Genomic DNA, 57,671 nt, shown 5'->3' on the forward strand with positions numbered 1-57,671 from the left:
CCCGACGCGCAGTATCAGTTTCTCGTTTTCCGTTGTTAGTGATACGGGAAGGGATGTCACCGGCTGACGGCGGCGCATGAACACGACGGCCAGCCGCAGACACAGCGTGAGAAACCATTTGATGCGGCTTGGTTTCTCGGGCAGCAGTTTGTCCAGCTTGCCCTGATGGCTCAGGGTCAGGAAAGAGAGTAGTTCTTGTTCGGCTTCAGAAAACCCGGGCATATCGGCATTGGCCATCACATAGGCAGTGTGCTTGTGATAATTATGCTGTGAGATGCTCAGGCCGGTTTCATGCAGATCGCAGGCCCAGCTCAGATAGCGCCGGAGGTCTTCCGCTGTCGGCTCATTCGCCAGAATGGAATCAAAAAAAATCAGCGCCTGTTTTTTTACGCGGGCAGCCTGCCGGGTATCAATATGATAGCGTTTCGTGAACACGCCAGCCGTTTCATCGCGTTTGTCGTGGGAGCTGTCACGACCCAGCATATCGTATAAAACGCCAACGCGCAGGGCACCATCGCCCTGGAACATTTGCTTGACGCCAAGTTCGCTGAAAATGGCCATCATAATGGACAGGCCTGCTGGCAGCACCTCCATGCGATCCAGCTTCAGGCCGCGCAACTCGGGTGCCCGCGCGCTGCCGTGGCGGATAAGTACTTTCTTGAGTTTTTGCATGCCGGCCAGCGTAATGCCTTTTTCCGAAAAGCCCGATTCTTCGAGTGTCGCGACCAGTGCCTTGGCGGTTCCCGAAGAGCCGAAGGCTTCATCCCAGCCCAGATGCCGGAACTGCCGGGAAATAATCTCAATTTCCTTTCTTGCCGCGATTTCGGCCTGTACAAAGCCTTCTTCAGTGACTTTGCCATTCGGAAAAAACGACGTGGTATAGCTGACGCAACCCATCGCCAGAGACTTCATGATCAGCGGCTCAAGCTCGCGTCCGATAATGAACTCGGTGGAGCCGCCGCCGATATCGACAACAAAGCGTTGTTTGGTCGATGGCGGCAGTTCGTGGACAACGCCAGAGTAAATCAGCCGAGCCTCTTCCTGGCCGGAAATCACTTCAATCGGATAGCCCAGCGCCGCTTCGGCCCGGGGCAGAAAGTCATTCACATTCCGCGCGACACGAAAGGTATTGGTAGCAACGGCCCGTACTCGTCCGGCCGGGAAATTTTCCAGTCGTTCACCAAAACGGGACAGCACGGCAATAGCGCGCTGGATTGCCTCTTCGTCAAGCACGCGGTCGGTGTTCAGGCCGGCAGCAAGCCTGACGGTTTCTTTGAGGCGGTCTGTTGCGTAAATTTGTACTGAATCATCATTCTGGACAATTCTTGCAATAGACAGGCGAAAGCTGTTGGAGCCAAGATCGACGGCGGCAAGTAGTTGGTCCATGATGCATCTGATAGGTAAAGGAACGGCCATTTTAGTAAAAAAGCTGCGCCCATGAACGAAATAAGGGCAAACCCGCGCAGGAATTTTATCTGTCATTAATTTGTTATATTGTGCGAGTATAAGAAATCTTTCACTTAAAGCTCAAAACCAACAACAACCGCCTTCATGTCTGATATCACATCTGTTTCTGTTTCGCCTTCCACGACTCCCGATACGGCCACGCTGCTCAATCGCGAACTCTCTTTGCTCAAGTTCAATGAACGGGTCCTGGGCATGGCGGTGAACCAGGCCAATCCCCTGCTTGAGCGCTTACGATACCTTTGCATTGTCAGCTCGAACCTGGACGAATTCTTTGAAATCCGTATTTCCAGTCTCAAAGAACAGGAACGGCAGTTTCCCAATGTGCCGGGCGATGATGGCCTGACCCCCTCGGCGGCATTTGAACTGGTGCAGCAACGGGTGCATGAGCTGGTCGATCGCCAGTATGCCTTGCTCAACAAGGATATATTCCCGGCACTGCGCCAGCGCGGCGTAACTGTGCTCGCGCCCCGTGAATATTCCGAAGCCGTATCATCTTGGGCGCGTGATATGTTTCTGAATGAAGTGCTGCCACTGCTCACGCCTATTGGCCTGGATCCGGCGCATCCGTTTCCACGCGTCTATAACAAGAGCTTGAATTTCATTGTCTCGCTAAGCGGTGAAGATGCCTTTGGCCGGCGGGCCTCCATCGCGATTGTGCAGGCGCCGCGCGCGCTGCCGCGCCTGCTTGAGATTCCCGAGTCGGTATGCGGACAGCGGCATTGCTATACGCTGCTGTCTTCGCTGATGCAGCAGTTCTCGGGCGAGCTGTTTCCGGGAATGCAGGTCAAAGGGCTGTATCAGTGGCGCGTTACACGCAACAGCGACCTGTTTGTGGACGAAGACGAGGTAACCAATCTGCGTCAGGCCTTGCAGGGCGAGCTGTCGCAGCGCAACTTCGGAGCTGCAGTTCGCCTGGAAATTTCCGAAGACACGCCGGTAGAGTTGGAGCATTTCCTGCAGCGGGAATTCGCGTTGGGTCCCAAGGACACCTATCGGACTCACGGCAGTGTGAATATGACCCGGCTCATGCCATTGTGCGATATTGATGCCGACCCACAATTGGTGTTCCCCAGCTATCGTCCCCGCCTGCCGGCGCCGTTTGATTCCATGAACGACAACCCCGCGGAGATGTTCGACGCGATCACGCGCGATGATTTGCTGTTGCACCATCCGTACCAGTCCTTCAAGCCGGTGATCGATTTTCTGACTTCCGCAGCACTGGATCCACAGGTGGTCGCAATCAAGCAGACGATTTATCGCACCGGCGAGGATTCTGAACTCATGGGCTTGCTGCTGGCAGCGGCCAAGGCCGGCAAGGAAGTCACGGTTGTCGTAGAACTGATGGCCCGCTTTGATGAACAGACCAATATTAACTGGGCGGCCAAGCTCGAAGAGGTCGGGGCGCACGTTGTATATGGTGTTGTCGGCCATAAAACCCATGCCAAGATGCTGCTGGTATTGCGCCGGGAAGGTCGCAAAATCGTGCGCTACGGTCACCTGGGCACTGGCAATTATCATCCGCGTACGGCAAGGCTTTATACCGACTTTGGTCTTTTGACCGCCAATCCCGACCTGACTGAAGATATGGATCGGGTTTTTTCTCTGCTGACCGGTCTTGGCGCAAGACGTCCACTCAAACTACTACTCCAGTCGCCTTTTACCCTCCATGATCGGATGCTCAAGATGATCCAGGCCGAGACCGAGCACGCGCAGGCCGGCAAAAAAGCCGTCATTATGGCAAAAATGAATTCCCTGCTTGAAATCGAAGTGATTAACGCACTGTACAAGGCCAGCCAGGCCGGTGTTCGCATTGAGCTGATCGTGCGCGGCGTTTGCGCGCTGCGCTCGGGAGTGCCGGGATTGTCGGAAAATATTCGCGTGCGTTCGATTGTGGGGCGTTTTCTGGAACACTCGCGGGTGTTCTATTTCTATGCGGACGGCCAGGAGCAGGTTTATCTGTCGTCCGCCGACTGGATGGCGCGCAATTTTTTCCGCCGTGTGGAAGTGGCCTTTCCCATCCTGAACCCGGTTTTAAAAAAACGCGTGATTAATGAGTCGTTTATCTTTCCCTTGAAAGACAATGTGCTTTCCTGGGAACAAAAGCCCAGCAGCGAATACGAACGAATAAAAAATCGTCGCGAACCGTTCAATATTCATCAATACCTGATGAACCTGCTTGGTAAGGCAGGATAAGGGCGCACTCGCTGCGAAAAACAGACAAGTGGTGCATGCAGATGCATGGTTTGTAACATGACAGCCAATCAAGATGCTCGCGATATTGTTGCTTGTCGTCTGCGTTTTATCGCCTATTTTTCCGTCTGCAGCCGTTTTTTATTACGTAAAATAGGATATAAGTTATTGATAACGTTGGAGAACAAGGAAAATCTCAGTGTTTTCCCTGATGTTGACGAAAAATTGCTTTATATTTGTCACTATCCTGTCATATGGCCGTTTTACTATACGAGGCATGGACACTCAGGTTCGTATTTTGTTACCTCTTTAACGTATTAAGGAATATACATGTTCAGACATGCACTTAAAAGCGTCTCTGTCGCCATTGCTTTATCGAGCGCGACTTTCGCTGCACACGCTGCCGCAAACGTGACAGGCGCAGGCGCATCTTTTCCCTATCCCGTTTATGCCAAATGGGCTTCCATGTACGCAGCAGAGACCGGTAATAAAATCAATTACCAATCTATCGGTTCAGGCGGCGGCCAGCAGCAAATCATCGCCAAGACCGTTGATTTTGGTGCATCCGACGATCCATTGAATGAAAAGAAATTGTCTGAAAACGGCCTGCTACAGTTTCCCGCTGTGATTGGCGGCACGGTTGCAGTGGTCAATATCGACGGCATCAAACCTGGCCAGCTGAAACTGACAGGTCCGGTGCTGGCTGATATTTTCCTGGGCAAAATCACCAAGTGGAATGATCAGGCCATTACCGCCCTGAACCCTGGTGTGACGCTGCCTGAAGCGGCGATCATTGTCGTCCATCGTTCAGATGGCTCCGGTACAACCTTTGGCTGGACCAATTACCTGTCTAAAGTGTCCCCCGAATGGAAAGAAAAAGTGGGCGAAGGCAAAGCCGTCAAATGGCCTAGCGGGCAGGGCGGCAAGGGTAACGAAGGCGTGGCCGCTTATGTCGGTCAGTTGAAAAATGCCATTGGTTACGTTGAATACGCTTACGCCAAGCAAAACAACCTGTCCTGGACACAGCTGAAAAACAAGGACGGCAATTTTGTTCAGCCGGAACAGAAAGCCTTTGCTGCCGCTGCGGCCAACGCCGACTGGAAAAGCGCGCCGGGCATGGGTGTGGTCCTGACCGAAGAGCCAGGTGCCGATTCCTGGCCTGTGACAGCAGCAACATTTATTCTGGTCCACAAGAAAGCGCAGAAGCCGGAGCAGACCAAAGCAGTCCTGTCGTTCTTTGACTGGGCATTCAAAAACGGCGCCAAAGCCGCTTCCGATATAGATTATGTGCCGTTGCCAGAAGAAGTGACCAATCAGGTTCGCGCAGCATGGGCGTCCGAGATCAAAACGGAAGACGGCCAGGCGGTCTGGAAATAATCAAGTCTTTTACGACTTGACCCTCTGGACGACACTCTGGACAAAACATGGCGACTTAAGAATTTAAGCCGCCATGTTTTTTACGAACACCAAGACGGGTTTACAATGAGCGTTTCGATAACGACACCAGTGGCTGCACCGAACCGGTCTGCCATCCACACTATGCAAAAAGAACTTCCTCCGACACCGGCCAAGAGCAACGCGTTTGCCGACATGTTGTTCAAGAATGTAGCGCGCTTTTTTGCCTTTTTCGTTTTTATGCTGCTTGCCGCTATTATGGTTTCGCTGTTGTATGGAAGTCAGGAAACGCTGCTTAAGTATGGTGCGGCATTTTTGTGGACTAACGACTGGGACCCGGTCAATGATGTGTACGGCGCGGTAGTGCCTATCATTGGTACCCTGATTACCGCGTTTGTGGCGCTCATTATCGCAGTGCCGGTTTCTTTCGGTATTGCCATGTTTCTGACCGAATTGGCTCCTACCTGGCTGCGTCGCCCACTGGGTACGGCAATCGAGCTGCTGGCTGCGATTCCTTCCATTATCTACGGGATGTGGGGCCTGTTCGTCTTTGTTCCTATCTTTCAGCAATACGTCCAGCCGACATTGATCAATGTGCTGGGCGGCGTGCCTTTTTTCGGGCAGTTTTTTCAGGGAGCCCCCTTTGGTATCGGCCTGTTTACGGCCGGTCTGGTGCTGTCGATTATGGTCATCCCCTATATCGCGTCTGTGATGCGGGACGTCTTCGAAGTGGTCCCGCCCATGCTCAAGGAATCGGCTTACGGCCTTGGTTCTACGACCTGGGAAGTCATGTGGCGCGTTGTGCTGCCCTATACCAAAACAGGGGTAATCGGTGGCATCATGCTGGGCCTGGGTCGGGCTTTGGGCGAAACCATGGCCGTTACCTTTGTGATCGGCAATTCGTTCCGTCTGCCGGGCAGCGTGTTCGATCCATCCAATTCGATCGCTTCAGCCATTGCCAACGAATTCAATGAAGCAGGCGGTCTGCAGAAATCTTCCCTGATCGAACTGGGCCTGATCCTGTTCCTGATCACAACCCTGGTGCTGATGGCCTCGCGTCTCATGCTGGCAAAATTGTCAGCAGGCGAAGGTAAAAAATCCTGATTGGGCTCAAGAGATAAACCATGACTACAAAGACGACTGCAACAACAGCACAGGCCAATTCGGCCATTCATCCGGGCAACTGGATCTACCGACGCCGCCACATGCGAAACAAGATCATGCTTACCTTGTCCTCGGCAGCTCTGATCTTCGGCCTGTTTTGGCTGGTCTGGATCCTGTTCACGTTGGCCGTAAAGGGTGGGGGATCCCTGTCTTTCTCGCTGTTTACTGAAAAAACGCCCGGGCCGGGTGAAGCCGGCGGGCTGGCCAATGCGCTTATCGGCTCGGTGCTGATGTCGGCGGTCGGAACCGCTATCGGTACCCCGGTTGGCATTCTGGCCGGCACGTATCTGGCGGAGTATGGCCAGCGCGGCTGGCTGGCTCCCGCTACGCGCTTTTTGAACGACGTGCTGCTGTCCGCGCCTTCCATCGTTATCGGCCTGTTCATTTATGCCATCGTAGTGGCCAACTCTGGCCACTACTCAGGCTGGGCGGGTTCTTTTGCCCTGGCCATTCTGGTAATTCCGGTCGTGGTGCGAACTACAGACAATATGCTGGCTCTGGTGCCCAATAGCCTGCGCGAGGCGGCATCTGCCCTGGGCTGTCCGAAATGGCGCGTGATTACGCTGGTGTGCTATAAAGCGGCCATGTCAGGCATTCTCACAGGCATTCTGCTGGCCGTGGCTCGCATTGCCGGCGAAACTGCGCCACTGTTGTTTACTGCGCTTTCCAATCAGTTCACGAGCTGGAACATGAATGCGCCAATGGCCAATCTGCCGGTTGTGATCTATCAATATGCTGCCAGCCCCTTCAAGGACTGGAATGAGCTGGCGTGGGCAGGTGCCACACTGATCACATTGCTGGTGCTGGGGCTCAATATTGTGGCCCGTAACTTGTTTCGCAAAAAATAGTCAGCGATCCTTAAATTAAAGTATTCGTCAGGAAGACACACATGGAAAACTTGGTTACGATTGACCAGACAAAGATTGAAGTCAAGAATCTGAACTTCTATTATGGAAAGTTCCACGCCATTAAAAACGTGAACTTACGGGTCGCCAAAAACAAGGTTACTGCCTTCATCGGACCATCCGGCTGTGGCAAATCCACGCTGTTGCGCACGTTCAATCGAATGTACGAACTCTACCCGGGCCAGCGCGCCGAAGGGGAAATCAACATGGATGGAGAGAATCTGCTAACGTCGTCGCAGGATATCTCACTGTTGCGCGCGAAGGTCGGCATGGTGTTCCAGAAGCCCACGCCGTTTCCGATGAGCATTTATGATAACGTGGCCTTTGGCGTCAAGCTGTTCGAGCGCCTGTCCAAGGCGGCGATGGACGAGCGGGTGGAATGGGCCCTGACCAAAGCTGCCCTGTGGAACGAAGTCAAGGACAAACTTGCCCAAAGCGGTAACGGCCTGTCCGGTGGCCAGCAGCAGCGCCTGTGTATTGCCCGTGGCGTTGCCATCAAACCAGAAGTCTTGTTGCTCGACGAACCGTGTTCTGCGCTGGACCCGATCTCCACCGTCAAGATCGAAGAACTCATTACGGAACTGAAGAAAGACTATACGGTCGCCATCGTGACGCACAATATGCAGCAGGCAGCGCGCTGCTCTGATTACACTGCGTATATGTATCTGGGCGAAATGATGGAATTTGGTGAAACGGAACAAATGTTCGTCAAACCCAAACGTAAAGAAACGGAAGACTACATTACCGGTCGTTTCGGTTAATACAAGGGTTTCCCCTTATGATGTGAACCCGTATAAATCGGTAATATCGCGGAGCGCAGTGTTTAAAACAATGTTTAATAATATGGATAGGTGAACTCATTGCGCCACCCCGCCTCGTGCGGGGTGTTTCGTATTCACGCGCTAATTCATACTGACCAGAGGAGCAACCCGAGCATGTCGCATTATCTGATTGTCCGCGTCAAAGTCAATGATCCCGAAGGCTACGCTGCCTATACCGCTCTGACGCCGGATATCGTGGCCGCCCATGGCGGACGCTTCCTGGTACGCTGTCCCTCGCCGGTCACGCTTGAGGGGCCCGCCGAGCAGCAGCGAATTGTGGTGGTAGAGTTTCCCGATGAACAGCATGCCCGCGCATTTTATGATTCGCCACAGTACCAGGCTGCTAAAGCCATACGCGAACCTGTGTCGGAAGCGCAGTTTTTGATGGTACCTGGCGTGTAACTTGTTGCAGTCGGAAATATCCTGCCGTTGTTAAACAACAGGCACTGTAGTGAGAATGCAGGGGCCTGGCGAGTGGCCGCGACAACGATATCTCGTTACAAGTGAGTGTGCCCATGGACATGGGGATCCACCATCTCTGCCGTCTGCAATTCTACGAAAATACCGCAGCTCTTGACATCATGAGGCACCGTGCAGCGCTGGCGCAGCAACGCCAACTGCTCCTTTAACTGACTCAGTTCACGAATGCGCGTTTCCACATGTTCGATATGCGCGTCAATTGACTGGTTCACAGGCTGGCAATCATCCGGTGTCTCGTCGTGGGCCTGTAGCAGACTGCGTATTTCGTCATGGGACATATCCAGAATCCGACAATTACGGATAAAGCGCAAGCGCTGCACATGTTCATTATCGTAATGGCGGTAATTGCCCTCAGTGCGTACCGGTGCGGGCAGCAGGCCGACTTTCTCGTAAAAACGAATGGTTTCAGGGGTGCATCCCTGCAAACGGGCTAATTCTCCGATTTTCATGTTATTTCCTGTCTAGTTCATTCATGGCTTGACTCTGAAGTTACTTCAGGGTTTTAAATGTCATTATACGATGAATTGGAGTACAGCATGTCAGAGCAGCTCACCCGTGTTACCGCCATCAGAATCGAGCAAATGGATTGCCCGACCGAAGAGCGGCTGTTACGCAAGGCACTAGAAAAAAAAGCCGGCGTAACCGCATTGCGTTTCAATCTGATGTCCCGGGTTCTGTCGGTGACTCATGACCCGGCCATACTGGATGAGATCATGCAAGCCATCCGCAAAATCGGGTTTACGCCTGAGCTTCATGATGGCAAATCGGCGGGCGTTCGCCGCCAGGCCACCACCGGTTGCTGCGGACATGCGCCACAAGCTGCCGACGGCCATGTTTTGCGAGACTGCGGCAGCGACGGCGCAGCACATCGTCACAAAGGCGTTTCCGGTCAGGATAGCCACGATGGTCATCACCATCCGCATGATCATGCCGAGCATGGTAGCGAACACAGGTACGCCACCGATATCAACGGAGCTACGCATGAGGCGCTTGCCCAGCAATCGCCAGCCGAAGTGTCGCCCAATATTGGAGGCGGGATTCTGCCTGCATGGTGGCATCTGGCGCTGGGTGGTGTATTGGCGCTGAGCTCCGAGCTGGTCCACTGGTTCAGCGGGCCCTCATGGCTGATGATCGTCTGCGCTGTTGCCGCCGTTGCCCTGGCCGGGACCGAGACCTATCGCAAGGGACTGGTCGCACTTCGCTACGGTGATCTCAATATCAATGCGCTCATGAGCATTGCAGTCACCTGCGCGCTGCTGATCGGGCAGTGGCCTGAAGCTGCCATGGTGATGGTGCTGTTCACGCTGTCTGAATGGATAGAGGCAAAGTCCCTGGACAGAACGCGTGCCGCCGTCTCCGGGCTGATGAACCTGGCGCCTGAAACCGTTACCGTGCAAATCAATGGCCAATGGCAGGAGCAAGAAGTATTCCAAGTGGCCGTGGGCAGTTCGGTACGTATCGCGCCGGGCGAGCGCATTGGCCTGGACGGCCGAATTACCCAGGGGACGACCACTGTCAATCAGGCACCCATTACCGGAGAAAGCGTGCCAGTGGACAAACAGCGTGGCGACACGGTGTTTGCCGGTACCGTCAACGAAGCCGGTGAAATCGAAATCGAAGTGACGGCCGCCGCCGACAATACAACACTGGCCCGTATTATTCACCAGATTGAAGAGGCGCAGGCTGTCAAGGCGCCCACGCAACGGTTTGTGGATACGTTCTCACGTTACTACACGCCGTGCGTAGTTGGGCTGGCAGTTCTGCTCGCCATTCTTCCACCGCTCTTATTTGGTGGCGCGTGGCTGTTCTGGATCTACCAGGCGCTGGTGGTGCTCATTATTGCCTGCCCGTGCGCGTTAGTGATTTCGACCCCGGTCACGGTCGTCAGTGGCCTGACCGCCGCCGCCCGTATGGGCATCCTGATCAAGGGCGGTGTTTATCTGGAACAGGGCCATCATATGCGCTGGCTTGCTCTGGACAAAACGGGCACCATCACGCAGGGACGGCCGGTGCAAACTGGCATGCAGGCCCTGAATTCGGACGTGGCCGAAGATGTGCTGCACCGCATTGCAGTAAGCCTTGCGGCCCGTTCGGATCATCCGGTTTCCCGCGCCATTGCGCAAGCGCGCGAGGCCAGCGCCGTGTCTGCGATGACGGTAGCCGATTTTGTCGCCGTGGCAGGGCGGGGTGTGCAGGGCGTTATTGACGGTGAACGCTGGCACCTGGGCAGCGCCGTGTGGGCGCAGGAGCTTGGCGTGACGACCAATGCGGTGCAGCAAGCCGTGACCAACGCACAAACCAGCGGGCAGAGCGTTGTGCTGTTAATGAACGAAGGGACCGCTTTCCTGCTGTTTACCGCAGCCGATCAAATCAAGGATAGTAGCGTCAACGCGATTGAACAACTGCATCGACTGGGCGTCAATACTGTGATGCTATCGGGCGATCATCAATCTGTCGTCGATGCCATCGCCAGCGCCAGCGGTGTTACCCAAGCGCAGGCGCAGTTGCTGCCGCAGGAAAAGCAGCAAGTCGTGCAAAAACTGCAAGCTACGGGCGCGGTGGTCGGCATGGTCGGCGACGGCATGAATGACGCGCCGGCGCTGGCGCAGGCCAACATCGGATTTGCCATGGGCGCGATGGGTTCGGATACGGCGATCGAAACCGCAGACGTGGCGCTGATGGATGATAATCTGGCCAAAATTCCGGCATTCCTGAAGCTGTCGCGCAAGACCCGGCAGGTGCTGATACAAAACATCAGTCTGGCGCTGGGCATCAAGGCCGTTTTTCTGGTGCTCGTCTTGTTGGGATCAGGATCAATGTGGATGGCCGTTTTTGCCGACGTGGGCGCCAGTTTACTGGTCGTTGCTAACGGCTTGCGGTTGTTGCGATTTCCACATCGCGAAACATAGGGTAGATTCGATGACGAACCGTCTCTAGTATCTTGACAATCTTTGACGATTTATTGGTACAGTTACATTGATTTACAAAAAGATTTAAATAAAAATATTTCTCGTTATCATTTTTTTTAAACATTAAAAGACGAGAAGTAATATGGCGGCTCTTCTAAATGGATTGTGCGCTCCACCGCGAGCGTTCGTGCCCAAACTAATCAGGCTTTCAATTTTAAGCGCAGTGGTAGTCACAACAGGCTCCCTGGCGGAAACACCACAGAGAGGATCGCTCAACCGCAGCATTACGACGCTTCAGCCTATCCATGCAGTGAACCATGAAAGCGCTGTCAGCGAAGGGACCGAAGGGTACAGTGTTCCGCTGACCTCGACCTCCGCGCGGATGCCGTTATCGCCTCGCGAGACACCACAGACCATCAACGTAGTGACGCGTACGCAAATGGACGATTTCAGACTTGACAACGCAACATCGCTACTGTCGACAGTACCCGGCGTGTTTGTGCAGCAGGTTGAAACCGATCGCAATTACTATACGATTCGTGGTTATGAGGCGACCAATTTTCAGGTAGATGGTATCGGGCTGCAGTTTTCTACTGAAGAGCAGATGGGCGATCTGGATATGGCGTTTTATGATCGGGTAGAAGTGCTCAAGGGCGCCAATGGCTTACTGTCCCATACCGGCAACCCGTCAGGCACTGTCAATTTTATTCGGAAGCGTCCCACGCGCGATTTTTCCGCCAATGCCAATCTGTCTTACAGTTCGTTTGCCACGCGGCGATCGGGTGTGGATATTTCGTCACCGCTCAACGGCAGCGGGTCGGTGCGCGGGCGACTAATTGGCGCTTATCAGAAAGGCAATTCTCATCTTGACCGCTATGGTCTGGCAAAACAAATATTCGGCGCGATCGTAGAAGCCGATCTGGGAGACAGAACTACACTGACGTTGGGCCATTCCCATCAAAAAAACAAAGCCAAATCGACCATGTGGGGCGCGCTGCCACTCTATTATACGGACGGCAGCCCTATTGATTATAACGTCTCGGACAGTACAGCGCCCGAGTGGGCCTATTGGAATACGACAGACCGAACTTCTTTTGTGGAACTAGCCCATGACTGGGGTGCAGGCTGGAGCACAAAAGCAACCCTGATATATCGCAAAATCACACAGGATGCCGAACATTTCTTTGTTGATGGCGTGCCTGACCGCGTAACGGGTCTGGGTTTGCTCTCGTGGCCGACCAAGTACAATCGTTACGAAAGGCAACGACTTGCGGATGTCAGCACCACTGGTAAATACAGATTGGGTGGGCGCGAACACGATTTGATGTTCGGTATCAATATCAGTCGCAGTGAAAATTACATGACCTCCTTGGCCGCGGACACTAATATTCCTTTGCCATCAATCTACATCTGGAATCGACAATTTCCGCACCCCGATTTTGGTAACGCAGACCTCGGCTTTGCTGACTTTACCGATCGTAAAACGACAGCATTTATTGCCACCCGTTTGAACGTGACGGATGCTTTTAAAGTCATCGGCGGGGCGAATTATACCCGTGTAACCAGTGACGGCGTTCTATATAAATATCCCCATTATTTCAGGCGCAATAAGCTATCACCTTACCTTGGGTTGATCTATGACCTGAACAAGAACTACTCGGTGTATGCTAGCTATACAGGTATATTCAACCCGCAATTTCGCTACAACATTCATGGCGAGCTCGTACCCGCGATCGAAGGCCGAAATTACGAACTTGGTTTGAAGGGAGAATCGGAGGACGGTCGCCTGACCGGCAGCGTAGCCTTGTTCCGCGCTGAACAGAACTATACAGCCGAAGTTGACAAATTTCTGGACGGTCTGAACCGTTACAAGCCGGTAGATTCCCGATCCACCGGTTTTGAATTGACGATGCAAGGAGAAGTGCTGCCGGGGCTGCAGGTCAGTACCGGTTATACCCATCTGTTTTCGATCAAGGACCAATCCGGCAATGCGGTACGCGAGTATGTACCGAAAAGTACCATCACTATCGCTGCATCCTATGCCGTGCCTTCCGTGCATGGGCTCAAGGTGGGCGCTGCAGTTTGCTGGCAGTCCGAAATCCGTCGCCTGCAGGGCAAGACTCCGGCAGGAATAGATATTTATACCAAACAGAAGGCTTACGCAGTGACTGACCTGATGGCCAGTTATGAACTTAACAAGCACGTCACCGTGGGCACCAATGTTAAAAACGTGTTCAATAAAAAGTATCTGACTTCGTTGCTGTGGGGGCAGAGTTATTACGCTCCGTCGCGTTCCGTCGGGATGAACGTTCAATTGAAATATTGATTACCCTGAGGATACGAAATGACGCAATCCGCTAAAAATGGCAGGGTAGCGAATGGCAGGGTAGCATGCCTGACGGCTCTGCTGATGGATCCGGGCATAGTGTTTCTCGAATAAAAGCCTGGTTTGGGTTGACCACCAATCGCGCAGTTGCCCGACCCCAGATCGCCGCCTATACCGGCTGCCGCGACCTTCCCATCACCATTTCTTATACACATCCAATATGCCGTCGTTGCGCTGGCGGCGGCTCACTTCATCGATAACCCATTTTGGCGCGCCGATATCGGTCAATACATAAGCATCCAGGTGCTCGACTTGGCCGATTGCGCCGGCCCATGGGTCGTCGCGGCTCACCGCATCGGGCTTTGCCCGGCGAACGAGCGTGGCTCGCAGTTTAGCCAGCAGCGTGCGCAGCGGTATATGAAGTGCGGGATAGCTACGGGTAACCTGAGTGCTTGGAGTATGCGAGGTCATAGTCATGTTGATTCCTTAGCCGCTTGGCAGTTGATCGTTGATAATGGCAGTGAACTTATGGTAAGTTTAACTATCCATTCAGCGAAAGAATATCAATGATTTTTAACTGTTTTGGTCAATTTTTCTTACCAGTTATTTAGCAGGCTTCCATGACTGCCCCGTTATCGTTAAGGAGATGCTGTGCGCCGGATTCCCCTCAATACACTGCCGACGTTCCGTACGGTTGCCGAATTGCAGAACCTGCGCGCCGCCGCCCAGGTGCTTCATCTGACCCATAGCGCGGTCAGTCAGCAGATCAGCCAGTTGGAAAGTACGCTGGGTTTTCCGCTATTTGACCGGCAGGGGCGCAGAGTGGTGCTCAATGCTGCTGGCGCTGCGCTGTTATGTTCTGTGCAGTCGGCCATGATGCAGATCGAAGACGGCGTGCAACTGGCCCGGCTGGCGTCGGACAGCGTAGAGAAAAAGCTGCGTATTTCGGTTGTGCCGTCGTTTGCGCAACGCTGGTTGTTACCTAGACTGGAGCGCTGGCGCGAGCGTCACCCGGATATTGCGCTTGAAATAACTGCATCCCAGCAGATTGTTGATTTGCAACGGGACGGGTTTCATGCCGCAGTGCGGGAGGGAAAGGGGCCTTGGCAAGGGGTGCTGGCGGACCGGTTATTTGAAGATCCTATGCCCCTGATCGTGGTTGGCTGCGCAGTAGATGCGCGGCGTCTGGTGGGTGCGCCGCCCGCTGCGTTTCTCAAAGAACCTTTGCTGGGAGACCGGAGCGCCTGGCAGGCATGGTTTGCGGCGGCTGGCCTGCAGGTACCGTTCAATACGGTTGCCGAATTCAATGATATGGGGCTCATGTTACAGGCCGCCGAGCAGGGACTGGGCCTGACGCTGGCGCGTGAGCTGCTTGCCGCCGATGCTATCCGCAATGGCAAACTGATCCGGTTGTCGCCGATATCGGTCGCGTACGATACAGCACATGCCATTCATTTGGTGTACCGGCCGGCATTGCGTGACTGGCCCGCGCTACTCGCCCTGCGCAGCTGGATCACCGAGGAGTTGGCCGCCTCGCGAACGGCACTCTTGCAGGACGCTGCCGCGACCGCGGCCGGCCACGCCGGCGAGTCTTAGTGACATCCACAGGCGCTTATGGGGCCTGTTGTAAAACGGCACAATCTGCAATAAGAATGGTAATGAGAATAGTTTACATTAGCGACCAATTCAGTTACAGTACCGGCATATAACGCGTTTTATTTACTCGTCGGTCAAGCCTCAGGTTTGCACCGTCTTATTGGCAGTTCTTCATATGAAAAATTTACCACGCTTTTGGTCCGCCTGTTTTGCTGGCGTGCTGGTTCTGTCTGCGGTCGTGATCCCATCTGCATGGGCGCATAATCCGGTTGCCAGTTGCAAGGCAGTGGGCGCCGACAAGGTGCTGTGCAAAGGCGGTTTCTCCGATGGATCAGCGGCGCCGGGCGTAACGCTCGATGTCATCTCCTACGATGAAAAGGTGCTGCTGCCGGGCAAGTTATCAGAGGATTCCACCCTGGAGTTTAAGAAACCGGATCAGGAATTCTATATCTTGTTCGATGCGGGGCCGGGGCACGTCGTAGAAATTGACCAGAGCGAGATTGCACAATGACGGTACAGGCCATCCGGCCTGCTGGTGCGGGGCATGAGACACGCGTGGTGCTGGCAGTGTGCATCATTATCGTCATGTTGGCGACCCTCACCATTGTGTTGCGAACAACCCAGACAACTGTCGCACAGGTGCAGGCCCATCAGGTGGACGCGCGTCATGGCCTGACGGCGGCCGAGCAGGGCGTCTATGCCGATTTGCTGGTGGCTGCCGATGAAATTGGCTTGGCGCCAACTGTCCCTGACGTTAACGAATTGGCCACCCAAATGATTCCGCCCTTTGCAACAGATGTTGCCACGGCACGGCGCGGTGGTCATGAATGGCATATGAAGCAGGATGGCGCTATTGCCGCGTATATCGGTGTGACTCATCAACCGGATACGGCAAGCTCCATGTTGTTGCGTGTGACGCGATCGCCGGATGCTGACGGGCACGCGGCGCCGGATAGCCGCCAGACGCAGGTCTGGCTATACAAGGGAGCACAGGCGCAAGCGCAAATGCCGGCGACTCTGGATCCGGGAAGTCTGGTGCAAGCCGGCTGGCAGGAAATTGTGTCGCAATTCGATGTCGGCGCGACACGCCATCAACCCTAGTGCGGCAGCACTCAACATATCTTACTTTTCAAACCTCATGACGTCTTTTCTGTTGTCTGTCTTTGCCGGTCGGGTTCGCGCCTTTTCTTTTCTTTGTGCCACATTGGTTTTGCTGGCAACAGCAGGCGGTGCGCACGCCAAGATGTTGCGCATTGGCGTGACTTTGCATCCCTATTATAGTTATGTGGCCAATATCGTGGGGGACCATGCGCAAGTGGTTCCGCTGATTCCGGCCGGGTTCAACCCGCATGCCTACGAGCCGCGGGCCGAGGATATCAAGCGCATCAACGATATGGACGTGATCGTGGTCAATGGCATCGGTCATGACGATTTTGCCGATCGCATGATCCAGTCCAGCGACAACCCCAAGGTGCCGCTGATTGAGGCCAACGCCAATGTGCCCTTGCTGGCAGCGACCGGGTCGGCATCGCGAGCCGGCAGCGGTGCTTCATCGGGAAAGGTTGTGAATCCCCACACATTTTTGTCGGTCACCGGCTCCATCGCCCAGGTAAACACCATCGCGCGCGAATTGGCAAAGCTGGATCCGGACAATGCCGATGCCTACCGTAAGAACGCCCGTGAGTACACTAAAAAACTGCGGACCCTGCGTGCGCAGGCGTTGCAGCGTCTTGCCAGTGTGCCCGGTGGCGCGATGCGCGTTGCCACCATTCACGGGGCCTATGATTATCTGTTGCGTGAGTTCGGCCTGGAGGTGACCGCTGTCGTTGAACCGGCCCATGGTATTGAACCTAGTCCGTCCCAGCTCAAGGGAACGATAGACCAGTTACGGAATCTGGACGTCAACGTGATTTTTTCAGAAATGGACTTCCCGTCTGCGTATGTTGATACGATCCGTAGCGAAACCGGTGTCCGCCTTTATCCTTTGACGCATATCTCTTATGGGGAATACTCTCCTGAAAAACTGGAGATCGAGACCGAAAAAAACCTGGATACGGTGGTGCGGGCCATGCAGGAGTCCGGAAAATGACAGGCCCGTCCATTGAGATGCGACAGGTAGGGCTCACGCTGGGACAGACCCCCATTTTGCACGACATCAATCTTCAAGTGCCGGCGGGCAGCATCCATGCCCTGATCGGCCCCAATGGCGCAGGCAAAAGCTCTCTTATCAAGACACTGATGGGGCAGATGCCGCACCAGGGCGCACTCACACTGACCTGGCCTGCCCAGCCGGGGGTTATTGGTTATGTGCCGCAGGCCCTGGAATTTGATCGTACCCTGCCTATGACCGTCAATGATTTTATGGGCGTCATGACACAACGCAGACCAACGTTTTTCGGCTTGTCTGGTCGCCAGACCAGCGCCATTGATGAGGCTCTCACGCGTGTTGGCATGCAGAACAAACGCAAGCGCCGAATGGGCGCGCTTTCGGGCGGCGAGCGCCAGCGCATCATGCTGGCGCAGGCGCTCATTCCTGCTCCGTCGCTGCTGGTACTGGACGAGCCCATGGCGGCGCTCGATGAAGCCGGCGTTGCCGTGTTTGAAGGACTGCTCGGATACTGGCGCGACCAGGGCGTGACGGTGCTGTGGGTAGAGCACGATCTGGATGCGGTTAGAAGGCTGTCAGACCGGGTCACGGGCCTCAATCATCGGATCGTATTTGACGGGGTGCCGCAGCAGGTATTGTCTGCCGAGCAGTTGCTCACGCTGTTCTCCGCTCAGCCTCGCGTGCATGGTGCGCCCGACGCTGGGCCGGTGCTGGCGCATCGGTCAGAGGTGGCGGCATGATCTTTGACACCATTCGGACTTTGCTACAGCAATGGGCACAGGACGGCGTTCTTCCGCAGATGTTCACTTACGGCTTTGTCGTGAACGCACTAATGGCGGGCCTGATCATTGGTCCATTGCTGGGCGGACTGGGCACCCTGGTGGTGGTCAAGCGGTTTGCCTTTTTTTCCGAAGCGGTCGGCCATGCCGCCATGACGGGCGTGGCCATCGGCATTCTTGTCGGAGAGCCCTACACTGGACCGTATGGCAGTCTTTTTGGGTTCTGCCTACTGTTCGGCATTTTGCTCAATTACCTGCGCAACCGCACCGGTCTGGCGTCCGATACCTTGATTGGCGTCTTTTTATCGATTTCTCTGGCGCTGGGCGGTAGTCTGCTGCTGGTGCTGGCAGGCAAAATCAATATTCATATTCTTGAGAATGTTTTGTTCGGTTCGGTACTGACAGTGACCTCCCAGGATCTGCTGGTGCTCAGTGTGATCGGGGTGCTAACGGCGAGCCTGGCGCTGTTTCACTATAACCATCTGATTTTGTCGAGCTTCAATGCGCAGCTGGCCGCCGTGCGCAAGGTGCGCACCACGCTGATGGACTATCTGTTTGTGGTTCTCGTGACGCTGGTCACTGTTGCCGCCGTCAAGGTGATTGGCGCCATTCTGGTTGGTGCGTTGCTGGTCATTCCGGCGGCAACGGCCAGAATCCTGGCGCGCTCCATGCGTGGCTTTTTCTGGCTATCCATCGTTATCGCGATTATCAGTACGCTGGCAGGTATTCTTCTGCCCATTCAGTTCGCCTTACCGGTGCCATCGGGCGCCGCCATCATCCTGGTAGCCGGTAGCGTGTTTATTCTCGCGGCGCTGGCCAGAGGATTTATCCCTGCATTAAGAGGAACAACGGCATGAAGTCGACTGCTGTGTCATCACCCCGTTTTTTTCCGTTGCGCCTGGCGCTGCTCACTTTATGTCTGATCGCCACCCCGGTCAAGTCTTCGCTTGCCCAGAATGAAGCAAAAACGCCCGCGCCTGTAGCCGCACCCGCAGCTGGCAAAGCGGCAACGGGTCGGTCTGCAAACGACATGCGTGGCGGCAAGCCTGCGCAAGACGCGGCAATCACAACCGTCGTGGCATCCCATCCGGTTGTGTACGGATTGCTTGAAGCGCTCACGCGCGATAGCGCGATTGCCTCCGAACGCGCGACCCCGGCCAATCTGCCAGCATCCCGCCATTACTCCTATTTGTCGGGCCGCGGCGCAAAGTCCTTTGACCGTGCTGTTCGCAATGCCGACGCCGTGGTGCATTTGCGCTCCATCTGGCCGGACGATCCGCTGTATCCTTTTGCCCGCAAACACAATATCCGTATTGTCGAAATTGATGCCGCCAATCCGGTAGATCATGCGCTGCCCGGCATTGCCGCAACGGAACAGACCAATACCGCCGCAGCGTACCCGTGGCTTAGCCCGGTCAACATGGGGCGCATGGCCGATATTATTGCATCTGACATCCAGCGGCTTGAGCCCGACGCTAAAGATACTGTAGAGACCAATCTGGCGGCGTTGCGACAACGGCTGGTGGCGCTAAACGCGGAGGTCGAGTCTGCCCTTGTGAACGCGCCGAATTTGTCTGTCGTGGTGATCTCGCCCAGGTTGCACACGCTGGCTGCGGCGTTCAATCTGGACGTCGTGCCCGTGCCGGATCAGAGCAAGTGGGATACACAGGCCTTGGCCGCGCTTGGCAAGACGATTAAAGACAATGATGTGCCAGTGGTGCTGCTGCACGAAGCCGCCACGCCGGATCTTGCCGCTGCCATTACGCAGGCAGGCGCCAAAGCGGTTGTGGTAGAAACTGACGGAAACGACCCGCTGGAAGCACTGGAGGTGGCCGCAAAAAGCCTGGCGCGAGCCATGGCTGATGGCGGCGAACATTGAAACCGGACCGAAGGAAAGAGGACGGATTGACTATGCCGATGACAATTGAATTGCTGATTGCAGACGAGGGAAGATAGGCAATGACGAAGAAAAAATCCAAAGCCAAACTCTGGTTTCTGATTCACAGCTGGCTGGCATTGCCCATTTGGGGTTTTATCTTTTTCGTTTGCTTGACGGGTAGTATTGCCACGGTCAGCCAGGAAATTGAATGGCTGGCCAGCCCGATGGTGCGCGCCAATCCGCCTGCGGGCAATCCCAGTATGCTCAGCTATGATGAGGTCCTGGCACGAGTCGAAAAAGCCCACCCGGGGTCGGTGGTCAACTCCATCCGCCGGCCGGTCAAATCGCAATTTGCCCTGACCGTCAATACCAGCTATAAAGATGGCACGTCCGGTAAGTTGTATGTCAATCCCTATACCGGTGTCATTCAGGGTCAGATTTCCGGTTTTGATTTCAGGCAGTTCGTACGCGCATTGCATGGCTGGCTGCTTGTGCCATTTACCAATGGCTTTGCCTGGGGCTGGTATGCCGTGTCGCTGCTGGGTATTCCGATGCTCATTTCCCTGATTACCGGGCTGGTCGTGTACAAGCGGTTCTGGCGCGGATATCTGAAGCCACGCTTGCGAATACGTCAAGGCGCCCGAATTTTCTGGGGCGATTTTCACCGCCTGGCCGGTATCTGGTCTGTACCTTTCATTGCCATTATCAGTGTGACGGCAATGTGGTTCTTGATTCAGGCGATTCTGTTTGACAACAGTATTTCCATTTCGACGGCGCCACCGCCGGCCATGGTGCAACGGCAGGATGTGCCTACGCGCACTGCCGGCTCCACCGAAAGTTTGCAATTGTCCCCTGACCAGGCCGTACAGAAGGCCAAAGGCCGTTTCCCCGATATGCAGGCCGAGGCTATCTTCCTGCCCGGCAACGCCTATAGCCACTATACGGTGACGGGACGCAGCAGCTACCCACTGATTCTGGAGCAGGCGTCGGTCAATCCGTATACCGGTAACGTGGACACGGCCCGGACGGTATCGGATTATTCCGCTGTGGAACTGGTTACTGAGTCTATGCGACCATTGCATACTGGTGACTTTGCAGGATTGTGGCTCAAGCTGGTGTATTTTCTGTTCGGCATTCTGCTGACCATGATGGTGCTGTCGGGTATGTTGATCTGGACCAAACGGACAGCCAAGGAAACGGCCGGCATGTTCCGGGAGCATCGCAAAGCGCGCAAGCAACAGGCTCGTGTCGAGCAGGGCGGGCCCCAGTCACCGGCCACAGCAGGCGCCCGGTTTATGAGCACAGAAAAGGGCACATCATGAGCAGTCAGATTCAGGCGCTTGGTCCGGCAAGACGGACAGGCTTTAAGGCATGGTGGTATCGCTGGCGATTTCATCTTAGCGTGCTTTCCATTGTGATTCCCCTTTGTTTTGTGCCGCGCTACATCAAGGATCAGGCGCTGTTCTCGGGCGACCTGGGCTTGGGGGTGCATGACCTGGGCGCAAAAACGGTCGGTCCCTGGCAAGTGAATATGGCCGAATTCGATGCGTTGCCGCCCAGACGGGACGGGACTGCCGGTTTCGTGAAGGTGTTTTCGGTTTCCCTGTGCGAGTCCTGCCGTAGCGCGGTTCGCGCCGTTTATTTGCGGGTGGGCAAACCGCGTAGCCTGCGTACCGCGGGCGCCATTGGTTTTGGCAGCGTTTACAATATGCAGATCGGTGTACTGATACCCAGGGAAACGCCGCCCGATGCCCAATTGTGGCTGACTGCAGAAGGCTGGGATGGGTCCTGGCATTCGACGCCAATACCGCTGGCCGATGCGTCTCCGGTGACCATGAAGTGGCTGGGCCATCGCTGACTGACCGACTTTGACCGACTTGGGTTCGCTGCCCGGCGACTGGCTGCATTATTATCAGGAGCTGCTAAGAACATGGACCCGGCAATCAGACTCCAGACAGGACGCTGAAGATGCCACGCATGATGTCCTGACTCAGGCACTGAAGGCAAGATAAGCGGTACGCTCACGCATCCCAGAGGCTTTCTGCATCGCTGCGTGCGCAACCACCTTACCGATCAGCATCGCCGCCGACAGATTCTGGATACCATCCCGCTGGGCGGGCGCATTATGCTGGCCGACGAGCCTACCGGTGCACTGGATACCGCCAGCAGCGAACAAGTCATGTTTCTGCTCAAGCAACTGGCACAGGCTGGTCACACTATTATTCTGATCACCCATGATAGCAAAGTGGCTCAGTTGGCCGATCGTATTATCCATATCCGGGACGGGAGGCTACAGGCCGACGCCGTTTCGCCGAGAAAGGCTGCTTGCGGTTTGGAAATCAATAAAAATCCGGGCGAATCGCTTGCGGCGCTACCGGCGGGTTTTTCTCAAACGCAATTAAAAAATCAGCAGCAGTATCAATCACAAAAGCAATCACAACCGCAATCACAACCGCAATTACAACGGAAATCCCAATCGCAAGCAACACCGAACGGCAACGTCTTCCGAGCGGAGTTGCGCGAGGCCTTGCGTAATGAAGTGCCTGTTTTTACAGGAACAATTTAGGAACGGAAGAGGGGAATCGATTTCTATCAGCTCAGCGATCAAGTTTCGTTGCCGCTGAACATGAATAACCTGTTCAATAAAAAATACGACGACCAAATTGGATTTTACAGCCAGGGTGCGTGGGGCGAGCCACGCAATGTCATGGCCACGCTGAACTATAAGTACTGAATCCGGTGCTCACTTTCAGTGTTGATGTCGGCGTGGGGCACACGAGTTCCGGCACGAAGGGGCAATCGGGCTTTCGTGCTCAGCTAACCACGGAGGCACTTTGTGCCGGCGACCCAGGCATGATAATTCCGTTTCACTGTCTTATTTTTGCATCAGACGGCCCGTTATAGCCTTAAACGCAATTAAATAAGGCGATATTGAGAATGATTCTGATTATAATTCACTATTTCATCGTTAATTGAACGATCGAATGTGCCGGGAGAGTGAGCCAAATCAGTGGGGTTCACCACCCGGTGAGCGTGACCACGCCAAGTGATGGCGACCCTCAGCTCACAATACAGAACATGCCTGTCTTTGTTCAATGGATAAAGACAAAGACAGGCTCCATTGCAGATTCAATCATCGGACTTACGCCAGATCATGACATCAACTTCAAACCCCTCCCGTTTATTGATATTGCGCGCTTTGCCTCTGGCGCTGTTTGCATCGGCGAGCTCGGTCTATGGACAGACCGTGTCGGCGCCGGTATCGGCTCCCGCGACCCAATTGGAAGCGATCAATGCTACCGACGAGAACGTTTCTGTATCGGTACCCACACCGCCAGCTTACCCGGGAGGCCAGGTGGGTACGGGCGGGCAGGCGGGGATTCTGGGCAATGCAGATAACATGAGTTCCCCGTTTATTGTTAACAGCTATACCGCCAAATTGATTGAAGATCAGCAGGCTCGTACGTTAGGCGATGCCATCAAGAATGATCCGACGGTGCAGGTCGGCAACGGTTATGGCAACTTTGCCGAAACATTTGTGATACGCGGTTTTCCGTTGAACAACGATGACCTTGCATTCAATGGGTTGTATGGTATTTTGCCGCGCCAGGTATTGCCCACTGAAATGGTTGAACGCGTCGAAGTCTTCAAGGGGGCCAGCGCCTTTCTCAACGGTGCAGCGCCAGGCGGCAGCGGCCTGGGCGGCCTGATTAATATTCAGCCCAAGCGGGGCACCGACGATCCGCTAACTCGCCTGAATGTGGACTACACCGGACGGGGGCAAGTGGGTGGCGGCGTGGACATTGGTCGACGCTGGGGCGATGCGGGCCAATTCGGGGTTCGGGTCAACGCCGCTCATCGCGATGGCCAGATGTCTACCAAAGATGCCGATTCACGAACCTCGGTGCTTACGCTCGGACTGGATTATCGTGGCGAGCGATTGCGTGCGTCGCTGGACGTCGGCTACCAGAACATTCGCTATGACCACGCGCGGCCGACTATCAACCTGACTGGTGACGGTGTACCCGATGCGCCATCGAGCAGTGTCAATTACGCACAGCGCTGGGCCTGGTCTAAACTGCAAAGCACCTATGCCGTTGCCAGAGCCGAATATGATTTGTCCGAAAACTGGATGGCCTACGCTGCCGTAGGAACCAGTCACGATAAAGAAGACGGCCTGTACTCGGGCGCTACAGTCAATGGCAATGGCATTGGCTCACACAGCCCCTTGCGTACGCCCTATGAGCGCACTTCAGTCACTGGTGAAGTGGGCTTACGAGGCCACTTTATGACCGGTTCCGTGGGTCACCAGGTTAACCTTGGTGTGTCGGCCTTGCGCACAAGCAATCACAGCGCCTATCAGTTTTTTGCCAGTCAGGATCGGGATATTTTCAATCCGATAGACTCCCCGTACCCTGAGCAAATCACGTCATCTGGCGGCGATATCGACAACCCCGGCAAGGTGGATCGCTCCATTCTGCGCAGCATTGCCTTGTCCGATACACTTTCGTTCCTGGATGAGCGCATTCTGCTGACACTGGGCATGCGGCACCAGAATCTGCGCCACACCGCTTATGATTACTCGGGCGCCGCTTCCTCAGATTACGACAAATCGATTATTACGCCGTTTTTTGGCGTGGTCTTCAAGCCACTGAACAATGTGTCGCTGTACGCCAATTATATTGAAGGCCTGACTCGTGGCGAGACAGCCCCGCTCACTGCAGACAACCGTAATGAAGTCTTCAAGCCGGCACGTACCAAGCAGATTGAGGCTGGCGTCAAAGTTGATATGGGAGACTACGGCGCCAGCCTGGCGGCGTTTCAGCTTGAGAAGCCGGAATTCTATCTGGATAACGAGACCAAAATTTTCAGTGCGGCCGGAGAACAACGCAACCGCGGTATCGAGCTTAGTGTTTATGGCCAGCCAACAGAAGGGGTCAGGCTGGTCGGTGGTATGACGTTGATGAATGCCCGTCTGCAGAAAACTCAGGATGGTCTCAGTGACGGCAACCATGCGCCGGGTGTTCCCCGGTTTCAGGCGACCATGGGTGCCGAATGGGATCCTGCCTTCGCGCCAGGTCTGACATTGCAGGGCTATGCCACATATCGCGGCAAGCAGTATGTGAATAAGGAAAACGAGGGGACTGTAGCCGCCTGGACTCGAGTAGATTTGGGTGCCCGATACACGACTAAACTGGCCGGCAAAGAAACTACCTTCCGGTTCGGAATTGACAATGTATTCAATAAACGCTACTGGGCAACGGTTGCGCCGCAGTTCGGCCAGCTCACAGCCGGCAATGGCCGGACGGTGAAAGCATCAGTATCGCTGTCGTTCTAGTTGTCTTATCGGTTGTGTTCAGCCCGGCGACACGAACCCTCTTCGTGCTGCCGGGATGGCCCTGCCGGTTGTCGCAGTCGTATGGCAATCCCTGAGCGCGCCGGCGCCAGGATTCAAAATGTGTCGATCGGGATCTTCAGGTAGCGCACGCCATTGGCCTCAGGTTCGGGCAGCTTGCCGCCGCGAACATTGACCTGAATGGATGGCAACAGGAGTTTTGGTGTGGAAAGCGTCGCGTCCCGCTCGGTGCGCATTGCCACGAACTCCGATTCAGAGATGCCTTCGTGCACATGGACGTTATGCCTGCGTTCGGCCTCAATGGTGGTTTCCCATGCGAACTCGTCGCGCCCGGGTGCCTTGTAGTCATGACACATGAAGACCCGAGCCTCGCCGGGTAAACGAAGCAGGCGTTGAATGGAGCGATACAGGGTACGGGCATCGCCTCCGGGGAAATCACATCGTGCCGTGCCGTAATCAGGCATGAAAAGCGTATCGCCAGCAAATACGCAGTCGCCGATGATATAAGCCAGGCACGCCGGCGTGTGACCGGGGACATGCAGGACCGTTGCAGGCAGACTGCCGATCATGAAAGCGTCGCCGTCCTCGAACAGATGGTCAAAATCGTCGGCGGTGCCCGATTGCGCGCCTTGGGTGTTGAAGATGCTTGCAAAGGTGCGCTGAACCTGTCCGATGTGCTTGCCGATAGCCAGTTGTCCGCCCAGCTCGTGGGTCAGAATCGGCGCAGCCGACAGATGATCGGCATGGGCATGCGTCTCAAGAAGCCATTGCACTTGCAACTGCTTGGATCGTACGTAATCAATGATTTTCTGCACCGACCGGGTTGCCGTTGTGGCCGAAGATGCGTCGTAGTCCAGTACGCTGTCAATGACCGCACACTGTCCATTATTTTGGGCATGTACGACGTAGCTGATGGTATTGGTGGCCTCGTCAAAAAAGCTTTTTACAACGGGAACTTCAAGCGGATTCTTGCGAGCTTCTGCGACTTGTTGCGATGCCTTCTGGCACGCCGGATCATGAGACAGGTCAGACAACATAGTGGCCTCCGGGTTACAGGAAGAGTGGCTTTAAAAGCGGGCTTTAATTACTATGAGTAATAAATATATATGAAAATATAATAACAAATTAGCCCATAAATATCAGGACGTTGCTGCAGTTCAATAATATTCACTGATGGCGGTCAGTCGCTTTTAAGTGCGGAGGAAGCGGTACATCCAACGGTTGGGGAAAACGACACCTCAAGCGTTTGCGGGTGCTTGCAAGCGCGCGACACTGATGCGGCATAGCGTTGCGCGCTCGGGTGCCGGTCGTGCCAGACATGGAAACTGCCGACGATCAAGAATGTGCCCAGCACCGGAATCAGTAAACCGCTTGCAGACAGGTTGTGAATTTTTCCGGCGTAGTATCTTGCACCCGCGACACATAGAATCAATGTGCTGATCAGCACGCCGCCCAGCACATCTGAAAACCAGTGCGCGCCAAGATACACGCGTGAGAAGGCAACGGTAAGTGCAAATACCATTGCCCCGCACAGTACGATAATCCGACCGCGCCTGCCAAGACAAGGATAAAGCAGAATGCTAAGCAAACCATACAGCACAATATTTGTTGTAGTATGGCCACTGGGAAAGGAATAGGTGGTCCAGCCGGAATACATCATGTCGCCGGGCCGGGCCCGCACTACCGCCGCCTTGATGGTCGTATTGACAACGGCAGCGGTGATAAGAGTGCCTCCCCAGTAAAGCGCCGTCCGCCAGGATTTCTTAAGTAACAACCATATTTGAACAATGGATGCGATGGCCGTGATCATGAACGTATCGCCCAACTGCGTCACCGTAATCAATATCTGGTCCAGCCATGGCGTGCGCAGCAACTGAAGCTGCCGATAAATGGTTTGGTCAAGGGCAAACAGTCTGCCCTCCATGCGGACATTCAGCAGGATCAGCAGAAACAGGGCGCAGGCCAGCGCCGCAAGATAATAGGACCAGTATGATCGGGTGTGCGTCAGCGTAAACGGAGAGATGGTCATTTTGCGGGCGTCTTTCTACTGTGAGTCCAGCGCTGTCAGTATGCGGTGAGCCAGCGCCACACGAACTGCATTGGGATAGTTCTTATTGGCCAGTATGACGATACCCAGCTTGCGTGCCGGTACGAAGGCAATATAGGCTCCAAATCCGTTGGTGGACCCTGTTTTATTAATCCATACATCGTCGCGCGGCGCCATGGGCGGCACCAGCGCTTTCACCGGCTGGGGCGTAAGTGCAAATTCGGCCGAATTCCCGTGCAACAGGGACTCAAGTGCGACGGGGTACGGATATTGCTCCCAGATCAGATCCTGCGTCAAGGCTGCCGTCTGAAAATAGCCGGTATGAGTATCTTTAACGGCTCGTTGCAAGCGATCATCAATGTCGATCATCTGCATATTGGCCTGTAGAAAGCGCAGCATATCTTTGCCTGTCGACTTTGCGCCATATGCTTGCGCCCACAGAACCGCCTTGCTCACACGCACTGGCGTGTCCTGTTTGTCGTAGCCCTGGGCGTAATTGCCCATCAATTTTTCAGGAATATCAATAAAGGTCTCGGCCAGCCCAAGGCCGCCATATATCTGTTCTTGCATCAAGGGGATAAACGCCTGGCCCATCGCCTTGGCCGTAATCATCCCCAGCATGCCAATGGCGGGGTTGGTATAGGTTCTTTTTGTACCGGTTTCAAACGGTGGTTTCCACTGTTGCAGATAGGACATCAACTGATCATTATTCTGGATATCGTCGGGCACCTGTAGCGGGAAACCTCCGGGCGTATGGGTACCCAGCTGCATCAGGCTGACAGCGCCAAATGCGGTATCTTTCATTTGCGGCAGATGATGCGAAACAGTGTCGGATAGCTTCAGATGTCCCAGCACCTGCGCATAGCTTGCCAGCGTCGCAGTAAACGTTTTGCTGATCGAACCGAGCTCAAAAAGGGTGGACGCAGTCACGGGGGCGCCGGTTTGTCTGGAGGCGACGCCATAGTTGAACAGATAACCCTGCTGGCCAGAGATAATGCCGACAGACATGCCGGGAATATGGTGAGTCTCCATGACCGGTGCGATGGATGCGTCCACCAGTTGCCGAACCGTGGGCTGGTTAGGTGCGGCGTGGCCGGTTGTCAAGGTTATCACGCCTGTCATCAAGGTAATCGAGCAAAGCAGCGGGAGTGAGTGAATGTTCATGGGCAGGAAAAAAATTGTGAGTCGATTCGGTAGCCCGTATTGTCGCTTGTGAATGGACTTGCGATAAGCGCCGATTGGTTACAAAATGCGTACGGCAGATAAAGTTGGTGCGAGATGACGCCTTTGCGCCGTTAACGGTCACGCCGTATCGAATGATTGTATATGGAAGGTATGACTCGTTGGCACCCGCGTTCCCCTCATCGCATACTCGGCTGGCGGCGCAAAGCGTGCGAATCTGATGCCGAATTGTTCCAGATCAAGGATATACCTTCAGGCTGCGAAGTAGAATCCGGGCTGTACGAATGAATATTCACCTGTCCTCGTACATTTGCCCTGGTCTGCGAATGACCAGGGTTTTTTTCTGCTTCTTTCCTGCTTCTTTTGCATTGCCTTATGCACGGCACAGTGACCTGTCACACTACAGGCTACGGACATTACCCTTCTTGGATGCCAGTGCCTTTCATCAATATCTGATCCATGGTGATAGGCAGTTCGTAAAAACGCTTGCCGGTTGCATGATAGACGGCATTGGCTACGGCCGCAGCGGTGCCGACAATACCGATCTCCCCGACGCCCTTGACACCCAACGCGTTAACGTGGGGATCGTCTTCATCAACAAATATGACATCAATACCATCAATATCCGCATGGGTTGGAATATGGTATTCGGCCAGATTGTGGTTCATGAACCGTCCAATATGATCGTCCAGCATACTGTGCTCATGCAGGGCTTTGCTGATGCCCCATACGATGCCGCCCATGATCTGATTCGATGCGGTCTTTGGATTCAGGATGTTGCCGGCCGCCACTGCATTGACAACACGGGTAACGCGGACCTGGCCCAACTCTTCATCAATCCTGACCTCAACGAAAACCGCAGAGTGTGCATAGCTTGAATATCGTTTTTTGCTTTTTTCGTCGGGCGCGGTACTGGCCTGGGCCTGTAGGCTGTCCTTACCGCTGCCGCGAATGACGTCAGCCAGCGATACATGACAGGCGGGGTCGCTTTTGAGGCTGACCCGGCCTTTTGCGAAGACCAGGTCGGCCTCGCTTGCCGTCGCCAACGGAGAGCCCTGCATTTGGATGGCTTGCCCGGCAAGCGCTTTTTTTAGTGAATCGCAGGCCATCTTGACGGCAGAGCCAAAAGAGGCAGCCCCCGATGAACCGCCTTCTATCGGTGCCCATGGCAGTGAGGAGTCACCTAGTTTTGTCGTGACGGCAGACAAGGGTAGACCCAATGCATCGGCCGCGATCTGGGTGAGGATGGTGTACGTGCCGGTGCCGATGTCTGCGGCGGCCGTGGCCACCTCCAATTGTCCGTCGGATGACAAGGTCGCGCGGGCGCTTGCTTCCAGCTGGAACGCCTCCCAGATGCCGGTTGCCATTCCCCAGCCAATCAGTTCGTGTCCATCCCGCATACTGCGCGGTTCTGCCGAGCGTCTTGCCCAGCCGAAGCGCTCTGCGCCTTGTGCGTAACAGGCTCTGAGCTCCTTGCTACTCAGGTCCTTGTCTTCGGCTTGATCACGATCGGCATAATTTTTAAGCCGAAACTGCAGGGGGTCCAGGCCCACCCGATAGGCCATTTCGTCAATAGCCTGTTCAAGGGCGTTAACGCCGGTCGCCGCGCCTGGTGCTCGCATGTCGGTGGGCGTATACAGATCCAGTGGTGTCAGTGCATAGCTTAGCGAGACATTGGGACAGCGATAGAGCACGCCGCTCCATTTAACGGTAGATTCCTCGAAATTTTCCAGTTGCGATGTGTTCTGTATGGCCTCGTGCATCACGGAAACCAGCGTGCCGTCATTCTGCGCAGCCAGCGAGATCGTTTGTATGGACTCGGGCCGATAGCCAAGGGTAAACATCTGTTGGCGCGAAAGGGCGATGCGAACCGATAGCTGAAGTTCGCGTGCCGCCATGATCGCCAGAAAAAGCTGATACTGTGGCCGCAGACCAAGTCCAAAGGCGCCGCCGACAAAGGGCGCGACGACCTGCACTTGGTCTTCTGAATAGCCAAAGACGTCGCAAACATAGTCGCGTGTGCTCATCGGCCCTTGCGTCTTGTCGTGTACCGTGATGTTGCCGTTGTCATGCCAGACAACAGTGGCAGCATGGGGGGCCATGGGATTGTGGTGCTCGATGGCAAAATGATATTGTGCACGCATCTGCACCGGCGCCTGGGCATAGGCCTGCGCCGCGTCACCGCGCGGACTCGGCGTTTTTCTGGGAACCGTTTGCCCTTCCGGGTCGTCGCGTGTTCGTGACAGACTCGTCTGATGCGGTTCCTCTTCGTATTGCACCTGTAATAACGAACAGGCGTAGCGTGCCGTCTCCCGATCTTTTGCCACGACCAGCGCGACCGGCTGGCCGTTATAGTGGATCCGGTCATCGTAAAGCGGGAGAAAGTGCGCCGTGGGCGTGTCTTTGTCCTTATGGTCGTGATGGTACCAATCAAGCTCGGGACGGTTTTCGTGCGTAAAAACGGCCAGCACGCCAGGTAAACCCTGGGCTGCGGTTGTATCCAAAAGCTGGATACGGCCACGGGTGACGGGACTGTTGAGCACGCATCCGTGCACCAGCCCAGGCGGGGTAAATTCCGCCGAATACTTAGCCTCGCCAGTCACCTTGGCGTGCCCATCGACGCGATCGGCGCCGCGCCCCACATGCGCGTCTCCTGAGTCGGAGCTGTCGAGCGAGAAATTGTCTATTAACGTGTTCATGCGTTTTCTCCCTCAGTTGATGCGTTTATCGATAGGCGATTGCGGGATGCCGGCGGCGGCTTGCTCCAGCGCCCGTACGATCGCGCGTCGCGCCAGCGGAATCTTGAAGTCATTGTCTCCATGTCCGCGAGCCTGAATCAGTATCCGGTCTGCGGCCAGCCCAAAAGCATGGCGATCCGGTGCCTTGCCAATGAGTAAATGTTCCGCTTCCGGTTCGCGCCACGGACGGTGAGCGACCCCGCCCAGCGCCAGACGCGCCTGCGCGATCAGCCCATTCTCGATATGCATTGCGGCGGCAACAGAAACCAGGGCGAAAGCATAAGACAAACGATCACGTAACTTCAGGTACGTATAGTTTGCGGCAAAGTTTTCGGCCGGCAACGTGATGGCAGTAATCAGCTCTCCGGCGCGCAAAGTGGTGTCTTGGTCGGGCTGGTCACCAGGAAGACGATGAAAATCGGCAAAGGCGATTGAACGTGTTCCTTGCGGGCCGGTCACCTGCACACAGGCCTGCAGCGCGGCCAACGCCACGCACATGTCTGATGGATGGGTGGCAATGCACTGATCGCTGGCGCCAAGAATGGCGTGGATCCGGTTTTTTCCGTGCATCGCGGCACATCCCGAGCCGGGTTCGCGTTTATTGCACGCAACAGCAGTATCATAAAAATAAAAGCAGCGAGTGCGCTGCAGCAGGTTGCCCCCGGTGGTTGCGACGTTGCGCAACTGTGCAGAGGCGCCGGCACGTATGGCGCTGGCCAGCAGCGGATAGCGCGACTGAATCCGCTCGTCGTATGCCACCTGGCTATTGGTCGTCAACGCGCCCAGGATCAGGCCGCCATCGTTGGCGTCTTCAATTTGCTTGAGCGGCAGGTGAGTGACGTCAATCAGATGGGCCGGCTGCTCAATGTGCTCCTTCATCAAATCAACCAGATTGGTGCCGCCGGCGATAAAGCGGGCCGCACTTCCCAGAGATGAAGCGGCACGCACCGCGTCTTCTATATTGTCAGGCCGAGTATAGGTAAATGGAATCATGCGACACCTTCCCTGGCTTGCAACACCTCTTCAATGGCCGCCACGATATTTGGATAGGCTGCGCAACGGCACAGATTGCCACTCATCAACTCACGAATTTCATCCTTTGATTTGGCGTGGCCTTCTTTCAGGAGTCCCAGTGCGGACAGGATTTGTCCGGATGTGCAATAGCCGCACTGAAAAGCGTCGTGCCTGACGAAGGCAGCCTGCAACGCGTGAAGGTTTCCGTCTTGCTCAAGCCCTTCGATCGTGGTGATGTCTGCGCCGTCTTGCATGACCGCAAGCGTCAGACAGGCATTGACCCGAACGCCATCGACCAGCACCGTACAGGCGCCGCATTGCCCATGGTCGCACCCTTTTTTTGTGCCGGTTAGCCCTAGCCTGTCGCGCAAGGCATCCAGTAAAGTGACCCACGGCAAAATATCAAGATGGTTTTCGTTTCCGTTGACGCGCAAGCAAACCGGTACGGTTCGAAGTGCGTCCACGTTCGCATGAGCGGGGGTGTTGTCTGGTTTTTCCATTAGTATCTCCGATTGAAGAAGCCTTGGGGAAGATTCTATTTCCTGGACAAACACGCTCCGCTTTAATTCATTTGCGATATTCTGGCGTCGCGAAAATCCCGAAAGCTACGATTCAATTTAACGCATACGGTCAGGGGGGTAAAGCTGGCGACATGTCTTGTAACAGACTGCTGGATGCTGTCACTTGTGACGATCGACGGCGCCAAAGTTGCGAGTAAAATGGATGCCTTCGGCGGCTGCCTTTTGACCCGGCACGTTGTTCAAAAGATATGCTTCACATAACAAAATTACGATAGCGGAGTCTACATGGATCATATATTTGCAAAATTTGCCAACGCAACGGCGCACCTTACCGGCCACCCAATGACCTTTTTGGCGTGCGTTACTGCTGTTTTGCTCTGGGCCATTGCAGGGCCTTTTTTTGGTTTCTCCGAAACCTGGCAATTAGTGATAAACACCGGCACAACAATCATCACTTTTTTGATGGTGTTTCTGATCCAGAATACCCAAAATCGGGACAGCGCCGCACTGCAGACTAAGCTGGACGAAATCATACGGTCATCCGATGCGGAAGATCAGTTCATGGGCATTGAGACCATGACAGATAAAGAATTGGAGGCGTTACACAAAAGATGTGAACAGGCCGCCAGGCGTTCAAAGATGATGCTGGAAAAAACGCATACCGAAAGAAATGCACGTCAGAGCCGGAGAAAATAGCAACTGCGAAAAATGGGACAGGCAAACTGAGGTGCACCAAATAGGATTCGTGCGTCAGAGCGAAAAAATAGAACGAGCCCGCCAGAGCCGCCGCGGTCCGAACCAGAATCTACAGTCGGTATGAACAACCGCCGAAAATTCGATTACGGTTCCCTTGACGTTTGCTGGCATGCGATCCTACCATAAACGTGACACTGACTGACGGTAAGGAGACTGAGATGGACGCAGGAAACACAAAGGCGTTGCTGCGCCAATGGCCCCAGGAGTCGCAGGAAGCGACGCAGTTGGTTATTGACAAGTATGGTGAGCCGCAAGAGGTCACAGAGAGCTGCTTCGTCTGGCATCAGCCCGGCCCGTGGAAGCGGATCGTCGCAAGCAAAACTTTTTATAACCACAATTTCCCCACCCCGCATATCGATTGCATCGAATCATTTATTGACTACCAGGTTCCCGTGGAAAAATTTGACGAACTGGCCCAATTCGACGGTAGCGTTATTGTGGAGAGAACCACGGGCGAAGTGTCCGCTCGCTGTCATGATGAGCAGGCTAATTTTCTGGCCCTCAATTTGATGCATGATATTGTCACCGGCGCAAAAAGCGTGGCCGAAGCACGGGCCTACTACGGCAAGGAGTTCCTGGACTATAGACGCAAGAAACCCACGCAGTACATGGAAGAATTAAGGTTTGAGCCACATAGTGGCAACGCACCGGATCCTGACGAGGCAATGCTGTCCGAAGACGATCTGGATTCGGCGGTAAAAGAAGGCGAGCAAAGTGGTGGGTGACACATTTTCTGCATGACGCAGCTAATGGCCAATTTAACAATTCAGATTAGAGGCTTAGTCATTCAAGTTCGCTATACGCATCAGGAGCGTCCCGCAAGCCGGGGCGTTTGTGTATTTGCGATTAGCGCGGCCAGTAGATCGGGGGCTTGAAAAGAAACTTCATCGTAAAGCCATTTCAAATAAGGCCACTTTATCGGTGCCGCCTCAGGAGTTGTTCAAAAACTGAAACCGGTTGCTCGCCTGTACCAGTTGCTTCTGCAGCCGGTTCACGATGCAGGCTACCGGCTCGACCGACTGCGCAAATCCCACAGCGGGGCCCATTGAAAGCATGCCTTCTTCATAGTCGCCATTGTCGTATGCCAGCTTCTTGGTGCGAGCTCCGCTAATAAGCTCGCCAAATTCCGTGTAAGTTTTTGCCCCGGCGTGTTCCATTGCGGCGACCTTGCGCGCATTGTCATTATCAATGACGCGCCAGGTGTCGCCAAGACTTCCCAGTACGGTGCGCGTGCCATATTGATCCGTGGCTGCAACGCGTTGCTTGTAGGCTTGATGGGCCGGTGTTTCCTGGGCAAGCGTAAAAATACTTCCCATGACCACCGCATCGGCGCCCAGTGCCAGTGCCGCGGCAATCTGACGTCCGTGGCCAATACCACCGCCCAATGCCAGTGGAATGTGCAGCTGTTCAAGCGCATAAGCGCCGTTCACGAAGGTGGGCAACTGGTTGCTACCCGGATGACCGCCTTCCTCCATCCCGACCAGCGTTACCGCGTCGACACCAAGATTCTGCGCCGCGATACTGTGGCGAACGTGGGCGCATTTGTGAATCACAACCGTGTTGAAAGCGCGCAGGGCTGGCAATAGAGGAGTGGGCGGCAATCCGGCCGTCTCAAAAATACGCACGCCTTCTTCGAGCGCGATACGCAGCCGCTCCAGGATGATGTCGTTGTGCTGCATGCGACGCGATAGCGTCAGATTCACGCCAAAGGGCAAGCCACCGGTCAGCTCACGGCAGATCTGCAGCTCCTGCCGGAACATGTCATTCGAAGCCGAACTGCGCGCCGAAATAAAACCCATACCGCCGGCCCTGACCATGGCGGCGACCAGTTGTGCATCAGACAGCCACATCATGCCGCCTAGGAGCAAAGGCCAGCGTATGCCCAGCAGTGCTGTGATGCGGGTCGGAAATTGATCAGGGATATCGGCACTGGATGGGTGCCCGTCTTTGTCTGTCACATTCAAATTCTTTGCCGCCATACTCATAGGTCTTTTCCCAACAGCAGGACTGGATGCAGTTCACGCGCCAGCTGGCTCATTAGCGGGCCAACTTCCTCAAGCATGAGAGGCGTGGGCAGCAATGAAGTGGGGCCGCCGCAACTGACAACAAAGCGTTCGCCATCGGCAAGCTTGATTCCTGCTGCTACTGTATTGATCTGGTATTTAGGTCGTTCGTGATAGACAAAACCGTGCTGCGCGTAGCGCGCCAGTTCCTGTTTCATTGTTTTGAGTTCGGATGCGTTGGTCAGCTGACCATTGGCCCGGGCCTGTTCAAGCAATTGATCACGCACTTCGGGGGTACTGTTGGCCAGATAGGCCCAGCCAATTGCACTATGGAAGAGTGGAATTCGAGAACCAACACGCAGGTTCATCAGCAGAGGCGAATTGCCCTGGCAGCGAAGCAGATAGACAATGCTGTTGCCTTCCCGTCGTCCAAGGGCCACTGCGACTTGATAGCGATTGGCAATCGCCTGCAGCATGGGGCGAACGACCTCCAGCGCGTCCTGTCCTGCCAGTGCGGCTGCGCCCAGGGCGATGGCGGCTGTGCCAAGTTGTAGCTTGTCCTTACCGGGCACGCTGCTTAGAAAACCGGTCTTCTGCAATGTATAGCATAGCCGCCATACCGTAGGCTGTGCCAGCCCGGTCATCTGGGCAATGTCGGTGGTCCCCAGCATCCTGTCTTCTGCATCAAAACATTGGAGTATTTCTAACCCTCGGGCAAGCGCGGTGACAAACTGTCTATCCGGCTCGCTGGGATGGGTGGTCGGTTCGTCTGTCGAGTTGGCGCGTCTTGACATGAATGTCCTCTTTCATTATGATAATTCAATTAGCAAATTAAGAATTCGCATAGCAAATTATAATGGAAATCAGGGAAGACATCAATACCACGTTGGCAGGCCAGATTAAAGGCGCAATTTCATGGCCGGGCAATGGCTTTTGGGGGCCATCAGCGGTGCAGCGCGCTATCGATGCAGGTGGCAATCGCCTGTGTCGCCCGCTTATCATTACTGACGCGGGCGCATGGCGTGCGGCCAGCTCTGTTGTGCTGGCGGCGCTCACCACAAATGCAATACAGGATTGGCAGGTATTTGACGGGGTGGTCTCAAATCCGTCGCTGGTCCCGGTGCATGGCGCATTGCGAATGGCGCGGGAAAACACCTGCGACAGTATTATTGCTGTAGGTGGCGGGAGCGCTATCGACGTGGCCAAGGTGGTTTTTGGCTGCCTTTGCAGCGGCCTGGAGCCCGAAGAACTTGCAACGCTGCAAGGACGGGAATGGCTTGACGCTGCTGCTGCGCCCGGTGATCCAGTACTGCTTGCCATCCCCACCACATCCGGTACCGGCAGTGAGAGCAGTTCGGCCGCATTGATTCAGGACGAAAACGGTCGCAAGCGTTTGTACCGTTCTCTGCGTACCCGCCCATCTTTAGTCGCGCTGGAGCCTGCCCTCACGCTGACTCTGCCTTTTCAGCCGACGGCGCAAGGTGGATTCGACGCATTACTGCATGCCCTGGGGGCATGGATCAATGCTGACAACAACCCGATAGGCAAAGCCATGGCGATACAGGCATTGCACATGTGCATGCACGCCTTACCGCTGGTGCTTGACAAACCAGGCTGTCTGGCCGCGCGGGCAGACATGCAAATGGGCGCTTATCTTGCGGGCGTGGCCATCGGTATCAGTAAAGTGGATGCCGTCCACGCCATGTGTACGCCGCTTGAGTCAGTCGTAGACATGGCGCATGCCGAAGCGCTGGCCCCTGTTTTCCGTGTCGTGTCGCGCTACACCGCGCAGACTCATGCTGGTGTTTACGCCAATGCTGCGCGGCATTTGAATATTGCTGGCACCGGCGACGATCATCGGGATGCGTTGTCGCTCATCGGGCGAGTGGAAGACTTGGCACGACAGGCAAATATTTCTCTGCATCTGAGCAATTTGCAATTGACAAAACAGCAAGCCGGCCAGTTGGCGACCCAGGCGCTGCAAAGCGCTTCCATGCCGCTTAACCCGCGCAATCTCACTCACGAAGAAGTCAGCTCACTATACCTGCAAATGGTCAATTAAGGATCCAGTCATGAATGTTATTGATTCCAAACCATACGAAATGCTCATCGGCGGGCGCTGGCAAGCTGGTCGGGAAGGGCGGTTCTTTGACACCCTTAATCCGGCCACTGCGAAACGACTTGCCCAGGTACACCAGGCCGAGACAACTGATGTAGACACTGCGGTATTGGCAGCCCACAGCGCATTCGAAAACGGTTGGCGCAGGACCACGCCCGCCGAACGCGGCCGATTGCTAAAGCGTCTGGCAGTGCTTTTTGAGCGTGATCGGGAAAAACTTGCGTGGATAGAGGCACTGAATGTTGGCAAGCCCATTACGCATTCGCTCGAATCGCTCAAGGCCATGCCGTCTTCATTGGAATATTTTGCGGGCATGGTTCCTGCCGTGCGTGGCGAAACGATCGCCGTTGGTAACAGCGATGTTCTTAATTACACCATCCGGGAGCCGCTCGGCGTCTGTGCGCTGATTATGCCGTGGAACTACCCGATGACACTGACGATCAACAAACTGGGGCCGGCGCTGGCGGCTGGGAATACGATCGTGCTCAAGCCTTCCGAAGTCACGCCGCTGTCGACTCTGGCGCTGGCGCGGCTGTTCGAGGAAGCGGGATTTCCGCCCGGTGTAGTTAATGTTGTCAACGGGCCGGGGGCGACTGTAGGCGAACAATTGGTCACGCATCCGCTCGTGTCCCGGGTATCCTTTACGGGCGGCACCGCAACCGGCGCACGCATTCTCGCTTCCACCGCAAGCGACGTGAAGCGGGTGACGCTGGAACTGGGCGGCAAGTCGCCGCTGATTGTGTTCGACGATGCTGCGCTGGACAAGGCTGTCGCTGTTGCGGCAGGAGACATTATTAAAAATTCCGGTCAAGTATGCATTGCCTGCACACGCCTACTCGTGCACGAAACGATACATGATGATTTTATTGATCGCCTGCAACAGCGCCTGCAAGCAGTGCGGGTAGGCCTTCCCGAAGCTGCCGACACTGAAATGGGACCGCTGGTCAGCGCAGCGCAAAAGCAGCGCGTTGAACACTATATTCAGCTTGCAACAGAAGAGGGGGCCAAGCCAATATCCCTCGGTAACTTGTCGCTGGACGACACCATCGCATCGGGATTTTTTGTGTCGCCCACATTGCTGCTGCAATCGCGTGGGCAAATGCAGTCTGCACAGGATGAAATCTTCGGACCGGTGCAGTCGGTCATCCGTTTTACGGACGAAGACGATGCCTTGCGCATCGCCAATCACTCACGCTATGGATTGGCTGCTGTGGTTTTCACGAGGGATGGCGGGCGAGCATTGAGAATGGCGCGGGGCCTGGAATCGGGAAGCGTGGCCATTAATACGGGCGTGCGCACATCATTCGATGCGCCTTTTGGCGGCTATAAGCGTTCCGGCATCGGCAAGGAGCGTGGACTGGAAGCCATTTATGAGAACACGCAGCTAAAGAACGTGAAATATGACATGAGTGTTTGAACAGTTAACAATTCAAGGAGGAATTGATGAAAATATTTATGAAAGCAGTATTGGGAGCGGTCGCATGTTCGCTAGCCACAAGCGCAATGGCCGAGTGGCCGGAACGGCCTGTTCGCATGGTTATCGGTTTTGCCCCCGGAGGCGCATCTGACATTGCATTCAAAATGGTGCAGGACGTGCTCGCAGAAAAGCTGGGCCAGCCCGTGGTGCCCGACTATAAGGCAGGGGCAAACGGTAACATCGCCAACAATGCCGTCGCTACGGCTGCTCCTGACGGATACACAGCCTTGTGGGCTAATGTGGGGCCGCTGGCTGTCAATACCTACTTGTACAAAAATGTCAAAACCGATCCGGCCGACGTGTTCGCGCCGGTGACGCAACTGACAGACTCGCCGCTGATTGTTGTCGTTCCCAAAAACTCGCCCTATAAAACCATGCAGGATTTAATTGCCGGCATTAGGCAGGACCAGGAAAAACTGACATTCGGATCGGCAGGCCAGGGCAGTTCCATGCATATCGCAGGAACCTCGTTGGCGCTTGCATTGAATGCGAAACTGACCCACGTGCCGTACAAGGGCAGCGCGCCTGCGTTGCAGGATTTGATCGCCGGTCGGCTGACCTTCATGGTCGACAGTCGTTCAACCACTGCGCCGTTTATCGAGAATGGTTCCTTGCGCGCACTGGCCATCAGCAGCAGCAAGCGTGCATCTGATGTGCCCGATATACCGACAGTGGCAGAGTCGGGAGTACCCGGCTTTAACGTGACAACATGGCAAGCCGTCGTGATGCCCAAAGGCACGCCACAGCCCATTATCGATAAGTTTTCCAAGGCTCTGCGCGAAACCTTGCGGGCACCCGTGGTACGAGAGCGATTTGCCCGTGTGTATACGCCATTAGTCGGCAGTACTCCGCAGGAATTTGACCAATTCTGGGCCAACGAACGGGCCGAGGCCAAAACGCTTGTGGAAAAAGCCAATCTTCAAATTGAATGAGAGTGACATGACCGAAATTGAAAACAGACTTTGGATGGGAAACTGAATATGGATCTGGGATTGAAAGACAGTACCGCTTTTATAACCGGCGGTGCCGGCACACTGGGCCTGGCAATGGCAACTCGCTTTCTTCAGGAGGGTTGCAATGTTGTAATATGCGATGCCAGCCAAGCATCAATTGACAAGGCCTGCGACCAGTTTTCTGGCTTTGAGAAACGCGTGCTTGGCGTACTTGCGGATGTGACTGACAAGAATGCGGTGGTTCAGGCCGTGCAACAGGCGACGGACAAGTGGAAAAGAATCGATGTATTAGTCAATAACGCCGGTTTTGCGCGTGATCGCTATCTGACCAAAATGTCTGAAGACGACTGGCATGCGGTTCTGGATGTGACGTTGCAAGGCGCTTTTCATTGCACCCGTGCGGTGTTGCCGATGATGATGGAAAACCGATATGGTCGGGTCATTAACATCGCGTCGCGAGCGCATCTTGGTAATCCCGGACAGACCAATTATTCGGCGGCAAAGGCCGGGTTGATCGGCTTCACCCGTTCGCTGGCGCTGGAATCCGGTAAATTCGGTATCACGGCCAACGCAGTAGCGCCGGGGATTATTTCTACGCCTCGTATGCAACAACGTCCCGACTATCAGGAATTGACCGAACGCGCAAAATCTAATACGCCAGTCTCCCGTCTGGGTGATCCGGCGGATGTCGCTGCGACTGTCGCTTTCCTGGCTTCCCGGCTGGCTGGATTTACCACTGGCGAAACCGTCCATGTGACGGGGGGGCGCTACGCATGAACACGCCATTCGATCTGAACGAACATTTAAACCGCCGCCTTTATTTCGACGATATTGAGGAGGGACAAAGCTGGATCAGTCCGCGTCGCACGGTGACTGAAGCAGACGTCGTTCAGTTTGCCGGCCTCTCGGGTGATTTCAATGCCCTGCATACGGATACCATTTTTGCACAACAGCATCCTTTCGGCCGGCGCGCCGCCCACGGCTTGCTGACGCTGGCCATCGCCTCGGGTCTGACCACGCGCATGCCGGTCTATCGACTCATGGATGGGGCCCGGTACGCGCTGGTCGAATTGCGTTGTCAATGGCGCAAACCGGTATTCATTGGCGACACGATTCATGTAGAGCTTCGTATCGGCAAAAAATCCCTATCGGAGAGGCGGCCGGGAACCGGCAGAGTCCTGATGCATCGCATTATTAAAAATCAGCATGATGAAATCGTGGCCGACACTGAATGGACGACGCTGATGACGTGCAGAAAGGAGGGAGTATGAACCAAGGAATATTACAGTCCAAAGCGGAGCAATCGAAGTCGAATACCGATTTTGACAGCCTGGTCAGGCTGATACAGCCTCGTTCCGTGATGATTGTCGGTGCATCTACTACCGCAGGCACGCTGGGCTACACCACAGTGCAGAATCTGGTTGAGCACTCAGACTTCGACGGCGATGTGTTCCTGGTGAACCCGCGAGGCGGACAGTGGCAGGACCGGCCCTTGTATTCAGCAATCGGCGACGTACCGGCACAGCAAATTGATGTGGCGCTGTTGTTGGTCCCGGCAGATTCGGCTCTTGTTACATTGGAGGCGTGCGCCGCTAAACGGGTTCGCTATGCCATTGTTTTTACAGGCGGTTTTGCAGAACTGGGCGAAACGGGACGTCAGGCTGAACAGCAGATGCTGGCGGTCGCCGCGCGTACCGGAATGCGGTTGTATGGTCCCAATTGCGCCGGTATGACCATATTGTCGCCACGTCTTGGGCTGACCTTTTCGACTGAGTTTCGCAATGACGGTCGCAATAACAAACTGTCGCGTATCGGCCTGGTCACGCAGGGGGGCGGTCTTGGACGATCATTGATGCAGGGTAATGAGCGGGGGGTGTGTTTTTCCCGCTGGTTCTCGACGGGTAATGAACTTGATCTGGATAATGCCGACTTTATCCAATGGCTGGCCCAGGATCGTGAAACAGATGTCATCTGCACGGTCATTGAAGGCATCAGGGACGGAGCGCGCTTTGTCGCTGCCGCGCAGGCCGCGAGCCGGGCAGGCAAACCGCTGATTGCGCTGAAGGTCGGTCGCTCCGATTTTGGCAAGAAAGCGGCACAATCGCATACGGCCTCGCTGGCTGGTGATGATGTCGTTAATGATGCGGTGTTCTCCCAATATGGCGTTATCCGGGTCGACGATCTGGATGAAATGCTTGATGTAGCAAGCCTACTCTCGCGTGTAGGAGTTCAGGACCTAAAACGTCTGTGTGTATATTCATCTTCAGGCGGAGCCGGAGTACTGTCCGCAGACAAAGTGGGCGAAGCCGGGCTGACCATGGCGTCTTTGGACGAATCGACAGTGGCGGAAATGGCAAAACACGCGCCATCATATGCCGCCTTGACTAATCCAGTTGATTTGACGACCAAGGCACTGGTCGATCCACAGCTCGCCAGCAAATGCCTGTCACCACTTTTCAATGATCCTGGCGTGGATGCGGTGCTGTATCCGATTACCTCCAACTACGCTGCCAGCACCGAAGGCATGGTGCGCAATATGCTTGAGGTGGCAAAACAGGCAAAGAAGGCCTTTGTTCCTGTCTGGATGAGCAGTCGGCGTGGGCCAGCCCATGACTTATTGGTGACCGAAGGTTTTGCACCTGTCTATAGCCTGCGCAATGCCATGCAGGCGCTCAAACGCATCAGTTGGTATGCGGAATGGACAGAGTGCAACGATGGCCGGGACGGCGCACTGGCGGATTTGCATGAAAAGGTTAATGCCGCGCAATTGCCGTGCAACGAGACCCAGGCCAAGGCGCTGATAATGCAATCCGGAGTCCGTTCTCCGAAAGAGTTGCAGGTTCATACAGCCGACGAGGCGGCTTTGCGTGCCAAAGCCATTGGTTTTCCGGTAGTACTGAAATTGGTCGCCGATGGCGTGCTGCACAAAAGCGACATTGGTGGTGTGCAATTGAACCTGCGGGATGAAGCGCAGGTGCGTCGCGCTTTCGAGCAGATTATGGCGGCAGCGCGTGAGCATCACGTCCCCGGCAACAATATTCATGGAGTACTTGTTTCCGAGATGATCACCGATGGCGTGGAAATGCTGGTTGGCATTCACCGCGATGCGGTCTTCGGGCCGATCCTGAGCATTGGTGCGGGCGGTGTATGGGTGGAAGTAGAGGCAGATGTTGCGCGCTGCCGTCTGCCGGCGGATCGGGCCCAGCTGGACAGTATCCTGGATTCTACGCGGGTAGCCAGACGGCTGGCTAGCCACCGTGGTCTGCCCGCACGTGACCGGTCAGCGCTGCTCGACGCCATGCAGTGCCTTGCTGCGTTGTTTCTAAGCCTGGGAGACCAGGTACAGTCGCTTGAAGTCAATCCATTGGTGGTATTGGACAACGGTCATGGGGTCGTCGCGCTGGATGCGGTGATTGAATAATACTTTGCCTGCCGGTAAATGCTTTCGCTTGGTGCGACGCATTCAGATGCGGGAACACAATTGCTTAACGAGGGAGCTTCTCGATGTTTAACAGTCAAATTGGCGGCGGCGACGCCCATTCTATTTCGGTCCGTGGTCATGATCTGGTCAATGACCTTTTCAATCGTGATTTCATCGATGTCCTTGCGCTGGAGTTGCTGGGGCAGTTTCCAACCCCCGAACTCAAGCGCATGCTCAATCTTTTTTTGGTTAGCGCGACGGATCACGGTTTGACGCCCAGTGCCTTGTCGGCGCGCCTGACTTTGCATGGTGCTCCTGAATCAATGCAAGGGGCGTTGGCAGCCGGGCTTCTGGGTGCCGGCTCACGCTTTCTGGGCGTGATTGAATATTCAGCACGTTTTTTGCGGGATGCGCTACCACAACAAGACAGTTACACCGACGAGGAACTGCGGCAGTTTGCAGAGGAATGTGTAAAAGTCAATAAGGCAGCCAAACGCAAAATTCCTGGCGTAGGGCATCCCATCCACGTAGACGGCGACCCCAGATGCGAGAGGATGTTTGAGATTGCCAGAGACTGCGGTTTCTACGGCAACTATTCGCGCTTTGCCGTAGAACTGGCCGCCGCCGCTGCGCGCCAGTCAGGACGCAAAATTCCCCTTAACGCCACGGGTGCAAAAGGCGCTATTGTGCTGGATATGGGATTGACCCCAGAATTGGGCAAGGCGCTTACGATGATCGGACGCTCTGTCGGCCTGATGGCCCACATTATCGAAGAGCAGCAAAATCCTATCGGACAAAAGGTCTGGGACATGGCTTCGGGCGCATAGCGATGCGTAGTACAGGGCGTTTACCGCCCTGTACCGCTATATGTAAAGGATTGCGCTGGTTTAGCTTTTCTGGACCGTAGGTGTCTTTTACTAAATGACATACTTGCGCAGGTACGGCCTCGCTATCCGCGTGAAACTGTTACCAGGCCTCCAACAACGTTATTTGGTTTTGCCCATGGGTTGAGCTATTAGTTAATCGTCACGCCAGTTAATTTTACCAACTCATGCCATTTTTTCACCTCGCTGAGTTGGTAATCCTTGAGGTCTTTGTCCGTTCCTCCGGCAGGCGCCATACCTATCTGCGCAGAGGTTTGTTTGATCTTGTCGCTTTTTAACGCCTCGTTGGCCGTTTCGTTGATCGTGTCGATAATCTCCTGGGGGGTGTCGCGAGGTGCAAACATTGCAAACCAGACAACCAATTGGTGTTTGTCTAGCCCATACTCAGCAATGGTTGGAGTGTCAGGTGCAAAAGCAGCGCGTTCAGATGTGGTCACAGCCAGTGCTTTTATGGCGCCGGCAGAAATCTGTGACACAGAGGGGCCGACGTTTTCAAAAGCATAGGTAATTCTGCCGCTGATCAAATCAGTCATCATGCTTCCTACATTGCTATATAACACGGTCGCCACGTCGATATCAGCCATTTGCTTTAACAGCTCCACCCATACCCTGGCAGTGGTGTTGCTGGCGCCAAAATTCAATTGCCCGGGATTCTGTTTGGCTTGGGCGATGAGCGCCTCGACGTTTTCAGGCTGTGTGTCTTTGTTGGCGATAAGCACCATGGGCAGCTTGCCCATTAATGCGATGGGCGCAAAGTCCTTGATGGGATCGTAAGTGAGGCTTTTATACAGGCTCGGATTGGCTGCCATGGGCCCATTTGTTCCCATCATAAGCGTATAGCCATCAGGGTCACTTCGCGCGACATAGGAAGCGCCAATGGCGCCGCCGGCCCCGGGTTTGTTGTCCACCGTGACACTCTGGCCCCATTTTTCACTCAATGCCTGGGCCATCGCGCGCGCGAGCATATCGGTCGCAGATCCGGCGCCAAAAGGCACAACGATATTGACCGGCTTGTTGGGGTAGGCGGCATGGGCCAGGGTACAGCCCAGGCTCATGGTGATGGCAAATGCCATATGCTTAAGTAACTTGGTCATACAGTCGCTTCCCTTGATTTATCCATTTGTTCAACGCTCGGGCCTATATCCTGCACCGTAGCCCGTCTCATTGATCGACGATACTTTTCATCAAACCCGGCTCCACGGTGCATGGTGCAGCGGTTATCCCACATCACCAGATCATGAGTACGCCAACGATGTCTGTACACGAACTGGGGTTGCGTTGCAAACGCGATGAGTTCATCCACTAGCGTTTTGCTCTCTGTCTCCGACAGGCCTTCGATCTTGCTAATGTGTGAGGCAAGATATAGCGAATGCCGATTGGTATTTCGCTGGTGACGCACCAGCACTTGTGGCACGGGAGGTTGAAGTGTGCGCCAATGATCCGGGATGCCTTCCACATCAAATCCTGTCAGGCCCCTTGAATGAAAGTAGTCATGAATGGCCACAAGCGGCATAAGGCGCTGCTGCATGCTTTTATCCAGCGCATCCCACGCAGCGCGCATATCTGCAAACTCCGTTGCGCCGCCAACCGGCGGAATTTCCTGAGCGGAAAGCAACGATACACTTGCCGGAATCCGTTTAAAGGAGCTGTCGGTATGCCATAACTGATTGCTGATATTTATCAACCTTCTGATGTCCCCGTTATCCAGAATGCGGCCGGCTTCATCCAGGTTCGAAATGTCAGACAGTTGGGCATGGCCAAGCCGCCGTGGCTTGTCGGTGTTGTATATTGAAGCGCCGACAGAAACCTCAAGATCGCCAAACAGTTTTGCGATATCGAGCTGTTCAGTCTCGGTCACCGGCTGGTCGGGAAAAATCAAAACTGCGAATTCGTCCAGATGCTTTCGTAATGCTTCCTGTTCTTCAATCGCCAAGGGAGCCGAAAGATCGACATCCGTGACTTCGGCCACAAATTGTGCATTGACAGGCGTCAGTTCCATTGCTCTGTTCCTCCTGATTTGATCAGAATTGTATTGACATGTTCATACAAAGCGATCTATTATTTCGCTAGTAGAAATATATTTCGCATATGGAATTATTATGCCAGAAAATATCCAGTTAACCACTACGGGTTTACCCAAGGGCAGTGATCAGTTTGTGGAGGCATTTGCCCGCGGATTATCTGTCATCAAGGCGTTTGGGCCCAGTCATCAATTTCTTACGCTCAGTGAGGTGGCGCAGCGCACCGGGCTGACAGCAGCGGGAGCGCGCAGGCTTTTGTACACCTTGATCACATTGGGATATGCGCGTGTGGATAGTCGAAAATTCAGCCTCACGCCTGCCGTGCTGGAGTTGGGCTATGCGTACCTGGCTGCGCTTCCATTGTGTGACCTGGCTCGCGTGGCGGTCGATGAATATATGGAGAAAACGGGGGAAATCTGTACCGTGTCAGTCATTGATCGCAATGAAATCGTGTATGTCGCTCGCGCAGAAATGCCAAGCCCGTTGTCCCGGCGTCTGGGCGTGGGCGAAAGGCTTCCGGCTCATGCGACCTCAAGCGGCCAGATATTATTGGCCAGTTTGGGAAGTGACAGTCTTGAGGCATATCTGGCTCAGGCGCCGTTCGAGCGCTTTACCAAATTTACAATCGTTGAAGCTGCCTCGCTCAAGAACGCGATAAATCAGGCGGGCGAACAAGGATACGCCTTGGCGAATCAGCAGTTGGAGCTGGGCATTTGCGGGTTGGCGGTACCTATCATGGATGACAGAAACAAAATAGTGGCGGCGCTAACAACCAGCCTTAATCTGGCGCGTCATGAGCATGAATCGATACTCGAAAAATTTTTACCGATCATGCAGCAAACTGCGCAGAGCATCAGCCGAGGCCTTGGGTATAGAGGGAATTGATGGCCTGTAAAGCCGAAGGATATTTTCCAGGACTGAGCATCGGGTTGCGCTGGAACGGTCCTATGGTAGGCCACTGTGAAGGAACCCTCGAACACTGAATAACATGCTTTACTGAAAAATATCGGCCCAAATCGCATCGGCCCAGGCAAAGGCCAGCGGGGCCTCGTCCTGGCTGGGCGCAGTAGAAACGCCGCCCGCGCCTTCGACTGGCTCCATGGTTTTATTCGCTTTCGAATAGTGGTGCACCGACGCGACATGCATGGCATGAGATTCTGCAACAAAGCTAAAACAGGTATTGGCGTACACCGGGGTGACAGCTGCTTTTTTATTGAGCAGACTATGGCAAATGGCATACGCGCAGGTCCGGCCATGTTGGGCTGCCATATGGCCAGACTTGGGCATCAGTGGAGCAATTTGTATCGAATCACCCAGGACGTGTATGTTTTTTGTTGCCAATGATTCGAAGTTCAAGAAATCGACTTCACACCATTTTTCATTCGCGGTCGCGAGACCCGCGTCGATGGCAATCCGCCCGGCGCGCATGGGCGGGATAATGTTAAGGACATCAGCGGCGGCGTCTTCAAATTCAAAATGCATTTTTTTCTGTTCTATATCAACCGCTACCAAGGTATTTTCCGGATGATAGAACAAAATGTCCTTGTAGTGTTGCTGCCAATAGCGCTGGTATAGTTCCTTTTCAGTTGTAATTTCCTGATTGGCATCATAAACGTGTACCGTTGCGCCGGGTTTATGCTTTTGAAGATACCATGCGATCAGGCTGGCCCGTTCATAGGGAGCGGAGGGACACCGATAGGGCGCCAGCGGAATGCAAATGGCAACAACACCGCCAGGGTGAAGACCCTGTATCTGGTCGCGCAGGCGGGCACTATCGGCGCCATTTTGCCAGGCGTCAATCACCACATTATGGGCTTGCGGGTGTTCCATGCCATCTATCAAATCCCATTGCAGGTCGACTCCAGGCGATACAACCAATCGGTCGTAGCTGATCTCTGACCCGTCTGCAAGTGTAATGCGCGATGATGCTGCCTGGATATTTGCCGCACGCTGGTTAAGTACCCGCACGCCCCATCGTTTATCCAGTTGGTCATAGTGTTGTGTACAGTACGATAATTGTTTTAATCCGACGAGGACAAGATTCGACATCGGGCATGACACAAACACTTTATGCTGTTCTATGAGCGTGACGTCAATTTGGCCCTGACTGTAAACACGAAGATATTTCGCTGCAAGGGCCCCACCAAAACCGCCACCAATGACAACGACATGCGGCTTGCGTGTGGCTCCAACAGCGGGTGCGCCAAGCAGGGCGGCCGAGGCGAAAATCGTATGCTTCAGAAAATGTCTGCGTTTCATAATGGTTCCAGCGAGGAAAAATAATTCGCAATCATCTTCATTTGCTCATGGGTATAGCCTTTTGCGATCTGCTGCATTAGGAGCCCGGCGCGCTTGCCATTTGCATAGTCAAGCATGTCAGACAGGATGGATTCTGAAGAGAGACCGACCAGGCTTGGTATGGCAGATGTCGTCGTTGTATTTACAGTATGGCAGCTCAGACACGCGCCAGCCAGGAACTGAGCGGGGTCTATTGTTGTGGGTTGACTCCAGCTGGCATTGGTTTGAAAGATAAATATCAGGGTGACACTGAGTTTTTGCAATTGACGCATTGCCTTTCCTTGATCCTGTAAATGTTTCTGTTATGCGATGATTCCAGGCGAGTTCATAACATTTGATTTGCCACCGGGTTTCTATCCATGTCTGACCACTGACGCCGTCATACTGTCATTTTTGGCAGTAGATTCACGAGAGGCGTAGCAGTTGCATGGCATTTGTGAAACGGACAACGATGCGCTAAAGCGATGGGGCGCCGTGCGGTTGCCCCTTCTCCCGCATTTGCGCAACCTCATATCGGAAATTCCAGTCGTGCTTCAAGTCCGGGCCCGGCGCGTTTAAGCAGTTTGAATGTGCCATGATGTCGTCGCGCAATGGCATCCACGATCGAAAGCCCCAATCCTGTGCCGGGCACGCTGCGGTCCCGGCGCCAAAACCGGTTTGCCGCGTGCGCCCGATCGTGGGCACTGAGTCCGGGTCCTTGGTCCAGTACGCTGATACGGACCCGTCCGGTGTCGGGCTGGGTTATTTGAACAACGATCGGCTTATCTTCAGGCGTATAACGCAAGGCATTATCAATCAGATTTTGCGTGGCCGACAACAGTAACGGCCTGGAAACATGTACCCAGGCGATGGCATCGTCGCTTTTTATGAGAACTCTGTCTTTGAGGTCAGGATATGACACTTGCAATTGGTCTGCTGCGGTATCAACCACCTCGAGTGGGTCACTGCTTTCGACCGGGACCGCATCGTCGTCCAGTCTGGCCAGACTGAGCAAGCGGTCCAGAATGCCCTGCAATTGCAGTACGCCGTAATCGGCTTTGTTCAATGCTGCTTTCAGTGTTTTGTTATTATCAGGCAAATCGGCGGCCAGCCCCGCAACCTGAATGTGCGTTTTTATGCCTGTGAGCGGTGTTCGCAACTCGTGTGCGGCATTGTCGGTAAAGCGTCGCTCGCGCAGGATCGCACCCTGTAGCCGTTCAAGCAATTGCTCGATTGTGTCCAGCAGCGGTTGCAGTTCAAGTGGTGCCTTAATCGGGGCCAGCGGACTATCATCACCGGGTTTGCGTTTTGCCAGAATATTTCGGACGCGTTCCAGTGGCGCGATTCCGTGGGTAATGCAAAACCAGAGCATAATCAGGCTGCCAAACAGGGCTACCAAAAAGGGGACACCGGCCGATAAAGCCAGCTCTTTGATTAATGCTTCCCGGGTGTCCATGCTGTCTGCAGTGGCGATCTGAATATTACCTTGTCTGAGCATATAGGTGCGCCATCTTTTTTTGCCATATATATGCGTGCCAAAACCGGCGGTGGCCTGAGTCAGATCGGGGCCACCTTCCGTGCGCACGATAGCCTGGGCCGTTATCTGGCTACGCAACAGACTGACTTCGCAGGCAACGCCGTCGCGGGCAATAACATCAAAGGGCTTTTTGCTGTCGTTCGCCGACAGATTGGCCGGTTCAGGGAGCTGCGCCACCATGCCCGCTACCATTCTTGCCGACGCGGCCAGGCGATTGTCCAGCGCCTCACGTAACGATTTTCGGGCATCCAGGAACATCCACCCGGCTACCGCAGTCCATAGAACTGACAAGCCGAGCCCGATAATTAGAAGCAACCGTACGCGCAGACTCATCGTTCGTCCAATTTCTCCGGTAATCCAAGCCGGTAGCCCAGGCCTCTGACCGTTTCGACGATATTGTTGCCCAGCTTGCGACGCAGGTGATACACATGAACATTAATCGCGTTGCTCTCCAGACTTTGTTCATAGCCGTAAACACTATCGCACAGTTGCTCGGTACTCAGGATGGCTTTCGGGTTTTGTAATAATGCGCGCAGCAATGCCAGTTCGCGCCTGGCCAGTGAAACCGGGCGACCATGCAGCCGAACCTCACCTGTTGACGCGCAGAAGACCAGACCACCGTGCTCGACGAAGTCCTTGCTGCGGCCGGCGCGTCGCCGCGTCAGTACGTGTAGCCGGGCCTGCAGTTCCAGCAAGTCGAACGGCTTGACCAGATAGTCATCGGCGCCGCCGAGCAATCCCGTTACCCGATGGGAGAGGGCGTCGCGTGCAGTTAGCACCAAAATAGGCAGCTGTTGACCCTGATCGCGCCACCGATGCAGCAGGGATATACCGTCCTCGTCCGGCAGGCCAAGGTCAAGAATGCACACATCGAAATATGAAGACTTCAAAGCCGTATCGGCCAGACTGGCGCAATTGACATGGTCAACAGTAAGCCCATGTAGTTTTAATCCGGTGACAATGCCGCTAGCCACCAGCGCATCATCTTCGACAAGCAGTACGTGCATAATGGCCACCTATTTCCGGGTCGGCGTTGATCATCAAATCAAAATAATTGGTGTGTCCAACAATAACAAGCGGCTCATCTTAACAGGTTTTTTGGCATTCATCGTTTTCCGGTTTTCTTAATACTGTCTTAATTCTGGCACGGTAACGTAAGCAATATTTCGCTGCATCAGCCCGCGTATCCAATGATCACTGGAAGATATTTTCCATTAAACATTGCCTTTTAGCGGGACTATAAAAAACGATTTGATCATGTGGAGCCAACAGGATGAGAGACAAGCGCAGTCAATCGCAAAAGTTTGCGCGTTTGCGCAATGCACCCGAGAATTTTATTTCAGATGAGTTTGTATCTGAGGTTCGCCAACACGGCTGGGACGATACGCGACGAAGCTTTATACGTAAAAGTTTGATGGCGGCAGGCGCAGCCCTGGCCGGTGGCGGTGTCGCGCGTGCTGCGACACAAAACCCACCGGATCAGATGATAACGGAACCGCGTCCATGGAGCACGTCGCTGGGTAATCCAGTCGCTTTTCATCCCTATGGACAGCCTTCAAAATATGAGATGAACCTGCAAAGGCGGCAATCTCCCGGATTAACGGCGGTCCCGCAGGCATCAGTCGCATTTTCGCCGCTGCAGGGCATGTTTGGCATAATCACCGCAAACGGGCTTCATTTCGAACGTCATCATCAGGGGTGGGTAGACATAGACCCCACCGAACATCGCTTCATGATCAACGGCATGGTCAAGAATTCCAAGGTGTATACGATGGATGACCTGATGCGATTGCCCTCGGTTTCCCGGATGCACTTTATTGAGTGCGGCGCCAACACCGCTATGGAGTGGGGCAATGTTGCCGTTCCCACGGTGCAGTACACCCATGGCATGTTGTCCTGTTGCGAGTTTACCGGCGTTCCCCTGAAGTACCTGCTACAAGACTGCGGCGCGGATTTCAAGAACGCGCAGTTTATCCTGGCCGAAGGCAATGACGGCTCCAGCGAGACACGCACCATCTCCATGGCGCGGGCCATGGACGACGTTATTGTTGCCTGGGGAATGAATGGCGAAATGCTGCGTCCCGAGAATGGCTACCCGTTGCGCCTGGTCGTGCCGGGCGTGCAAGGGGTGTCGTGGGTCAAGTGGCTGCGTCGAATCGAGGTGGGCGACAAGCCATGGAACGCCAAAGACGAAACCCTGGGTTATGTCGATCACATGCCCGACGGCACGCTGCGTCAATATACCTCTATTCAGGAATGCAAATCGGTGATCACCAGTCCGTCTGGCGGACAGGCATTACTTTCTACGGGGTTTTACAACATTACCGGTCTTGCCTGGTCTGGCCGCGGAAAAATCAAAAAAGTGGATATCTCGGTCGACGGGGGCAAGAACTGGAAAACGGCGACACTTAATACACCCATTCTGGACAAGTGCCTGACGCGGTTCAATTTTGCGTGGAACTGGGATGGATCGCCCGCCATATTGCAAAGCAGGGCGGTGGACGAAACCGGTTATGTCCAGCCGACCAAATCCCAATTGGTGGCTGTGCGCGGTACCCGCTCCATTTATCACAACAATGCTATCCAGTCATGGAAAGTGGCTGAATCAGGGGAGGTGTTCAATGTTCACGTTGAATAATGTCCGTGCATTAACGGTGGGGATCTCGTTGTTTGTCGCCCAAGCGTCAATTGCCCAGCCGATCGATATCTCTGCATTGACGTCTACGCCCGAAGAGCAGGCGCAGATTGAGGCCACGATCAAAAAAATGGCCGAGCAGAAGCTGACTTTTCAAAATGTCGGTCGTGATGCCCTGAAGGTGGAAGTACAGGCCTGGGATATCGACGTTCGTCCCGATTTTCAGGGCCTGAAACCTGGCAAAGGCAGCGTGGCCGATGGAGAAGATGTTTGGGCTTCGAAATGCGCTTCCTGTCATGGGGACTTTGGCGAGAGCAATAAATTTTTTGCCCCGCTGCTGGGTGGCACCACCGAGGATGATGTCAAAGCGGGGCGGGTAAGCAACCTGCGCGCCGAAGCCAACGTGCCGTCGACCACAATGATGAAGATCAGTACGGTATCGACATTATGGGATTTCATATACAGAGCCATGCCCTGGAATGCGCCCAAATCGCTGACTCCCGATGAGACCTATGCCGTGGTCGCTTATTTACTGAGCGAAGCCAGCGTCGTTGACCCCGATTTCGAGCTGACCGATAGCAATATTGCAGATGTACAAAAGCGGATGCCCAACCGGGATGGCATGGTGGTTTATCCCGGGCTCTGGCATGCGAAGGGCAAAGCGGATACGCAAAATACGGATTGCATGCAAGATTGTGCCGGGCAAGCCAAAGTTGTATCGGCGTTGCCGGAACACGCGCGAAATATGAACGGCAACTATGCCGCGCAAATGCGTATTGTCGGCGCGGCAATCGGTGTCAACTCCGACGCGCCGAAACTGACCGGCAAACCAGAAGACAATGCTGTAGCGGTGCGGACTTTTGCCAAGCAGACGGTCAACGACAACGCAAAAAACGTTGACGTCAAGTCGGATGACGACGCCAGCGAAGATGATGCAAAGGCTTCTGACACGTCAATGGACGCGGCAACCCAGGAAAAAGTCAAGACGATTCTGAGCACCAATGCGTGTACCAGTTGTCATGCTGCGACGACCAAACTGGTCGGGCCGTCGTTTAAAGAGATCAGTGAAAAGTACTCGGAAAACGACGCTGCCAAGCTGGGTGAAAAAATTAGGAATGGGGGGGCTGGCGTCTGGGGCGCGATACCGATGCCGCCGCAGCCAGGCATTGCCGAAGGCGATATTTCCTTGGTGACCAAATGGATTCTTTCCGCAGAACATGATTAAGTACCTTGATTGATTTTTATTGGAGACAACGATGGATCTAAGAAGACGTAATTTTCTACAGGCGGGCGCCGTATTAAGCTTCGCGGTAATGAGCGGCGTTCTGACGCTCGAAGAGGCACGGGCGGCTGAAACGCAATGGAATAAGGAACTGTTTGAGGCCACAGATAATGAAGGGGTATTCAAGGCCCTGGGTGCAAGCAGCCCGGAAAAAAGCGACAAGGTAAAGCTGGTGGCGCCGGATATTGCGGAAAATGGCGCAGTTGTGCCCATTGCCTTGAGCGCTGATATGGAAAACGTCACGATGATGGCCTTTCTGATTCCAGAGAATCCTAACACCATGACCGGCATGTTCAATATTCCTGAAGGCACCGAAGCCAATATCGCCACCAGGGTGAAAATGGCCAAGACGTCGGATATTTTCGGCTTGGTCAAGGCTGGTGACAAATACTATTTGGCGCAGAAAGAAGTCAAGGTGACGCTGGGCGGTTGCGGCGGCTGATTACTGTTGGTTTTCAATTTTTTCGAACATTAAATGGGAGTGGTAAATGGCAACGAGACCAATGCGTATTCGCGCGAAAGAAACGGACGGGGTAGTAAACGTAAAGGTACTGATGTCTCACGTGATGGAAACCGGGCAGCGCAAGGATCAGGAAGGAAAGGTCGTGCCTGCCTGGCATATCACCAATGTGACGGCAAAATGCAATGACAAGGACGTATTTTCTGCCCAGTGGGGTCCGGCAATTTCCCGGGATCCGTATCTGGCTTTCAGCTTCAAAGGCGCAAAGAAAGGAGACAAACTCGAGATAACGTGGCTTGACACCAAGAAAGAAACCAGGACAGATACGGCCGAGATCAAATAAAAAATGTTCTGATGGGCGCTTGGAAAAGTATCCATTATTAAGGAGAAGACAATGTTAAGACAATTAAAAAAAAAATTACCGGGCGCGATTGCATTATTGCTAATCGCGTCGGCCACAGGATCCGGATTTGCAAGCGCCCAGTCGGCCGATAGCACACAGGAGGGGATTGATGATTATCGACAGATGTTGTCGGATGGCGGCAATCCCGGCGATTTGCTTGTCGATACCGGCAAGGAACTGTGGCTGGAAAAAAAAGGACCGAAGAATGTGTCGCTTCAGGCCTGTGATTTAGGACTGGGTCCCGGCGTGGTCAAGGGCGCCTATGCCCAGTTGCCGCGTTTTTTCAAAGATGCGGACAAGGTCATGGATGCCGAGACACGGATTATGTATTGCATGGAGACCTTGCAGGGCATCAATCCAAAGGACATTACGCCAACGGTGTTTTCCAAATCCGGCGACATATCTTCTGACTGGGAGGCGATCGTTGCGTATATTGCCAGCGAGTCTTCCGGCATCGCAATGGCAGCCCCTCAGAGCCATGAGGCTGAGAAAGCCGCCTATGAGCGCGGCCAGAAAATTTTCTTTCATCGCAGCGGCCCCTACGATTTTTCCTGTGCCACCTGCCACGGCGCCGCCGACAAGCGCATCCGCTTGCAGAATTTGCCTGATTTGTTAAATGCAAAAGATGCACAACAGGCGTATACCACCTGGCCGGGCTACCGTGTCTCTCAGGGCGTCGTAAGAACCATGCAATGGCGTTTGCAGGATTGCTTCAGGCAGCAAAGGCTGCCAAAGCTCAAGTTTGCCTCTCAGGCTTCCATTGATCTGCTGACCTACCTGGCCGTGAAGGCTAAAGAAGGGAAAATGGCGGCACCTGGAATCAAACGTTAGGAAAAAAAATGAAAAAATTACATTACGCAACGATGATTGCATGCATGGCTTTGACTGGCGCCCATTCATTTGCGCAGCCTGTGACCGGCACGAGAGATCAGGACGTCATGGCGGTATTGAAAGACTCCTTTGCGCCCGTGGGCGATGTCACGCTTGAGCGACTGGAGCAGTCGCCAGAACAAAAAGCCTGTTCGGATATGGCGGCAACCGGACAGTCCATTCCTAAAGAAGTCATGGAAAAGTTGTTGAAGCAGGCCATGGCATCGATCAAACCTCCTGCCGATAAGCAGTTCCTTGGCGACTGGAAGGTGGGCGAAAAAATTGCGCAATCTGGTGTCGGACTGCAATTTAGCGATAAGCCAGGGGTGGCTTCCGGTGGTAACTGTTACGCCTGCCATCAGATGACCAAATCGGAAATCGCTTTCGGCAATATCGGACCATCGTTGCTCCATTATGGCAAGAACCGGGGTAACTCGGCGCAGATGCTTGAATACACCTGGAACAAAATCTATAACTCGCACGCCTACACGGCCTGCTCCAATATGCCGCGTTTTGGTTCGGCAGGGATTCTGACAGAGCAGCAAATCAAAGACGTCATGGCATTGCTCTTTGACTCGGCTTCACCGGTGAACAAAGAATAAGCATGTCGCCATGAAACGGCGGTGCGCTCAACGACAGGAAGCATATCCATGATCAATCTCCAAGCGCCTTTGACAAAGCTTTTCTTTGTGCTTGCGATATGCCTGGGCGTGTCAGTCCACGCCCAGGCCGGTGTTACGTCACTAAAAAAAGGCGACGCCATTGCTCTGCCAGAATTCACGCTGCTCGATGGCACGGTGATTGCCAGTGAATCATTGAAGAACAAGCCTGTATTGCTCTCGTTCTGGGCATCCTGGTGCCCATACTGCGCCAGACAGAATCCGTATATCCAAAAATTGCATGAGCAGGTGAAGGATTCGGACATGCAGGTAGTTACGGTGTCAATCGACAAAGACCTCAAAGCGGCGTCAGATTATATGGCAAAGCATAACTACACATTCACGGCCGCGAAATTTACCCCGGCGCTCAAAGCGGTTTTTGGCGAAATAAAAGTTATTCCTTTGGTATATGTCATTGATAAAAACAGCATGATCCAGGAGATTATTCCAGGGGAAATGTTTGAAGAAGATGTCCTGGATATGCGTAAGTACGCTAAATGAACACTTAGAAAAGGAGATAAATATGGTGAACCGAAGAGAATTTCTCCAGATTCTGGCAATCGCTTCTGCGGGAGGCTATGCCTTTCCAAAAGACGTGCTGGCAGCTGGAAATGACATGCAGACATTTTATGATGTGCCGGCATTTGGCAACGTCAGCTTTTTGCATTTCACCGACTCTCACGCACAGCTTCTGCCGATCTACTACCGGGAACCGTCGGTCAATATTGGCCTGGGGGCTTCATTGAATAAAGCGCCACATCTGGTCGGAGACGCATTCCTGAAAGAATATGGCATGAAGGCGAACTCCATGCAGGCTTACGCATTTACCGCCCTCGATTATGCAGAAAGTGCAAGCCGATTCGGCAAGGTGGGCGGGTTTTCTCATCTGGCGACCTTGATCAAGCGACTGAAGGCGGATCGTCCACATGCATTGGTTCTGGACGGCGGCGATACCTGGCAGGGCTCTGCGACCTCGCTTTGGACCAAGGGTCAGGATATGATCGATGCCTCGTTGTTGCTGGGCGTGGACATGATGAC

The 57,671-nt window shown here is 54.4% G+C and carries 54 protein-coding genes (2 of these 54 only partly in view); 37 read left to right on the forward strand and 17 right to left on the reverse strand.

Features of this window, described 5'->3' with window-relative positions; translation table 11 throughout:
- On the reverse strand, positions 1 to 1,386 hold the 5' portion of the coding sequence (ppx, locus tag CAP48_RS08575; protein WP_100695562.1) for an exopolyphosphatase. 102 nt of this gene lie to the left of the window's left edge; the window shows 1,386 of its 1,488 coding nt (coding positions 1-1,386); it begins with the start codon at positions 1,384 to 1,386; its stop codon lies off the left edge, out of view.
- 165 nt (positions 1,387 to 1,551) lie between these two features.
- On the opposite strand from ppx, the gene ppk1 reads away from it, so the two are divergent.
- The 6 genes from ppk1 to CAP48_RS08605 all read left to right on the forward strand — a co-directional run bounded on the left by ppk1 (position 1,552) and on the right by CAP48_RS08605 (position 8,344).
- A complete protein-coding gene (ppk1, locus tag CAP48_RS08580) occupies positions 1,552 to 3,660 on the forward strand; it encodes a polyphosphate kinase 1 (RefSeq protein WP_100695563.1) in 2,109 nt (702 codons plus the stop codon).
- 327 nt (positions 3,661 to 3,987) lie between these two features.
- Positions 3,988 to 5,034 carry a phosphate ABC transporter substrate-binding protein PstS gene (gene pstS, locus CAP48_RS08585; protein ID WP_100695564.1) on the forward strand — a complete coding sequence of 349 codons (1,047 nt, stop codon included), beginning with the start codon at positions 3,988 to 3,990 and terminating at the stop codon, positions 5,032 to 5,034.
- A gap of 162 nt (positions 5,035 to 5,196) precedes the next feature.
- Positions 5,197 to 6,156, forward strand: coding sequence for a phosphate ABC transporter permease subunit PstC (gene pstC, locus CAP48_RS08590; protein ID WP_100695565.1), 960 nt, complete (start codon positions 5,197 to 5,199; stop codon positions 6,154 to 6,156).
- Positions 6,157 to 6,176: 20 nt separating this feature from the next.
- Positions 6,177 to 7,064 (forward strand): phosphate ABC transporter permease PstA, encoded by an 888-nt coding sequence (gene pstA, locus CAP48_RS08595; protein ID WP_100695566.1) that lies wholly within the window; start codon positions 6,177 to 6,179, stop codon positions 7,062 to 7,064.
- A gap of 41 nt (positions 7,065 to 7,105) precedes the next feature.
- Entirely contained in the window at positions 7,106 to 7,882 is a 777-nt protein-coding gene (gene pstB / locus CAP48_RS08600; protein ID WP_100695567.1) for a phosphate ABC transporter ATP-binding protein PstB, read from the forward strand.
- A 174-nt stretch (positions 7,883 to 8,056) separates the two neighbouring features.
- Positions 8,057 to 8,344 carry a DUF1330 domain-containing protein gene (locus CAP48_RS08605; protein WP_100695568.1) on the forward strand — a complete coding sequence of 96 codons (288 nt, stop codon included), beginning with the start codon at positions 8,057 to 8,059 and terminating at the stop codon, positions 8,342 to 8,344.
- 95 nt (positions 8,345 to 8,439) lie between these two features.
- Here CAP48_RS08605 and cadR read toward each other — a convergent pair whose 3' ends face one another.
- Complete coding sequence (cadR, locus tag CAP48_RS08610) at positions 8,440 to 8,871, reverse strand: Cd(II)/Pb(II)-responsive transcriptional regulator (RefSeq protein ID WP_100695569.1); 432 nt, start codon at positions 8,869 to 8,871, stop codon at positions 8,440 to 8,442.
- 87 nt (positions 8,872 to 8,958) lie between these two features.
- Here cadR and CAP48_RS08615 point away from each other — a divergent pair, with 87 nt between their 5' ends.
- Both CAP48_RS08615 and CAP48_RS08620 read left to right on the forward strand, forming a co-directional pair.
- Positions 8,959 to 11,331: a cation-translocating P-type ATPase gene (locus tag CAP48_RS08615; protein ID WP_100695570.1), complete on the forward strand. Its 2,373-nt coding sequence runs from the start codon at positions 8,959 to 8,961 to the stop codon at positions 11,329 to 11,331.
- Between the two features lie 310 nt (positions 11,332 to 11,641).
- Positions 11,642 to 13,657 carry a TonB-dependent siderophore receptor gene (locus CAP48_RS08620; RefSeq protein ID WP_161495222.1) on the forward strand — a complete coding sequence of 672 codons (2,016 nt, stop codon included), beginning with the start codon at positions 11,642 to 11,644 and terminating at the stop codon, positions 13,655 to 13,657.
- Positions 13,658 to 13,852: 195 nt separating this feature from the next.
- Here CAP48_RS08620 and CAP48_RS08625 read toward each other — a convergent pair whose 3' ends face one another.
- Positions 13,853 to 14,134, reverse strand: coding sequence for a hypothetical protein (locus tag CAP48_RS08625; RefSeq protein ID WP_100695572.1), 282 nt, complete (start codon positions 14,132 to 14,134; stop codon positions 13,853 to 13,855).
- A gap of 174 nt (positions 14,135 to 14,308) precedes the next feature.
- Here CAP48_RS08625 and CAP48_RS08630 point away from each other — a divergent pair, with 174 nt between their 5' ends.
- The 11 genes from CAP48_RS08630 to CAP48_RS08680 all read left to right on the forward strand — a co-directional run bounded on the left by CAP48_RS08630 (position 14,309) and on the right by CAP48_RS08680 (position 25,356).
- On the forward strand, positions 14,309 to 15,253 hold the full coding sequence (locus CAP48_RS08630) for a LysR substrate-binding domain-containing protein (RefSeq protein ID WP_100695573.1): 945 nt from the start codon (positions 14,309 to 14,311) through the stop codon (positions 15,251 to 15,253).
- A 175-nt stretch (positions 15,254 to 15,428) separates the two neighbouring features.
- Complete coding sequence (locus CAP48_RS08635; protein WP_100695574.1) at positions 15,429 to 15,764, forward strand: hypothetical protein; 336 nt, start codon at positions 15,429 to 15,431, stop codon at positions 15,762 to 15,764.
- On the forward strand, positions 15,761 to 16,354 hold the full coding sequence (locus CAP48_RS08640) for a DUF6162 family protein (RefSeq protein WP_100695575.1): 594 nt from the start codon (positions 15,761 to 15,763) through the stop codon (positions 16,352 to 16,354). Before CAP48_RS08635 ends, CAP48_RS08640 begins: the two co-directional genes overlap by 4 nt.
- Positions 16,355 to 16,391: 37 nt before the next feature.
- A complete protein-coding gene (locus tag CAP48_RS08645) occupies positions 16,392 to 17,342 on the forward strand; it encodes a metal ABC transporter substrate-binding protein (protein WP_100696731.1) in 951 nt (316 codons plus the stop codon).
- Positions 17,339 to 18,100, forward strand: coding sequence for a metal ABC transporter ATP-binding protein (locus tag CAP48_RS08650; RefSeq protein WP_100695576.1), 762 nt, complete (start codon positions 17,339 to 17,341; stop codon positions 18,098 to 18,100). Before CAP48_RS08645 ends, CAP48_RS08650 begins: the two co-directional genes overlap by 4 nt.
- A 59-nt stretch (positions 18,101 to 18,159) precedes the next feature.
- The gene (locus CAP48_RS08655) at positions 18,160 to 18,996 is read left to right on the forward strand and encodes a metal ABC transporter permease (RefSeq protein ID WP_369806345.1); all 837 of its coding nucleotides are present in this window, start codon (positions 18,160 to 18,162) and stop codon (positions 18,994 to 18,996) included.
- Entirely contained in the window at positions 18,993 to 20,018 is a 1,026-nt protein-coding gene (locus CAP48_RS08660; protein WP_197707249.1) for a metal ABC transporter solute-binding protein, Zn/Mn family, read from the forward strand. Before CAP48_RS08655 ends, CAP48_RS08660 begins: the two co-directional genes overlap by 4 nt.
- Positions 20,019 to 20,098: 80 nt before the next feature.
- Entirely contained in the window at positions 20,099 to 21,340 is a 1,242-nt protein-coding gene (locus CAP48_RS08665; protein WP_100695578.1) for a PepSY domain-containing protein, read from the forward strand.
- Entirely contained in the window at positions 21,337 to 21,876 is a 540-nt protein-coding gene (locus tag CAP48_RS08670; RefSeq protein WP_100695579.1) for a thiamine pyrophosphate-binding protein, read from the forward strand. Before CAP48_RS08665 ends, CAP48_RS08670 begins: the two co-directional genes overlap by 4 nt.
- 267 nt (positions 21,877 to 22,143) lie before the next feature.
- Positions 22,144 to 22,584, forward strand: a complete 441-nt coding sequence (locus CAP48_RS20625) for a hypothetical protein (protein ID WP_153045668.1) — start codon at positions 22,144 to 22,146, stop codon at positions 22,582 to 22,584.
- A 588-nt stretch (positions 22,585 to 23,172) separates the two neighbouring features.
- Complete coding sequence (locus CAP48_RS08680) at positions 23,173 to 25,356, forward strand: TonB-dependent siderophore receptor (protein WP_100695581.1); 2,184 nt, start codon at positions 23,173 to 23,175, stop codon at positions 25,354 to 25,356.
- Positions 25,357 to 25,469: 113 nt separating this feature from the next.
- On the opposite strand, the gene CAP48_RS08685 is transcribed toward CAP48_RS08680, so the two are convergent.
- From CAP48_RS08685 to CAP48_RS08710, 6 genes are all read right to left on the reverse strand, one after another.
- Positions 25,470 to 26,408, reverse strand: coding sequence for an MBL fold metallo-hydrolase (locus CAP48_RS08685; RefSeq protein WP_242444454.1), 939 nt, complete (start codon positions 26,406 to 26,408; stop codon positions 25,470 to 25,472).
- Positions 26,409 to 26,554: 146 nt separating this feature from the next.
- Entirely contained in the window at positions 26,555 to 27,403 is an 849-nt protein-coding gene (locus tag CAP48_RS08690; protein ID WP_100695583.1) for a phosphatase PAP2 family protein, read from the reverse strand.
- A 15-nt stretch (positions 27,404 to 27,418) separates the two neighbouring features.
- Positions 27,419 to 28,585 carry a class C beta-lactamase gene (ampC, locus tag CAP48_RS08695; RefSeq protein ID WP_100695584.1) on the reverse strand — a complete coding sequence of 389 codons (1,167 nt, stop codon included), beginning with the start codon at positions 28,583 to 28,585 and terminating at the stop codon, positions 27,419 to 27,421.
- Positions 28,586 to 29,019: 434 nt separating this feature from the next.
- Complete coding sequence (locus CAP48_RS08700) at positions 29,020 to 31,302, reverse strand: xanthine dehydrogenase family protein molybdopterin-binding subunit (protein ID WP_100695585.1); 2,283 nt, start codon at positions 31,300 to 31,302, stop codon at positions 29,020 to 29,022.
- Between the two features lie 12 nt (positions 31,303 to 31,314).
- Entirely contained in the window at positions 31,315 to 32,334 is a 1,020-nt protein-coding gene (locus CAP48_RS08705) for a xanthine dehydrogenase family protein subunit M (RefSeq protein ID WP_100695586.1), read from the reverse strand.
- Positions 32,331 to 32,855, reverse strand: coding sequence for a (2Fe-2S)-binding protein (locus CAP48_RS08710; RefSeq protein WP_100695588.1), 525 nt, complete (start codon positions 32,853 to 32,855; stop codon positions 32,331 to 32,333). Before CAP48_RS08710 ends, CAP48_RS08705 begins: the two co-directional genes overlap by 4 nt.
- A 306-nt stretch (positions 32,856 to 33,161) precedes the next feature.
- Between CAP48_RS08710 and CAP48_RS08715 the strand changes: the two genes are divergently transcribed.
- Both CAP48_RS08715 and CAP48_RS08720 read left to right on the forward strand, forming a co-directional pair.
- Positions 33,162 to 33,572, forward strand: coding sequence for a low affinity iron permease family protein (locus tag CAP48_RS08715; protein WP_100695590.1), 411 nt, complete (start codon positions 33,162 to 33,164; stop codon positions 33,570 to 33,572).
- Positions 33,573 to 33,790: 218 nt separating this feature from the next.
- Positions 33,791 to 34,357, forward strand: coding sequence for a hypothetical protein (locus CAP48_RS08720; protein WP_100695592.1), 567 nt, complete (start codon positions 33,791 to 33,793; stop codon positions 34,355 to 34,357).
- Between the two features lie 204 nt (positions 34,358 to 34,561).
- Here the strand turns inward: CAP48_RS08720 and CAP48_RS08725 are convergent, their stop codons facing one another.
- Positions 34,562 to 35,617 (reverse strand): nitronate monooxygenase family protein, encoded by a 1,056-nt coding sequence (locus CAP48_RS08725; protein ID WP_242444369.1) that lies wholly within the window; start codon positions 35,615 to 35,617, stop codon positions 34,562 to 34,564.
- Positions 35,614 to 36,429, reverse strand: a complete 816-nt coding sequence (locus tag CAP48_RS08730) for an IclR family transcriptional regulator (protein ID WP_100695594.1) — start codon at positions 36,427 to 36,429, stop codon at positions 35,614 to 35,616. Before CAP48_RS08730 ends, CAP48_RS08725 begins: the two co-directional genes overlap by 4 nt.
- A 62-nt stretch (positions 36,430 to 36,491) precedes the next feature.
- On the opposite strand from CAP48_RS08730, the gene CAP48_RS08735 reads away from it, so the two are divergent.
- The 7 genes from CAP48_RS08735 to CAP48_RS08765 all read left to right on the forward strand — a co-directional run bounded on the left by CAP48_RS08735 (position 36,492) and on the right by CAP48_RS08765 (position 44,432).
- Entirely contained in the window at positions 36,492 to 37,697 is a 1,206-nt protein-coding gene (locus CAP48_RS08735; protein ID WP_100695596.1) for an iron-containing alcohol dehydrogenase family protein, read from the forward strand.
- Positions 37,698 to 37,707: 10 nt separating this feature from the next.
- Positions 37,708 to 39,171: an aldehyde dehydrogenase gene (locus CAP48_RS08740; protein WP_100695598.1), complete on the forward strand. Its 1,464-nt coding sequence runs from the start codon at positions 37,708 to 37,710 to the stop codon at positions 39,169 to 39,171.
- A gap of 26 nt (positions 39,172 to 39,197) precedes the next feature.
- Positions 39,198 to 40,163 (forward strand): tripartite tricarboxylate transporter substrate binding protein, encoded by a 966-nt coding sequence (locus CAP48_RS08745; RefSeq protein WP_100695601.1) that lies wholly within the window; start codon positions 39,198 to 39,200, stop codon positions 40,161 to 40,163.
- A gap of 48 nt (positions 40,164 to 40,211) precedes the next feature.
- Positions 40,212 to 40,961 carry a 3-oxoacyl-ACP reductase FabG gene (fabG, locus tag CAP48_RS08750; RefSeq protein ID WP_100695604.1) on the forward strand — a complete coding sequence of 250 codons (750 nt, stop codon included), beginning with the start codon at positions 40,212 to 40,214 and terminating at the stop codon, positions 40,959 to 40,961.
- A complete protein-coding gene (locus CAP48_RS08755; protein WP_100695606.1) occupies positions 40,958 to 41,455 on the forward strand; it encodes a MaoC/PaaZ C-terminal domain-containing protein in 498 nt (165 codons plus the stop codon). Before fabG ends, CAP48_RS08755 begins: the two co-directional genes overlap by 4 nt.
- Positions 41,452 to 43,605 carry an acetate--CoA ligase family protein gene (locus CAP48_RS08760; RefSeq protein ID WP_100695608.1) on the forward strand — a complete coding sequence of 718 codons (2,154 nt, stop codon included), beginning with the start codon at positions 41,452 to 41,454 and terminating at the stop codon, positions 43,603 to 43,605. Before CAP48_RS08755 ends, CAP48_RS08760 begins: the two co-directional genes overlap by 4 nt.
- 83 nt (positions 43,606 to 43,688) lie before the next feature.
- Entirely contained in the window at positions 43,689 to 44,432 is a 744-nt protein-coding gene (locus CAP48_RS08765) for a citryl-CoA lyase (RefSeq protein ID WP_100695611.1), read from the forward strand.
- 188 nt (positions 44,433 to 44,620) lie between these two features.
- Here the strand turns inward: CAP48_RS08765 and CAP48_RS08770 are convergent, their stop codons facing one another.
- Complete coding sequence (locus CAP48_RS08770; RefSeq protein ID WP_100695613.1) at positions 44,621 to 45,583, reverse strand: tripartite tricarboxylate transporter substrate binding protein; 963 nt, start codon at positions 45,581 to 45,583, stop codon at positions 44,621 to 44,623.
- Positions 45,580 to 46,488, reverse strand: a complete 909-nt coding sequence (locus CAP48_RS08775) for a TauD/TfdA family dioxygenase (RefSeq protein ID WP_100695615.1) — start codon at positions 46,486 to 46,488, stop codon at positions 45,580 to 45,582. Before CAP48_RS08775 ends, CAP48_RS08770 begins: the two co-directional genes overlap by 4 nt.
- A 100-nt stretch (positions 46,489 to 46,588) precedes the next feature.
- Between CAP48_RS08775 and CAP48_RS08780 the strand changes: the two genes are divergently transcribed.
- On the forward strand, positions 46,589 to 47,395 hold the full coding sequence (locus CAP48_RS08780) for an IclR family transcriptional regulator C-terminal domain-containing protein (RefSeq protein WP_100695617.1): 807 nt from the start codon (positions 46,589 to 46,591) through the stop codon (positions 47,393 to 47,395).
- Positions 47,396 to 47,503: 108 nt separating this feature from the next.
- Here CAP48_RS08780 and CAP48_RS08785 read toward each other — a convergent pair whose 3' ends face one another.
- From CAP48_RS08785 to CAP48_RS08800, 4 genes are all read right to left on the reverse strand, one after another.
- Positions 47,504 to 48,769, reverse strand: coding sequence for an NAD(P)/FAD-dependent oxidoreductase (locus CAP48_RS08785; protein ID WP_100695619.1), 1,266 nt, complete (start codon positions 48,767 to 48,769; stop codon positions 47,504 to 47,506).
- Entirely contained in the window at positions 48,766 to 49,080 is a 315-nt protein-coding gene (locus tag CAP48_RS08790) for a cytochrome C (RefSeq protein ID WP_100695621.1), read from the reverse strand. Before CAP48_RS08790 ends, CAP48_RS08785 begins: the two co-directional genes overlap by 4 nt.
- A 236-nt stretch (positions 49,081 to 49,316) precedes the next feature.
- Positions 49,317 to 50,657 (reverse strand): sensor histidine kinase KdpD, encoded by a 1,341-nt coding sequence (locus CAP48_RS08795; RefSeq protein WP_100695623.1) that lies wholly within the window; start codon positions 50,655 to 50,657, stop codon positions 49,317 to 49,319.
- Positions 50,654 to 51,331, reverse strand: coding sequence for a response regulator (locus CAP48_RS08800; RefSeq protein WP_100695625.1), 678 nt, complete (start codon positions 51,329 to 51,331; stop codon positions 50,654 to 50,656). Before CAP48_RS08800 ends, CAP48_RS08795 begins: the two co-directional genes overlap by 4 nt.
- Before the next feature lie 266 nt (positions 51,332 to 51,597).
- On the opposite strand from CAP48_RS08800, the gene soxC reads away from it, so the two are divergent.
- The 8 genes in view from soxC to soxB are tightly spaced (at most 51 nt apart) and all read left to right on the forward strand, a layout consistent with a single transcriptional unit that may run on beyond the window.
- Entirely contained in the window at positions 51,598 to 52,962 is a 1,365-nt protein-coding gene (gene soxC, locus CAP48_RS08805) for a sulfite dehydrogenase (RefSeq protein ID WP_100695627.1), read from the forward strand.
- Positions 52,946 to 54,184 carry a c-type cytochrome gene (locus CAP48_RS08810; protein ID WP_100695629.1) on the forward strand — a complete coding sequence of 413 codons (1,239 nt, stop codon included), beginning with the start codon at positions 52,946 to 52,948 and terminating at the stop codon, positions 54,182 to 54,184. The genes soxC and CAP48_RS08810 overlap by 17 nt, the downstream gene beginning before the upstream one ends.
- A gap of 31 nt (positions 54,185 to 54,215) precedes the next feature.
- Positions 54,216 to 54,683, forward strand: coding sequence for a thiosulfate oxidation carrier protein SoxY (soxY, locus tag CAP48_RS08815; RefSeq protein WP_100695631.1), 468 nt, complete (start codon positions 54,216 to 54,218; stop codon positions 54,681 to 54,683).
- Between the two features lie 46 nt (positions 54,684 to 54,729).
- Positions 54,730 to 55,044, forward strand: a complete 315-nt coding sequence (gene soxZ / locus CAP48_RS08820; protein ID WP_100695633.1) for a thiosulfate oxidation carrier complex protein SoxZ — start codon at positions 54,730 to 54,732, stop codon at positions 55,042 to 55,044.
- Between the two features lie 51 nt (positions 55,045 to 55,095).
- Complete coding sequence (gene soxA / locus CAP48_RS08825; protein ID WP_100695635.1) at positions 55,096 to 55,935, forward strand: sulfur oxidation c-type cytochrome SoxA; 840 nt, start codon at positions 55,096 to 55,098, stop codon at positions 55,933 to 55,935.
- An 8-nt stretch (positions 55,936 to 55,943) separates the two neighbouring features.
- On the forward strand, positions 55,944 to 56,576 hold the full coding sequence (gene soxX, locus CAP48_RS08830; RefSeq protein WP_100695637.1) for a sulfur oxidation c-type cytochrome SoxX: 633 nt from the start codon (positions 55,944 to 55,946) through the stop codon (positions 56,574 to 56,576).
- A gap of 48 nt (positions 56,577 to 56,624) precedes the next feature.
- Positions 56,625 to 57,134, forward strand: a complete 510-nt coding sequence (locus tag CAP48_RS08835; protein ID WP_100695639.1) for a TlpA disulfide reductase family protein — start codon at positions 56,625 to 56,627, stop codon at positions 57,132 to 57,134.
- 25 nt (positions 57,135 to 57,159) lie between these two features.
- Positions 57,160 to 57,671, forward strand: the beginning of a protein-coding gene (soxB, locus tag CAP48_RS08840) for a thiosulfohydrolase SoxB (RefSeq protein ID WP_100696737.1). It continues 1,198 nt past the right edge of the window; 512 of the gene's 1,710 nt are visible here — the first part of the coding sequence; the start codon lies at positions 57,160 to 57,162; the stop codon falls past the right edge of the window.

The organism is Advenella sp. S44 (genome assembly GCF_002810445.1).
Taxonomy (GTDB): domain Bacteria; phylum Pseudomonadota; class Gammaproteobacteria; order Burkholderiales; family Burkholderiaceae_B; genus Advenella.

Bases quoted from the DNA above. Each gene is read 5' to 3' on its own strand.
- ppk1 (WP_100695563.1), top strand. From the start codon at position 1,552: ATGTCTGATATCACATCTGTTTCTGTTTCGCCTTCCACGACTCCCGAT.
- pstS (WP_100695564.1), top strand. From the start codon at position 3,988: ATGTTCAGACATGCACTTAAAAGCGTCTCTGTCGCCATTGCTTTATCG.
- pstC (WP_100695565.1), top strand. From the start codon at position 5,197: ATGCAAAAAGAACTTCCTCCGACACCGGCCAAGAGCAACGCGTTTGCC.
- pstA (WP_100695566.1), top strand. From the start codon at position 6,177: ATGACTACAAAGACGACTGCAACAACAGCACAGGCCAATTCGGCCATT.
- pstB (WP_100695567.1), top strand. From the start codon at position 7,106: ATGGAAAACTTGGTTACGATTGACCAGACAAAGATTGAAGTCAAGAAT.
- CAP48_RS08605 (WP_100695568.1), top strand. From the start codon at position 8,057: ATGTCGCATTATCTGATTGTCCGCGTCAAAGTCAATGATCCCGAAGGC.
- cadR (WP_100695569.1), bottom strand. From the start codon at position 8,871: ATGAAAATCGGAGAATTAGCCCGTTTGCAGGGATGCACCCCTGAAACC.
- CAP48_RS08615 (WP_100695570.1), top strand. From the start codon at position 8,959: ATGTCAGAGCAGCTCACCCGTGTTACCGCCATCAGAATCGAGCAAATG.
- CAP48_RS08625 (WP_100695572.1), bottom strand. From the start codon at position 14,134: ATGACTATGACCTCGCATACTCCAAGCACTCAGGTTACCCGTAGCTAT.
- CAP48_RS08635 (WP_100695574.1), top strand. From the start codon at position 15,429: ATGAAAAATTTACCACGCTTTTGGTCCGCCTGTTTTGCTGGCGTGCTG.
- CAP48_RS08640 (WP_100695575.1), top strand. From the start codon at position 15,761: ATGACGGTACAGGCCATCCGGCCTGCTGGTGCGGGGCATGAGACACGC.
- CAP48_RS08645 (WP_100696731.1), top strand. From the start codon at position 16,392: ATGACGTCTTTTCTGTTGTCTGTCTTTGCCGGTCGGGTTCGCGCCTTT.
- CAP48_RS08650 (WP_100695576.1), top strand. From the start codon at position 17,339: ATGACAGGCCCGTCCATTGAGATGCGACAGGTAGGGCTCACGCTGGGA.
- CAP48_RS08655 (WP_369806345.1), top strand. From the start codon at position 18,160: ATGTTCACTTACGGCTTTGTCGTGAACGCACTAATGGCGGGCCTGATC.
- CAP48_RS08660 (WP_197707249.1), top strand. From the start codon at position 18,993: ATGAAGTCGACTGCTGTGTCATCACCCCGTTTTTTTCCGTTGCGCCTG.
- CAP48_RS08665 (WP_100695578.1), top strand. From the start codon at position 20,099: ATGACGAAGAAAAAATCCAAAGCCAAACTCTGGTTTCTGATTCACAGC.
- CAP48_RS08670 (WP_100695579.1), top strand. From the start codon at position 21,337: ATGAGCAGTCAGATTCAGGCGCTTGGTCCGGCAAGACGGACAGGCTTT.
- CAP48_RS20625 (WP_153045668.1), top strand. From the start codon at position 22,144: ATGCTGGCCGACGAGCCTACCGGTGCACTGGATACCGCCAGCAGCGAA.
- CAP48_RS08680 (WP_100695581.1), top strand. From the start codon at position 23,173: ATGACATCAACTTCAAACCCCTCCCGTTTATTGATATTGCGCGCTTTG.
- CAP48_RS08690 (WP_100695583.1), bottom strand. From the start codon at position 27,403: ATGACCATCTCTCCGTTTACGCTGACGCACACCCGATCATACTGGTCC.
- ampC (WP_100695584.1), bottom strand. From the start codon at position 28,585: ATGAACATTCACTCACTCCCGCTGCTTTGCTCGATTACCTTGATGACA.
- CAP48_RS08700 (WP_100695585.1), bottom strand. From the start codon at position 31,302: ATGAACACGTTAATAGACAATTTCTCGCTCGACAGCTCCGACTCAGGA.
- CAP48_RS08705 (WP_100695586.1), bottom strand. From the start codon at position 32,334: ATGATTCCATTTACCTATACTCGGCCTGACAATATAGAAGACGCGGTG.
- CAP48_RS08710 (WP_100695588.1), bottom strand. From the start codon at position 32,855: ATGGAAAAACCAGACAACACCCCCGCTCATGCGAACGTGGACGCACTT.
- CAP48_RS08715 (WP_100695590.1), top strand. From the start codon at position 33,162: ATGGATCATATATTTGCAAAATTTGCCAACGCAACGGCGCACCTTACC.
- CAP48_RS08720 (WP_100695592.1), top strand. From the start codon at position 33,791: ATGGACGCAGGAAACACAAAGGCGTTGCTGCGCCAATGGCCCCAGGAG.
- CAP48_RS08725 (WP_242444369.1), bottom strand. From the start codon at position 35,617: ATGAGTATGGCGGCAAAGAATTTGAATGTGACAGACAAAGACGGGCAC.
- CAP48_RS08730 (WP_100695594.1), bottom strand. From the start codon at position 36,429: ATGTCAAGACGCGCCAACTCGACAGACGAACCGACCACCCATCCCAGC.
- CAP48_RS08735 (WP_100695596.1), top strand. From the start codon at position 36,492: ATGGAAATCAGGGAAGACATCAATACCACGTTGGCAGGCCAGATTAAA.
- CAP48_RS08740 (WP_100695598.1), top strand. From the start codon at position 37,708: ATGAATGTTATTGATTCCAAACCATACGAAATGCTCATCGGCGGGCGC.
- CAP48_RS08745 (WP_100695601.1), top strand. From the start codon at position 39,198: ATGAAAATATTTATGAAAGCAGTATTGGGAGCGGTCGCATGTTCGCTA.
- fabG (WP_100695604.1), top strand. From the start codon at position 40,212: ATGGATCTGGGATTGAAAGACAGTACCGCTTTTATAACCGGCGGTGCC.
- CAP48_RS08755 (WP_100695606.1), top strand. From the start codon at position 40,958: ATGAACACGCCATTCGATCTGAACGAACATTTAAACCGCCGCCTTTAT.
- CAP48_RS08760 (WP_100695608.1), top strand. From the start codon at position 41,452: ATGAACCAAGGAATATTACAGTCCAAAGCGGAGCAATCGAAGTCGAAT.
- CAP48_RS08765 (WP_100695611.1), top strand. From the start codon at position 43,689: ATGTTTAACAGTCAAATTGGCGGCGGCGACGCCCATTCTATTTCGGTC.
- CAP48_RS08770 (WP_100695613.1), bottom strand. From the start codon at position 45,583: ATGACCAAGTTACTTAAGCATATGGCATTTGCCATCACCATGAGCCTG.
- CAP48_RS08775 (WP_100695615.1), bottom strand. From the start codon at position 46,488: ATGGAACTGACGCCTGTCAATGCACAATTTGTGGCCGAAGTCACGGAT.
- CAP48_RS08780 (WP_100695617.1), top strand. From the start codon at position 46,589: ATGCCAGAAAATATCCAGTTAACCACTACGGGTTTACCCAAGGGCAGT.
- CAP48_RS08785 (WP_100695619.1), bottom strand. From the start codon at position 48,769: ATGAAACGCAGACATTTTCTGAAGCATACGATTTTCGCCTCGGCCGCC.
- CAP48_RS08790 (WP_100695621.1), bottom strand. From the start codon at position 49,080: ATGCGTCAATTGCAAAAACTCAGTGTCACCCTGATATTTATCTTTCAA.
- CAP48_RS08795 (WP_100695623.1), bottom strand. From the start codon at position 50,657: ATGAGTCTGCGCGTACGGTTGCTTCTAATTATCGGGCTCGGCTTGTCA.
- CAP48_RS08800 (WP_100695625.1), bottom strand. From the start codon at position 51,331: ATGCACGTACTGCTTGTCGAAGATGATGCGCTGGTGGCTAGCGGCATT.
- soxC (WP_100695627.1), top strand. From the start codon at position 51,598: ATGAGAGACAAGCGCAGTCAATCGCAAAAGTTTGCGCGTTTGCGCAAT.
- CAP48_RS08810 (WP_100695629.1), top strand. From the start codon at position 52,946: ATGTTCACGTTGAATAATGTCCGTGCATTAACGGTGGGGATCTCGTTG.
- soxY (WP_100695631.1), top strand. From the start codon at position 54,216: ATGGATCTAAGAAGACGTAATTTTCTACAGGCGGGCGCCGTATTAAGC.
- soxZ (WP_100695633.1), top strand. From the start codon at position 54,730: ATGGCAACGAGACCAATGCGTATTCGCGCGAAAGAAACGGACGGGGTA.
- soxA (WP_100695635.1), top strand. From the start codon at position 55,096: ATGTTAAGACAATTAAAAAAAAAATTACCGGGCGCGATTGCATTATTG.
- soxX (WP_100695637.1), top strand. From the start codon at position 55,944: ATGAAAAAATTACATTACGCAACGATGATTGCATGCATGGCTTTGACT.
- CAP48_RS08835 (WP_100695639.1), top strand. From the start codon at position 56,625: ATGATCAATCTCCAAGCGCCTTTGACAAAGCTTTTCTTTGTGCTTGCG.